At 36.4% G+C, this 45,404-nt stretch carries 37 protein-coding genes and 1 pseudogene; 19 read left to right on the top strand and 19 right to left on the bottom strand.

Annotated elements, in window-relative coordinates; genetic code table 11:
- Positions 1 to 120: 120 nt before the first annotated feature.
- Complete coding sequence (locus ABF682_RS09655; protein WP_415619671.1) at positions 121 to 1,041, bottom strand: aldo/keto reductase; 921 nt, start codon at positions 1,039 to 1,041, stop codon at positions 121 to 123.
- A 104-nt stretch (positions 1,042 to 1,145) separates the two neighbouring features.
- The gene (locus tag ABF682_RS09650) at positions 1,146 to 2,021 is read right to left on the bottom strand and encodes a diacylglycerol/lipid kinase family protein (protein WP_415619670.1); all 876 of its coding nucleotides are present in this window, start codon (positions 2,019 to 2,021) and stop codon (positions 1,146 to 1,148) included.
- Positions 2,022 to 2,378: 357 nt separating this feature from the next.
- Here ABF682_RS09650 and ABF682_RS09645 point away from each other — a divergent pair, with 357 nt between their 5' ends.
- Positions 2,379 to 4,370: an ATP-binding cassette domain-containing protein gene (locus tag ABF682_RS09645; RefSeq protein WP_289981512.1), complete on the top strand. Its 1,992-nt coding sequence runs from the start codon at positions 2,379 to 2,381 to the stop codon at positions 4,368 to 4,370.
- Positions 4,371 to 4,496: 126 nt separating this feature from the next.
- Here the strand turns inward: ABF682_RS09645 and ABF682_RS09640 are convergent, their stop codons facing one another.
- The 3 genes from ABF682_RS09640 to ABF682_RS09630 form a co-directional block, all read right to left on the bottom strand.
- Positions 4,497 to 5,432, bottom strand: coding sequence for an NADP-dependent oxidoreductase (locus ABF682_RS09640; protein ID WP_289981510.1), 936 nt, complete (start codon positions 5,430 to 5,432; stop codon positions 4,497 to 4,499).
- A gap of 248 nt (positions 5,433 to 5,680) precedes the next feature.
- Entirely contained in the window at positions 5,681 to 6,478 is a 798-nt protein-coding gene (locus ABF682_RS09635) for a MerR family transcriptional regulator (protein WP_289981531.1), read from the bottom strand.
- Between the two features lie 26 nt (positions 6,479 to 6,504).
- Positions 6,505 to 7,683: a trans-sulfuration enzyme family protein gene (locus ABF682_RS09630; RefSeq protein WP_415619669.1), complete on the bottom strand. Its 1,179-nt coding sequence runs from the start codon at positions 7,681 to 7,683 to the stop codon at positions 6,505 to 6,507.
- A 320-nt stretch (positions 7,684 to 8,003) separates the two neighbouring features.
- Between ABF682_RS09630 and ABF682_RS09625 the strand changes: the two genes are divergently transcribed.
- The 7 genes from ABF682_RS09625 (at position 8,004) to ABF682_RS09595 (ending at position 14,130) form a co-directional block, all read left to right on the top strand.
- Complete coding sequence (locus tag ABF682_RS09625) at positions 8,004 to 8,822, top strand: transporter substrate-binding domain-containing protein (protein WP_415619668.1); 819 nt, start codon at positions 8,004 to 8,006, stop codon at positions 8,820 to 8,822.
- Between the two features lie 13 nt (positions 8,823 to 8,835).
- The gene (locus tag ABF682_RS09620; RefSeq protein WP_141052598.1) at positions 8,836 to 9,492 is read left to right on the top strand and encodes an amino acid ABC transporter permease; all 657 of its coding nucleotides are present in this window, start codon (positions 8,836 to 8,838) and stop codon (positions 9,490 to 9,492) included.
- Positions 9,485 to 10,210: an amino acid ABC transporter ATP-binding protein gene (locus tag ABF682_RS09615; RefSeq protein ID WP_415619667.1), complete on the top strand. Its 726-nt coding sequence runs from the start codon at positions 9,485 to 9,487 to the stop codon at positions 10,208 to 10,210. Before ABF682_RS09620 ends, ABF682_RS09615 begins: the two co-directional genes overlap by 8 nt.
- A 16-nt stretch (positions 10,211 to 10,226) precedes the next feature.
- On the top strand, positions 10,227 to 11,195 hold the full coding sequence (locus ABF682_RS09610; protein ID WP_289981468.1) for an NAD(P)-dependent oxidoreductase: 969 nt from the start codon (positions 10,227 to 10,229) through the stop codon (positions 11,193 to 11,195).
- Positions 11,195 to 12,364 carry a pyridoxal phosphate-dependent aminotransferase gene (locus tag ABF682_RS09605; RefSeq protein WP_415619666.1) on the top strand — a complete coding sequence of 390 codons (1,170 nt, stop codon included), beginning with the start codon at positions 11,195 to 11,197 and terminating at the stop codon, positions 12,362 to 12,364. The genes ABF682_RS09610 and ABF682_RS09605 overlap by 1 nt, the downstream gene beginning before the upstream one ends.
- A gap of 15 nt (positions 12,365 to 12,379) precedes the next feature.
- Positions 12,380 to 13,561 (top strand): MFS transporter, encoded by a 1,182-nt coding sequence (locus tag ABF682_RS09600; protein WP_415619665.1) that lies wholly within the window; start codon positions 12,380 to 12,382, stop codon positions 13,559 to 13,561.
- A 167-nt stretch (positions 13,562 to 13,728) separates the two neighbouring features.
- Positions 13,729 to 14,130, top strand: a complete 402-nt coding sequence (locus ABF682_RS09595; protein WP_415619664.1) for a Rid family detoxifying hydrolase — start codon at positions 13,729 to 13,731, stop codon at positions 14,128 to 14,130.
- 261 nt (positions 14,131 to 14,391) lie between these two features.
- Here the strand turns inward: ABF682_RS09595 and ABF682_RS09590 are convergent, their stop codons facing one another.
- The 3 genes and pseudogenes from ABF682_RS09590 to ABF682_RS09580 form a co-directional block, all read right to left on the bottom strand.
- Complete coding sequence (locus ABF682_RS09590) at positions 14,392 to 14,634, bottom strand: GlsB/YeaQ/YmgE family stress response membrane protein (protein WP_057869729.1); 243 nt, start codon at positions 14,632 to 14,634, stop codon at positions 14,392 to 14,394.
- 36 nt (positions 14,635 to 14,670) lie between these two features.
- Positions 14,671 to 14,877, bottom strand: a complete 207-nt coding sequence (locus ABF682_RS09585) for a CsbD family protein (RefSeq protein WP_415619663.1) — start codon at positions 14,875 to 14,877, stop codon at positions 14,671 to 14,673.
- A gap of 210 nt (positions 14,878 to 15,087) precedes the next feature.
- A pseudogene (locus ABF682_RS09580) lies at positions 15,088 to 17,829 on the bottom strand (HAD-IC family P-type ATPase).
- A 208-nt stretch (positions 17,830 to 18,037) separates the two neighbouring features.
- Between ABF682_RS09580 and ABF682_RS09575 the strand changes: the two are divergent.
- Together ABF682_RS09575 and ABF682_RS09570 are read left to right on the top strand one after the other, a co-directional pair.
- Positions 18,038 to 19,477 (top strand): MFS transporter, encoded by a 1,440-nt coding sequence (locus tag ABF682_RS09575; protein ID WP_415619662.1) that lies wholly within the window; start codon positions 18,038 to 18,040, stop codon positions 19,475 to 19,477.
- 127 nt (positions 19,478 to 19,604) lie between these two features.
- Positions 19,605 to 20,291: a glycerophosphodiester phosphodiesterase gene (locus ABF682_RS09570; protein ID WP_415619672.1), complete on the top strand. Its 687-nt coding sequence runs from the start codon at positions 19,605 to 19,607 to the stop codon at positions 20,289 to 20,291.
- Between the two features lie 167 nt (positions 20,292 to 20,458).
- Here ABF682_RS09570 and ABF682_RS09565 read toward each other — a convergent pair whose 3' ends face one another.
- Positions 20,459 to 22,405: a sucrose-specific PTS transporter subunit IIBC gene (locus tag ABF682_RS09565; protein ID WP_415619661.1), complete on the bottom strand. Its 1,947-nt coding sequence runs from the start codon at positions 22,403 to 22,405 to the stop codon at positions 20,459 to 20,461.
- Between the two features lie 205 nt (positions 22,406 to 22,610).
- On the opposite strand from ABF682_RS09565, the gene ABF682_RS09560 reads away from it, so the two are divergent.
- The 3 genes from ABF682_RS09560 to scrK are packed head-to-tail and all read left to right on the top strand — an operon-like array spanning position 22,611 to position 26,013.
- The gene (locus tag ABF682_RS09560) at positions 22,611 to 24,101 is read left to right on the top strand and encodes a sucrose-6-phosphate hydrolase (protein WP_415619660.1); all 1,491 of its coding nucleotides are present in this window, start codon (positions 22,611 to 22,613) and stop codon (positions 24,099 to 24,101) included.
- A 14-nt stretch (positions 24,102 to 24,115) separates the two neighbouring features.
- Complete coding sequence (locus ABF682_RS09555) at positions 24,116 to 25,108, top strand: LacI family DNA-binding transcriptional regulator (protein WP_289980523.1); 993 nt, start codon at positions 24,116 to 24,118, stop codon at positions 25,106 to 25,108.
- A 32-nt stretch (positions 25,109 to 25,140) separates the two neighbouring features.
- On the top strand, positions 25,141 to 26,013 hold the full coding sequence (gene scrK, locus ABF682_RS09550; RefSeq protein WP_415619659.1) for a fructokinase ScrK: 873 nt from the start codon (positions 25,141 to 25,143) through the stop codon (positions 26,011 to 26,013).
- Between the two features lie 56 nt (positions 26,014 to 26,069).
- Here scrK and ABF682_RS09545 read toward each other — a convergent pair whose 3' ends face one another.
- The gene (locus tag ABF682_RS09545) at positions 26,070 to 27,497 is read right to left on the bottom strand and encodes an MFS transporter (RefSeq protein WP_415619658.1); all 1,428 of its coding nucleotides are present in this window, start codon (positions 27,495 to 27,497) and stop codon (positions 26,070 to 26,072) included.
- Between the two features lie 191 nt (positions 27,498 to 27,688).
- Positions 27,689 to 28,486, bottom strand: coding sequence for a sugar-phosphatase (gene yidA / locus ABF682_RS09540; RefSeq protein ID WP_415619657.1), 798 nt, complete (start codon positions 28,484 to 28,486; stop codon positions 27,689 to 27,691).
- A gap of 261 nt (positions 28,487 to 28,747) precedes the next feature.
- Here yidA and ABF682_RS09535 point away from each other — a divergent pair, with 261 nt between their 5' ends.
- From ABF682_RS09535 to ABF682_RS09520, 4 genes are all read left to right on the top strand, one after another.
- Positions 28,748 to 29,203 carry an Rrf2 family transcriptional regulator gene (locus tag ABF682_RS09535; protein ID WP_289980530.1) on the top strand — a complete coding sequence of 152 codons (456 nt, stop codon included), beginning with the start codon at positions 28,748 to 28,750 and terminating at the stop codon, positions 29,201 to 29,203.
- A gap of 326 nt (positions 29,204 to 29,529) precedes the next feature.
- Positions 29,530 to 30,537: a tryptophan ABC transporter substrate-binding protein gene (gene trpX / locus ABF682_RS09530; RefSeq protein ID WP_415619656.1), complete on the top strand. Its 1,008-nt coding sequence runs from the start codon at positions 29,530 to 29,532 to the stop codon at positions 30,535 to 30,537.
- The gene (locus tag ABF682_RS09525) at positions 30,534 to 31,436 is read left to right on the top strand and encodes an ABC transporter permease (RefSeq protein ID WP_415619655.1); all 903 of its coding nucleotides are present in this window, start codon (positions 30,534 to 30,536) and stop codon (positions 31,434 to 31,436) included. The genes trpX and ABF682_RS09525 overlap by 4 nt, the downstream gene beginning before the upstream one ends.
- A complete protein-coding gene (locus ABF682_RS09520; protein ID WP_415619654.1) occupies positions 31,426 to 32,205 on the top strand; it encodes an ABC transporter ATP-binding protein in 780 nt (259 codons plus the stop codon). Before ABF682_RS09525 ends, ABF682_RS09520 begins: the two co-directional genes overlap by 11 nt.
- A 127-nt stretch (positions 32,206 to 32,332) precedes the next feature.
- Here ABF682_RS09520 and ABF682_RS09515 read toward each other — a convergent pair whose 3' ends face one another.
- Positions 32,333 to 32,596 (bottom strand): hypothetical protein, encoded by a 264-nt coding sequence (locus tag ABF682_RS09515; RefSeq protein ID WP_289980549.1) that lies wholly within the window; start codon positions 32,594 to 32,596, stop codon positions 32,333 to 32,335.
- A 106-nt stretch (positions 32,597 to 32,702) separates the two neighbouring features.
- Positions 32,703 to 33,659 (bottom strand): ketopantoate reductase family protein, encoded by a 957-nt coding sequence (locus tag ABF682_RS09510; protein ID WP_289980550.1) that lies wholly within the window; start codon positions 33,657 to 33,659, stop codon positions 32,703 to 32,705.
- Between the two features lie 751 nt (positions 33,660 to 34,410).
- Between ABF682_RS09510 and ABF682_RS09505 the strand changes: the two genes are divergently transcribed.
- Positions 34,411 to 35,355 carry a ketopantoate reductase family protein gene (locus ABF682_RS09505; RefSeq protein WP_415619653.1) on the top strand — a complete coding sequence of 315 codons (945 nt, stop codon included), beginning with the start codon at positions 34,411 to 34,413 and terminating at the stop codon, positions 35,353 to 35,355.
- Positions 35,356 to 35,516: 161 nt separating this feature from the next.
- Here ABF682_RS09505 and ABF682_RS09500 read toward each other — a convergent pair whose 3' ends face one another.
- The 6 genes from ABF682_RS09500 to ABF682_RS09475 form a co-directional block, all read right to left on the bottom strand.
- Entirely contained in the window at positions 35,517 to 38,048 is a 2,532-nt protein-coding gene (locus ABF682_RS09500) for a M1 family metallopeptidase (RefSeq protein ID WP_415619652.1), read from the bottom strand.
- Positions 38,049 to 38,265: 217 nt separating this feature from the next.
- The gene (locus tag ABF682_RS09495) at positions 38,266 to 39,744 is read right to left on the bottom strand and encodes a glycoside hydrolase family 1 protein (RefSeq protein ID WP_415619651.1); all 1,479 of its coding nucleotides are present in this window, start codon (positions 39,742 to 39,744) and stop codon (positions 38,266 to 38,268) included.
- Between the two features lie 36 nt (positions 39,745 to 39,780).
- Positions 39,781 to 40,098 carry a PTS sugar transporter subunit IIB gene (locus ABF682_RS09490; RefSeq protein WP_289980556.1) on the bottom strand — a complete coding sequence of 106 codons (318 nt, stop codon included), beginning with the start codon at positions 40,096 to 40,098 and terminating at the stop codon, positions 39,781 to 39,783.
- Positions 40,099 to 40,258: 160 nt separating this feature from the next.
- Positions 40,259 to 41,650: a flavocytochrome c gene (locus ABF682_RS09485; protein ID WP_415619650.1), complete on the bottom strand. Its 1,392-nt coding sequence runs from the start codon at positions 41,648 to 41,650 to the stop codon at positions 40,259 to 40,261.
- A gap of 64 nt (positions 41,651 to 41,714) precedes the next feature.
- The gene (locus ABF682_RS09480) at positions 41,715 to 43,097 is read right to left on the bottom strand and encodes a class II fumarate hydratase (RefSeq protein ID WP_415619649.1); all 1,383 of its coding nucleotides are present in this window, start codon (positions 43,095 to 43,097) and stop codon (positions 41,715 to 41,717) included.
- Positions 43,098 to 43,338: 241 nt separating this feature from the next.
- A complete protein-coding gene (locus ABF682_RS09475; protein ID WP_415619648.1) occupies positions 43,339 to 44,178 on the bottom strand; it encodes an aldo/keto reductase in 840 nt (279 codons plus the stop codon).
- 186 nt (positions 44,179 to 44,364) lie between these two features.
- Between ABF682_RS09475 and ABF682_RS09470 the strand changes: the two genes are divergently transcribed.
- A complete protein-coding gene (locus ABF682_RS09470; protein ID WP_289980563.1) occupies positions 44,365 to 45,276 on the top strand; it encodes a cation diffusion facilitator family transporter in 912 nt (303 codons plus the stop codon).
- Positions 45,277 to 45,404: the final 128 nt, after the last annotated feature.

Below are 45,404 nucleotides of genomic sequence, written 5' to 3'. Positions count from 1 at the left end.
TTCTGATATTAACTGATTTTCACCAATTAATACCAGAACTAATCTTAGATTGTTTGTCACATGTAAAAACATTTTATAAATCAAGTACCTTCTTCTAATTTTATCGCCTTATGTTACACTTTAGAATTCCTTAAAAGCTGTATCAATTTCATCATACTCATCTTTTGTTAATACAAGATTTAATGCCTTGACATTGCTTAGTACTTGTTCAGGTTTGCGAGCACCTGGAATTACAACACTCACATCAGGATTAGCAACATACCACGCTAGTATAGCCTGTGCAGCAGTTGCATCATATTTTGCTGCAATTTCCTTAACACGTGACATATTAGAAATAATCTTCTTGAATTGTTCACTGCTGAATTGTTCAAACTTATCACTATCAACTGCACTATATTTACCTGTTAAGAGTCCTGATGCTAATGGAAAATAAGGTACAAAAGAAATTTGATTCTTTTTCAGATAAGGTAACAAGTCCTTCTCAGCAGTACGATGAACTAAGCTATAATTGTCTTCAACAATATCCACGTCACCATTTTTATTGGCTTCCTTAACTTGTGCAAGAGAGAAATTAGAAACTCCGATTGCTCTAATTTTCCCTTCTTTTTTTAAATCCACCAAAGCTGCTACAGCTTCATCCTTTGGCGTTTCTTCATCTGGAAAATGGATATAGAAAATATCAATATAATCTGTCTGGAGTCTTCTGAGTGCATCTGCTACAGCCTGTTTTAAGAAAGCGGGTGTGTTGTTATTTTTCTTATGCTCTTGTGCAGGATCTTGCGAAGCCTTTGTGGCAATAACCAACTTCGAACGATCATATTCTTTTAACACTTCACCAATAATTTCCTCAGAACGTCCTAACCCATACATATATGCTGTATCAAGCAAAGTAATTCCTGAATCCAACGCTGCTCGTACAACTGCATAGCCATCTCTATCATCTAGACTTTTGAAAAGATTGTGTCCTCCAACCTTATTTGTACCCAATCCTATCTTAGTTGCTATAACGTCACTCTTACCAATCTTAACTTCCTTTGACATTTTGAATCCTCCATTCTTTTCTGTATTCAAGGAGATTATACGACATACTATCCAAAAATTCTCTATTATCTGCTCAAGAAGATTTCAAGATATATCAATCATCCTTAATTCACATAAAGCTGCACTTTTTTTGGCAACCATTTAATTTTAACTGGCAGCTTTGGCCCTTTATCTCCATCTATTCGAGTTTCAAGCATTTCTTCCCCAATATTACGAACAGTGATCTCCTTAATATCAAAGGTAGTCAGAGTAGTTGACCTTCTTAAATTACCTGTCAATGCAAAGTATCCTAGATTCAAGAGCTTATTTATCTTCATATTGTTAAGCATCGTTAAGTGCAGTCCATCTTCAGTTTCTTCTAAATATTTTCTTCCGCCTATATAATTAGAAGTAGTCATTAAACAAACCCATACTTTAACTCTCATTGAAAACGTCTGATTAAATAAAAGTGTCTGATGTGAATGATTCTTACCAATCTGCTTAATTGCATTGTACCCATAGGCTGCAAAACCATATTTTTGCTTTTCTTTCTGTCTTACTTCATTAGAAATATCAGCTAAACTCCCAAAAACCAATGAACTAATAATTGCCTGTCCGTTACACTCACCAATATCAATAGCTTGTTGTCTGCCCCTTAATACAGTTTTAATCGCATCTTCAACATTATCAGATAAATTCCATTTATGCGCAAAATTATTGACTGTTCCAGTGGGAATTATCCCAATCGGAACAATTACCTTACTTCGTAGCAATGCTGTTACCAAAACATTGATTGTTCCATCTCCGCCGATACAGATAATTCGATCAACCTTTGGCGCTTCAATTCCAATTTTTTTCAACGCCTCGTCCTTGGTATTCGTTTTTAACTGATATACTGATAGGCCTCTGTTTTTTAAGATTATCTCAACCTGATCCGCAATTCTTTGTGACTTCCCGGCACCTGATTTTGGATTAAAATAAATCATTGTTTTCCCTTGCATAGACTCACCTCATTTTCTTATGTTTGTAGTTATTCTCTCACTTCTAAAAATAATCACTATAAATACTAAAAATGGAATAATTAAATATTTTTTCCTCCGCATGTCTTTATCCATACACTTTTTATAATTACTCTAGCACAACAATCATTTATCGTGACTTATTTTGCCTTTATAATGTTCTTATCAAAAAAACTTTCAAATAATATTTTTCGTCATTTTCCTGCTTATCTATTGACTAGTTTGCTAATTTTTTCATAAAATAAACTAATACCCATATTTATCGTTCTTTTTTTACTATACTAAGATAAAATGTTTTTACTATATACTATACTGCACTAAAAAAGGGGTCAAAATCAAATGAGTTTACTAAAGCTTTCAAATATCCATAAATCTTATTTTCTCGGCAAAACTGAAAGTAAGGTTCTAAACGGTATTAATCTGGAATTTAATACTGGTGAATTTGTATCAATCCTTGGGGAATCCGGTGGTGGAAAATCCACTTTAATGAACATTATTGGTGGCTTAGATCGAAACTTCGATGGTGAAGTTGCTCTTAATGACGAAGTTCTTGACCATCGCAAAGAAAAACAGTTGGATAACTATCGCAGAGGCACGATTGGTTACATCTATCAATCCTATAATTTGATTACACATCTTACTGTTCTTGAAAATGTCCTTGTTTCACTAGAAATGACTGAATTATCGCACACGGAGAAGATAGAGAGAGCAAAGGACTTACTAAACCAAGTAGGACTTGCAGATCAAATAAAGAAACATCCCAACCAACTATCGGGTGGGCAAAAACAACGTGTTGCAATTGCACGTGCTTTAGCCAGCGACCCTGATATCATCCTAGCAGATGAACCCACTGGAGCCCTAGACTCAGTGAATACACAAGAGGTTCTTGAAATCCTTAATAAGATTGCAAAAGATGGCAAACTTGTAATCGCCGTTACCCATTCTCAAGCTGTCGCGGATCATGGTACAAGAATTATTCGTTTAGTTGATGGGCAAGTAAAAGACGATGAACATCTTAAAGCTCCCTATGAAGTCACAAATAGCTCTACTCGAATTGCTTCACATCCATTGCCTGCAGGTGCAAGTTATGTTTCCGCATTCAGACACTTGATATATAATATCAAACAAAATTCACTAATCATCTTAGGTACTGCAATTGGAATTTTTGCGGTGCTCTTATTTTCAGGATTGGGCAATGGAATCAATTCTTATATAAGTAATCAAATTAATTCTCTGGTTAACCCTAAAACAATTACAGTTATGTCTAATCCCAGCGGAAAAAAATTGAACAATACTCAGGCACAAAGAGAAATTCAACAATTCAGTCAAGATCCAACTAACTTCTTTATCTCACAAGCTCAAATAAATGCCATCAAAAAAACAACAGGTACTTCGTATATCCAGCCCGGTTATCAACTAGGCACATATTCACTAAGCTACAACAATAAGAATGTCTCTTCTTCAGGCATTCAAACTTATACAAAGTCATATACATCGAATTCATTATCTAAGGGCAGCTGGCCCACAGGAAAAGAAATTGTGATTTCAAAGAACCAGGCAATTACTTTATCTGGAAGTTCAAAAAAATATCGGTCAATTATTGGAAAAAACATCAATGTCACTATTAATTGGCTTTCAAATAATAATACTCCTGTTCAGATGAAAACAGAGTTGACTATCTCAGGAATCTCAACTTCATCAAGTAGCGTATCAGGCGAAACAACCGTCCTTTCGTATTCAGAAACTCGGTCACTTTTATCTTCTGCGGGTGCTAGAACGGATCCTAATTTTATAGTTGTTAATTCAAAAAGCATCGACAATGTTGATACTGTGGCAAATCAAATTCGTAAACAAAAGGTTAATGGCAAGTATGCCTTTTCCGTTATAACTGTTGGTGATATTCTCAAGACAGTTAATAATTACGTGAGCCTGGCGTCAACTGTATTATCTGCTATTGCTGGTATTTCATTAGTTGTTTCGGCATTGATGATTATCGTAACAATGTATATGTCAGTTGCAGAGCGAACAAAAGAAATTGGAATCTTACGTGCTCTAGGAGAAAGGCGTAAAGATATCAGAAGATTATTTACTGCTGAATCTCTCTTACTTGGACTTTTCTCGGCACTTCTCGGATTACTGCTGGCATGGGGTTTCAGCATATTGCTGAACAACTTTATTTATGATTTAATCAAATTTAATATTGTTCAAATTAATCTAGCTAATGTTATTTTTGCTATTTTAGCCTCGCTCTTTATCTCAATGGTTGCTGCATTATTGCCTGCGCGAAAAGCTTCAAAATTAAATCCAATTGATGCATTATCTGCAGATTAACTTTCTTGTTTTTAATTTTTAGCAGGCTTAATTTCCCTCTTATCTAGAAACTTAGAAAAAAGCATCCATGGTTGTTGGTCTAATACTAACAATCATGAGATGCTTTTTGTATTCAAATATAAAAAACTATTTCACTTTAATTACTAATTTTCCTCTAGCATGGCCTGACTGGCTCTTTTTATGTGCTGCTCTTAGTCCCGCTGTAGTCAGAGGATATACGCTGTCTATGACCACTTTTACCTCACCCGCGACAATCCAATCCCCCAGTTCCTTCAATTGTTTGCCGTTTGGTTGTAACCACCAGTCTGAAACTTCTTTTGAACTTGCCTTTTGTTCCACACTCGGCTTGCCAGCAATTGTTACCAAGCGTCCATTTTCCTTCAAGATTGCTAGCCCATCATCAATTGCATTAACAGTATCAAAGACAGCATCATAATTGCTTAATACTGTGCCTATCTTGGCCTCATGGTAATCAATAACTTCATCTGCTCCTAGACTTTTTAAGAATTCATGATTCTTTTTACTCGCAGTGGCTGCAACATAAGCACCTAGATGTTTGGCAATCTGAATAGCAAATAAGCCTACACCTCCTGCTCCACCCTGAATGAGCACCTTATCACCTTTTTTTACATGCAGACGATCCACAACGACTTGCAGCGCCGTTAACCCTGCCAAAGGTACTGCTGCAGCCTCTTCAAATGTAATTTCATCTGGTTTAAGTGCTAACTTATCTTCCTTAACAGCTACATATTGCGCATAAGTTCCTCTTTTACCATCAGCATAGATATCCGGTCGTGCAAATACTTTATCACCAATCTTGAAATTAGTAACTTTGGCACCGACCTGTGTGATAACTCCCGCTGTATCCCATCCAAGAATTACTGGAAATTCCCATGAATATGCTTCTTTTAGATAACCTAACCGTGCCTTCCAGTCAATCGGATTAACACTCGTTGCATAATTCTCAACAAGTACCTCATCTTCAGCCAATTCTGGAACTCCCAACTCAATCTCATGTAAGTTATTTATATCGCCATATGCTTTAATTGCAACTGCCTTCATTGATCGACTCACTCCTATAATTTGATGATTCCAATTATACTCTGATTGATAGCATTTACAAAAGATAAGTAAATTTGAAAATGTAAAAAAGCTTATCTCACATTAATGAAATATTATATCAAAAGAAATTCTTTCTCGCTAAAGCAATTTTTAATTCTAAGTAAAACTTACGATTCATTTACCACGAATAAACTAACAAGCGTTAATACCTGTAGTTTATCCACCTTTTCAATCTTCACCATTATTTTTTAAATTTGAATTTCTACCTCATATATGCAGTTATCAAAAGTAGATAAACTATTTTCATATTCACTAGCAATTACAACACCAGAGCAGCTATGAGCCTGAGCAATTTTAATTGCAAATTGGCCATTCCAGTCATCAGTCAATATCTTACCTTGAAAACAAATTGAGTTTCTAGCCGGTAATTTCATAATATCTGGACAATTGCTAGGTATGTTACCGACAACCAATAGCCCCATTTTAAGCGGCGTAATGATATGTTTTTTAAAATCTTGCCAGTCCAGAACTAAAACAAATTGCCGAAGTACATCTAAATTCTTATACTCTTGACTATGACGCAAACGAAAAAGATCAATATGTCGTTGTTCTCGTGTTTTTCCAATACAAGAAACCTGCAGAATGTGACGTGTAGGTCTGTGTACTTTATAGGGAATATAGCTTAAGTCGTTATTATCATCAAAAGAAAAATACTTCTCATATTCAGAAATATCAAATGAAAGCTGTGAAAGTCGGTCAATTTCTTCAGTAACTTTCTTTTTTTGAATAACTAGATATTTTTTTAAATCAGAAATTTGGTTAGGACTAGCATAGATATCATGAATTTCATTCAGAGAAAGTCCAAGGTGTTGAAGATGCTTGATTCTATCAATAATATTGAATTGCTCATATGAATAGTATCGGTAACCACTATTTGGATTGGTATAACGGGGAGTCAATAAACCAATCTTACTGTAATAGCGCAGAGCTTGAACCGATAACCCAAACATTTCAGCAGTTTGTCCAATTGTAAATAGTTCTTCCACCAAACAAAGCACCTCCAATAAAAATGTTAATTATAAACCTCTAATGCATTTTTTAAATCGTTTATCAAATCCGTAGAATTTTCGATGCCAACTGAAATACGAATCATTCCATCCGTAATACCAAGTAAGAGCCGTTTCTCGCGGGGCATATCATAATGTGAGGAGAATGCCGGTACTGAAATTGTAGTTCTAAAACCACCGAGAGTCATTGCATAATGGACAAATGATAAACGATGCATAAATTCATTCATTTTTTCTTCATCATCAGGTAATTCAAAGCTAAGCATGCCACCAAAAGCATGATGTTTAAATTGACCTGCCGCTAGTTCATGCTGTGGATGACTATCTAAACCGACATAGTGTACAGTCTTAACAACAGGAATTGTTTCTAAAAATTTGGCAATTGCTAGAGCATTATCAGATTGTTTTTGAACACGTAATTCCATCGTCCGTATACCACGTTCACATAACCAAGCACTCATTGGATCAGCAGTTGAGCCAAGCAGTTGCTGTAAATAATTAGCTTCCTTAATAAAATCAATCGTGGAAGTAATAGAACCCACACAAACATCACTATGACCATTAGCAAATTTAGTCAGGCTATTAACAACAATATCTGCACCAAGTTGAATTGGTGAAATGATATGTGACGTTGCAAAAGTATTATCAATGATTAATTTAGCACCATTTTCATGAGCAATATTTGCGATTGCCCTAAAGTCTATCGTATTAATCATTGGATTTGAGATTGTCTCCGAATAAATTGCAACTGTTTCATCCTTAAAAGCAGCCTTAACTTCATCAAGATTGTTTATGTCAATAAATGTAACATTTACCCCGAATTTTTTCAACTTTTCCAATAATTCAATGGATTCCCCATACAGAGTACTATCGGCAATAACATGAGCCTGTGTCTTAGTAATTGTTAAAATTGCTGTTGAAATTGCTGCCATCCCAGAAGAACAAACAATAGAATCCTCTCCACCTTCAAGATATGTCATTAAATCTGCTAATGCTTTACGGTTAGGGTTACGTGTTCTTATATATGTGTAACCCTTAACCTTATAGCGCTCTTGTAAGTCTTCTAAATCATCAACATTAAATGCCGTAGTCATATACAATGGCATAGTTTCTGGATCCTTAGCTATTGTATCAATACGCGAACCTTTATATAAAATACCAGTTTCTCTATTTAATTCAGTCATGATTGAACCTCCAATTCTTGATTAAATTATATTTTAATGTCTACCACTAGTGTAGAGTCAATAAATTAAAAAATATCATAAGAAAGCTATATTTACCAAGGCATTGGAACCATATACGCATAAAAAAACAATTATGCAATAGATTCAATGTTATATTTAGTAACATTATATTATGAGAAAATTTAATTTAAGAATTCATGTTTAACAGCGTTTGTTTACGATTTCAACAATTTTCCTAATCAAATTTTTATTTTCTCCCTTGACTCTAGTCTAGAAACATAGTTGAAAATTAAAGTTACTAAGGAAATGGAGGAAACGACATGAAGAAAAAATTTTTATACAGCACTTTAGGCATTGTCGCTTTAGTCGCATTAATTTTTGGAATGGTTAGATTTATTTCCAGTGGCAACACTGATAACTCAAATACTACAAATAAAAAAACAGTACACATTTTGACATATGCTAATTGGAATCCATTTGAATACGTCAAAAAAGGCAAAATAGTTGGATTTGATATTGATCTTATTAAATTATTATCCAAGAAAGCAGGATATAACTACACAATAAAAAATGTCAGTTGGGACTCAATGTTTACACAACTCCAAAATAAATCAGCAGATTTAGGTATTGCTGGAATCACAGTTACTTCTGATAGAGAGAAAACATATGATTTTTCAAACACATACTTTGTTTCTCGACAAAGTATTGTTACAAAAACAAGCAGTAATATCAATAGTGCCTCGGATCTTAAAGGAAAGAAAGTTTCGGTTCAAACAGGCTCAACTGGTCAGGAAGCGGCAGAGAAAATTTTCGGTAAGAATAGTTCCAATATTTTAAAATCTTCCAGTGGTGTTACTGATCAAATGGTAATGCATAATCAAGTAGTTGCAGCTATTGGCGATGATACAAGTAACAAAAAATTTGTTCAAGCTAATCCAAACAGTGGTTTGAAAGTTGTGCAAGATGATAATGAATTTTCTCCTGAATACTTTGGCATTATGTTCCCTAAGGGATCTAAGTATAGAAATATATATAATAAAGCCCTTAAAAAAGCAATCAAAGATGGAAGCTACACAAAAATTTACAAGAAATGGTTTGGTATTAAACCAGATGTTAGTGCTCTAAAGAATACTGATTAGGAGAGTGTAGAAAATGTTTGATTTTAATTTAGTAATAAATTATCTACCGTATTTTCTAAAAGGCATTGGATATACAATTGGTTTCTCACTTTTTGGAATCATTTTCGGAACAATTTTGGGATTTCTTATTTGTTTAGGAAAAATGTCGAAAATGTCTTGGCTATCGTTACCATTTAAAGCTTATGTAGGGTTATTTCGGGGAACACCTTTATTGGTGCAAATCTTAGTAATAAATTTTGGTGTTGTCCCATTAATATTAGGACAGTCAAATAGTATCATTGCTGGAATATTAGCATTATCCCTGAATTCTAGTGCTTATATTGCCGAGATTTTCCGTTCAGGAATTCAGTCTATTTCTGAAGGGCAAGGTGAGGCTGCTGCAACTTTAGGATTGACTAATACACAAACAATGCTAAAAATTATTTTGCCTCAAGCTATCAAGGTAATCTTACCACCACTGGGAAATGAGTTTATCAGTTTGATTAAGGATTCTTCCCTTGCATCAGTGATTTCTGCACCTGAAGTTACCTACTGGGCCCAAGCCATGAACGCTCAGTACTATCGCGTCTGGGAACCCTATTTAACTTCTGCTCTAATCTACCTAATTCTGACGCTCTCAATCAGTGGAATATTACATATCTTTGAAAGGAGAATGGCTGTTAATGATTGAAATTGAACATTTAAAAAAATGCTTTGGGGAAAACATTGTTCTGAAAGATATTAATTTTAAGGTAGCTACTAATGAAGTAGTCGTTTTAATTGGTCCATCTGGCTCAGGCAAATCAACACTACTTCGTTGTATTGCAAAATTAGAGACTACTAATGAAGGTAAAATCATGGTTGATAATGTGAAAGTAACTGATCCGACATACGAAATTCATAAAATGAAGGGTAAAATTGGCATGGTATTTCAGCATTTCAACTTATTCCCCAACTTGACAATTCTCAATAATATTACACTTTCACCAATCAACGTGAGAAAAGTTACGCGGGCCGCTGCAGAAAAAGAAGCACATGAATTATTAAAAATGATTGGACTTGCTAACAAAGCCGATGCATATCCATCATCATTATCTGGTGGTCAAAAACAGCGAGTTGCAATTGCTCGTTCAATGGCAATGCATCCAGATATTATGCTATTTGATGAACCCACTTCCGCTCTTGATCCAGAAATGGTTGGTGAAGTTTTGAGTATCATGAAAATGTTAGCTCGACAAAAGATGACAATGATTATTGTAACTCATGAAATGGGTTTTGCCCGTCAAGTCAGTGATCGTGTAATGTTTATGGATGGCGGCAAAATTGTTGAACAAGGACGCCCTGAACAGATTTTTGATCATCCACAGCATCTACGGACACAAAACTTTTTATCGAAAATTTTAGTGTAGAAATGAGGCTAAGTGAATGGAAAAAATTGTGTATATTGTCGGTTCGTTCACACAGGTTGGTCTGGAATACTTAAAAGATCATGCTATCAAAACAATAGTTGGTCCAAAAAAAATTCCTGATGAAATTCTTAAGACTGTCGGTGATCAAATAACTGCTCTAGTTTATCCAGATTCAAACTTCTCCTTAGAATTACTACAACAATTACCAAATTTAAAAATTATTCTTCGTTGTGGTGTTGGTGTTGATAATTTACCCCTTAAAGAATTAACTAAGCGTGGTATTCAGGTCACCAATACAAAGGGAATTAATTCAGATGCAGTTGCTGAGATGACTGTAGGGTTAATGATCATGCTTAGTCGAAAAATTTTAATTGCCAATGCGGCATCTAAGATAGGTGTCAAAAAACTATATACTGACGAATTTACTGGAACTGAATTACGTGGAAAAACAATCGGTTTAGTCGGTTATGGACATATTGCCCAAAAAGTTGAATACCTACTAGCTGCTTTTGGAGCCGATATTTTGATTGCTAATCATACTCCCAAGGAAGTCAAATATGGTTGCCAAGTTGATTTAGAAACGTTGATTGAAAATTCAGATATTATCTCGTTACACATACCACATACTAAAGAAACAGAGAACCTAATTAGTGCTCAAAAAATTACCAAAATGAGTTCAAATACTATCCTTATCAATACATCACGAGGAGCGATTCTAGATGAAAAAGCACTTTATCAAGCTCTGGTTGAAAAAAAGCTGGGTGGTGCGGCACTGGATACCGTAAAAAATGAACCAATGAATCCTAATAATCCGTTGTTACAACTTGATAATGTTATTATAACCCCACATATTGGCTCACAAACATATGACACGATTGAAAAAACCGATCTCATGGTGGCAAAGGAATTCGTCCACTTTTTGGATACTAAACAAGCTATACATCCAGTTAATTTACTAGCAGAAAACGGAGGGAAATACCTTTAATGAAATCAATTAATAAGTTTGTAAAAGTTGCTAAGCAGTCAGGTATTCGCCATATTTCAGATTTTACAGATGACTTAACAGACATTATTCAACTGACTGTTGGCGAAATCGATCTCCCAACACCAGAAAACACAAAACAGGCTGGTATTCAAGCAATCAAGAATAACTACACAAAATATACATCCAATCGTGGTACAGAAGCTCTGCGGAAAGCAATTGCTACTTTTGCTGATACCCACTATGGTATGAAGTTTGATTGGCGCAAAGAAATAATCGTGACTGTCGGCGCAAGTGAAGGAATTGATTTAGCATTGCGAACGTTATGTAATGTTGGTGATGAGGTTGTGATTGCTGCTCCAGCTTATCCAGCCTACGTATCATCAACAATAATTGCTGGGGCAAAACCTGTTTTTGTTGATACTACTAAGACAAATTTCAAGATGACTGCAGATGCACTGGAAGCAGTTATCACACCACAAACCAAAGTGGTAATCTTAAATTATCCTAATAATCCGACAGGAACAATTTTAAATCAAACAGAACTATTAGCACTTGCCAAAATTATTATTAAACATGACCTTTATGTAATTACTGATGACGTTTATGATTTAATAGTCTACAATTCTTCCGGGCAAGCACAATCAATTGTAACCTTACCAAATATGCGTGAACGAACCATTGTTTTAAATGGTGTGTCTAAATCACATAGTATGACTGGCTGGCGAATTGGTTATGTCTTAGCCTCAATGGAGATCATCGACCAGATGTTTAAAGTCCATCAAACTAATGTAGGAACTGCCACCAGTATTTCACAAATTGCAGCAATTGCAGCACTAGAGCAGGATGCAGATAACCCTCAAAAATTAGTCAAAATATTTAAAGAGCGCAAAGAGATAGTAACCACAGCACTAGATGAAATGGGACTCACATACGTTGATCCCCAAGGAGCATTTTACATTTTTGTAAATATTAATAATTTAAAAATTTCATCGTGGAAATTTTCAATTAAGCTAATTCAAGACTATAAGTTAGCAGTAGTCCCCGGAAGTGCTTTTTCAGCTGACGGATATGTCCGTATTTCATATGCTGCTGACAAAAAAGTATTAACTGAAGCAATGAAACGACTAAAAAAAGCAGTAAACGATTTAAAAACGATTGCTAATAGTTGATGGTGCAGAATATTTATGGATATAGAAACGAGAAATAAAAATTTTCGCTTTGCATGGTTAGGAACGTTCATGGCTGGAATGGCCTTTAGCGAAGCAATCCCTTTTTTATCATTATATATTGCACAACTTGGAAATTTTACGGAAGCTCAAGTTGGATTATATACCGGTTTATCCTATGCCGCTTCTTATATTGTGGTGATAGTTGTTTCTCCATTTTGGGGGAAAATCGCGGATAAATATGGTCGTAAGCCAATGTTAATCCGTACTTCCTTTGGTATGGCAATAGTCATTTCTTTGATTGGCTGTGCAACATCTGTTTGGCAAATTATCATATTGCGAATGTTCCAAGGCTTTTTTGATGGTTATTCGCCAAGTGCAATTGCGTTAATATCAGCAGAAACACCTCAGAAGCAAAAAACAAAGATAGTAGCAACATTATCTACAGGGTATATCCTTGGTGGACTTTTAGGACCAATTTTCGGTGGACTTTTAGGTACAATTTTCAGTTACCGCATAATATTTCTACTTACAGGTTTCATATTACTATGTGTTGGAATTATTAGCCTACTAGGAATTAAAGAAGATTTTATTAAACAAGTAAAACAAAAACATCAGAAAAAAGAATCTTTGCTCTCAATTATGACTTTTAATATTATCCTATTACTAAGTGTTACAATGTTGCTTCAGTTAATTGAAAGTTTGATTACCCCCTTTATTAGCCTAGTAGTAAGCAAAATGATTAGCGACCAAAGCTATCTAAGCCTAGCTGCTGGTATCATATCGGCGCTTCCAGGATTAGCAACCGCCTTATCTGCAACACCATTAAGCAATTTAAGTACACGTCATGGTGAAATAAATATAATGTTGATTGCCGATGCAATTTTATTAACACTTTATCTATTCTTAGGATTAACAAATAGCTTGTTGATTTTTGGTATTTTACGATTATTGGGTGGCTTTTGTAGCGGTGCTTTATTTCCAATGACACAAGTATTACTATCTAAATCAACTGATAAAATCAGCACAATTTTTAGTCTAGGATTATCAGCTCAATCAATAGGTAGCCTGTTTGGTTCAGTTATGGGTAGTATTATCATACAATTTGTACCACTAAAAAATTTATTTTTAATTGCAGCTGTAGTATTACTAATTAATTTAATAATATTGTATTCATATAATAAAAAAAATGCCTCATAAAATAAAAATTAATATGCTTTAAATTTGCAGTAAATATTCACAAGTTTTTTTACTTTTTCGAGTCTTAATCTTTCAACTACAAACCAGTTGATAGTATTTCGTGCAGTACACAGTCTGTTACCAAACTCATAGTTTGCCGGGTATAATTTTTTAAAGGAGGATTTTCTATGAAAAAAGAAATAATATCTACACAAAATGCCCCTGCGGCAGTAGGGCCGTACTCTCAAGCCGTCAAGTTAGGAAATTTTTTGTTCTGCTCGGGTCAAGTAGGTATTGATCCCCAAAATGAAAAATTAGTTAGTGGAGGAATAATTGCGGAAACTAAACAAATTTTTAAAAATATAGAGTCTATATTACTAGCATCTGGCTTTATTACAGAGGAAATAGCTAAAGTCAACATTTACATGACCGATATTAAGGCATTTCAAAGCATTAATGAAATATATTCCTTATTTTTCAAAAACATTGATAAATTACCAGTACGTTCTACCATAGAAATTAGTGCTTTACCATTAGGAGCTTCAATTGAAATTGAAATTACAGCAATTAAATGTGATAACAAAGATTAGATATGTCCGCACATGCCTTAAAGAGTGAACTAAAAATAGCCACATACTTTTATAATGTAGAAACTCGACGTAATAAAATGCCGAGTTTTTTGCATTTTTTATTCATGCCTATGTACCACCATAATTATATGTTAATCAAGAATTAGACAATATATGCTTCAAACTTTTACTGCTTTTTAATAATACAAAAAACCTCAATGAAACAAAATGTCTCACCAAGGTTACTATTATTTTTATCCTTTTAAAACAAAAGGATCCTTTTTAATGTCTAAATAATATAAATGAAACTAACCATACGAGTATTACAGCACCAATGATTGACGGTATAATCGCCATTCCAGCTAGCTGTGGTCCCCAAGAACCAAGTACAGCCTCACCAATTGATGACCCCACTAATCCTGCAACAATATTACTAATCCATCCCATCGATTTGCCTTTACTAGTAATTGCACCTGCGATTGCACCTATAATCGCACCCACAATCAAGACCCATAACCAATGCATAGCCTCTCCCCCTTAATACAACAATATTTTCTAAAATTACTTATTAATCTTCGACTTTAAATCTTCAGCAGCATCTTTAACTGTGTCCTTAGCATCGCCAAATTTTTCTTTGGCCTTGCCCAAGAGACCTTCTGCCTTTCCTTGTGCTTCGCGAGCCTTGTCACCAGTCGCTTTTCCTTCAACTTCTTTAGCCTTACCAGTAACTTTATCCTTTGTTCCTTCAACTTTGTCATTCAAACTCATAAGTTTAGCCCCCTTCAAAGATTTACTCTGTAATTAAGCTACACGGAACACTTAACCCTACTTAGATTCTAACAAAGGTTAATATTGTAATCAATTTTTTTGCTTTCACAAAATTAAAACAAATATCTTTTTAATTTCTCTCCAACAAAAAAATCTCCATCACTCAAAATATGACTTTGTACAACCATCCTAAGATTGTCGAAAGGTTCATTAAATTTTTGATTTGCTTGCTTTTTTTGAATACACGAGTCTTGCAATTTTCAATAATTCCGTGACTATCAGTACAATTAATCCCGTTACGCTTGGGATTACCCAGCCATAAAAGAAATTAATTGATCCAGTGTGGAATATTTCCTGCATAAATGGTAAGTAAATAATTCCCATCTGGAGCAACAACAATATACCTATAATATAAAAGGCGATTTTATTTTGGAAGAAATATTTCGAAAAAACAAGATGATTATTTCGGATATTGAACAAGTAGAATATCTTACCAAAGATAATAATATTCAATGTCATAGTACTCCCCATCACATGTGACATTCCCAGAGCAGTCATGCCATTGTACATAATCATACCTAAACTCGCTATCAGAATCGAGACATAGGCAATTTCGACAATATCAAACTTCGTCAAAATCCCACGGCTGATGTCCCTAGGTCCCCTAGTCATGATTCCATTTTCTGCGGGTTCGAAGATAAAAGCAAATTGAATTGTCAATGCTGAAACCATGTTAATCCACAGTAATTGTGTCGGATATAGCGGCATCGTCTGATCTAACAGGATACTGAAAACAACAATTAAGCCTTCCGCGAAACTCGTAGGCAGTAAGAAACGAATTGTCTTACGAATATTGTCAAAAACTAATCGTCCTTCTTTGACAGCAGAAAGAACAGTTGTAAAGTTATCATCAGCCAATACCATATCGGCTGAACCTTTGGCCACATCCGTGCCTTTAATCCCCATTGCAACACCTATATCAGCTTGTTTAAGTGCAGGCGCATCATTTACGCCATCCCCTGTCATTGAAACAACGTGCTTCCTTTGCTGCTGTGCCTTCACAATTTTTAACTTATCACTTGGAGTTGTTCGCGCAAATACCGTATACTTATCGATTTTGTCAATCAATTCCTGGTCAGACATCTTATCCAGTTCTGGCCCCGTGACGGCTTTTAAATTCTCACCCATATCAAGCTGATTTGCAATAGCCAACGCAGTATTAGGATCATCGCCAGTAATCATCTTAACTTTAACGCCAGCATATCTGAGTTGCCTGATAGCAGCTTTGACTTCTTCTCTTGGAGGATCAATTATTCCAACTATCCCAACAAATTCAAACTGCTCCCCTATTTTTGCCGGATTGACAAGTTCTTCAGTCTCGTTAACTTTCTGTAGTCCCAGTCCAACCACACGTTTTCCTTGTTTAGAAAGTTTTACGACTTTATCTAGCCATTGTTGTTCTCCTGCAAACTCAGGATTAAACTTCTTGATTTTATTTAATAAAGTCTGTGGAGCTCCTTTGACCATTAAATAACGCTGACGTTCATCTTGTACAAGTCTTGCAGAATACCTAAATTCCGAATCAAAAGGAAGTGAATCAATCTCAGTTACATCTGGTTCTTTCCCAGTGATCTTATGATAGAGTCCCGTTAATGCCCCATCTGTCGGTTCACCTGTCAGCACCCAAGCACCATCTTCCAAATGAAATGAGGCATCAGTCGTCTGTCCAGCAATCTTAATAAGCTTACGCAACTTATCATCATTTTCCCAAGTTGCAACTCTATTATTAGTGTCAAGAATTTGACCAGAAGCATCATAACCAACACCAGACACCGTATATTCACCATTGAGAGTCACTATGTCAGTTACAGTCATTTCATTCTTAGTAAGTGTTCCTGTCTTATCAGTATTGACAATATCAACAGCCCCAAGGGTTTCTACAGCCGGTAAAGTCTTAACAATTGCATTTTTACCAGTTAGTTTTCTAGTACCCATGGCCAATACTACTGAAACACTCGCTGGCATCCCCTCTGGCATTGAACCCACAACCAAGGTAATAATCGCAACTGTCAAGGTAGGCAGACTATAGATTTCAAGATGCATTCCTAAGAAAAAGAGTAATACCGCAATTGCCAAAATAGCTAGTGATAATGTAATTCCCAACCTATTCAAGTTTTTCATCAGTGGTGTTGCTTTACTTTTGACTTTAATTACATCAGACTGAATCTTACCAATTTGTGACTGCATCCCTGTTGCCACTACAATTCCTGTACCAGAGCCACTTGTTACTGCTGTAGCGGCAAATGCCATATTTGCTCTTTCGGCCAATGGGACATTTTCTTTGGCAATTACCTCTTCAATTTTATCAACAGAATTAGTTTCACCCGTTAGTGTCGACTCTTGTATCTTCAAGTTATCAGCCGTTAACAAACGCATATCAGCTGGAACAGAATCTCCTGCCTCAAGACTAACAATGTCTCCAATCACAATTTCTTTAGCTTCCATCAGCTTACGTTGCCCATCGCGAATAACAAAACTCTCAGCTACCAGCAATTCTTGAATCTTGTTCAAAGCATTGTCAGCAGAAACCTCTTGAAAAAAGCCTACAAAAGCATTCGCGATGATTACAGAACCGATAACAATCGAATCTGGATAGTGTCACATTAGCAGTGTAACAATTGCAGTTATTGCCAAAATATAGACAATACTGTTATTAAATTGCTTGAAAAAAAGAAGCCAGTTAGATTTTTTCTTAACTTCAAGTTCATTTTTTCCGAATTTTTTCAATCTTTGTTCTGCCGCTTCAGTGCTTAATCCAGTAATTGCATCCGTCTGATACCTGTTCTCTAACTGTGCAGAACTTTTCTGCCAATTTTGCTTCTGACTGGGGGCGCCATCGTCTCCTGTGTCCTCATCTTGTTCAATTAAATGTGTTTGTTGATCATCTTGCATTAATAAAATCATCCTTTTCTATTCGTATTTTATCGATCTGGTATATGAAGCCCTAGTAATCCCTTTCTGATAGTCATCACCTCCACTTATTATTACTATTCATTATAAAGGATAGTGCCCTAAAAATAAAATTTCAAAGTTTTAAGATTGCAAAAAAACTTGTTATATTCAATAATTAACTGATGCTAATAAAAAGGACGTTTGAATATTGAAAAAAAGTAATCGGATCTTGATTTTATGTGCTATTTTCATAGCAACATTTATGACTTCAGTAGAAGTTACCATTGTTACCACCGCTTTACCTTCCATCATCAGTCAGCTTCATGGTCTCTCATTTCAAAGTTGGATAATGAGTTCTTATCTCTTAACAACTGCCATCACTACTCCTATTTATGGAAAACTAGCAGACATTTGGGGAAGAAAATCATTATTTCAATTTGGCATTGTACTATTTACCCTTGGATCTTTACTGAGCGGTCTAGCTCCCAATATTTTCTTTCTAATTATCGCACGCTGTCTCCAAGGAATTGGTGCTGGTTCTGTAATTCCACTTACATTCACTATTATCGCGGATCTTTATTCGTTCAAGGAACGTGCAAAAGTCATGGCATTCACTAATACCGCGTGGGGGCTGTCTGCACTTATCGGTCCACTCTTAGGGGGATTCCTCGTGGATCAATTAAGCTGGCATTGGGTCTTTTTCGTCAATGTTCCCTTGGGAGTATTAGTATTTGCAGTAATTGCAGCTGGTTACCACGAAACTTATACGAAACAAAAAATTACTGACATTGATAAGGCGGGAGTATTCTTTCTATCACTTACCTTATTGCTATTACTGCTAGGCATTCAGCTGTTAAACACCCAACTTATTTTTGGAATCATCGTCCTTATAATCTCAAGCGCTTGTTTGCTATTCTTTTCCCTAGCAGAAAGAAGGGCAAAAGATCCAATAATTCCAATCTCAATGTTTGCTAATCGTACATTCTCAAATCAAGTTATTACAGCCACTTTGTTAAGTGGGATTTTGATTTGCTACGAAATATATTTTCCTATATGGTTGCAGTCGCTCTATCACGTTCCCGCAACAGTCTCTGGACTTGTTGTAACTTCAAGTTCTGTTATGTGGCTGCTTTCGTCCTTTTTTGTTGGCCCTTTGCTACAAAGGTTCTCCCCTAAAAAAATTATATTAGTTGTCGTTGTCATCCAATGCATAAGTTATCTGCCTCTACTGGGAGCTAGTATGGCTTTCCCCGACTGGGCATTCTATATAATTGCCGCAATTAGTGGTGCTGGTATGGGAGTCGTTATCAGCATGAATATCATGCTATGTCAACACTTGGTCACACCGGAACAAGTTGGGTCAGCAACAGCCATAATCACCTTGGGCAGATCGCTTGGACCAACTATAATGACTGGGATATATGGAGCTGCCTTAAATATTATTATTAAAAACAATCTTGACGGGATTTCACTTACTCAAGTTAACAACACTATCAGTTCTGCTAGTAAAAAGACGGCTGAAAATCAACTTAGTATTGAAAATATTATTTTACAAGCACTGCATGGTGTCTTTGGAATTGCGATTCTTCTTTTTATTGTTATCCTTATTGCTAACTTACTTGATCCAAATAAGAAAATCATCGACTAATTTGACAGTTGCGGGAGTATTCTTTACACATTAATTACAATATTTATAACAGTTTCTTACCCTACCGGATTATAATAATCGTTAGATAACAATCTTTTTGATTGAACTTCTAAAAGGGTGGTAAAAAATAATGGAACAAACTTTGATTTTTGGTCATCGTGGCTTCCCTGCAAAATACGCTGAGAATTCACTTGAAGGCTTCCGCTACGCAATTGAACATCACATAGATGGATTAGAATTTGATATTCATTTGACCAAAGACAGCATACCTGTCGTGCTTCATGATGAAACTGTTGATCGAACAACCGGTGAAAAGGGAGAAATTCGCTCCTTTTCTCTCTCAGAATTGCGTGAATTCAAATTAGATAATGGTGAACCAATTCCAACTTTAGCTGAAATACTTGAATTAGTTGGTACCTCTCCAGTTCAGTTGAATATTGAGTTAAAAACTGACAAAATAAGTTATCCTGGAATTGAAAAAATCGTTCTTGATACCGTTAAGGGTTATAATTTGGACAAACCTGTTATCTATTCATCTTTCAATTTGGATACATTAAAGAGATGCAAAAAAATTGATGCTTCGCAGCTATATTGCTGGTTAACTATGCACAAAGTACCTGAAGCTGCACTATTTATTAAAAAATTGGGTTTATCAGGGCTGCACCTGCACCATTACCAAAAAGGTGATATTCTCCAAAGAATTTGGACAGTGAACGACTCATTTAAAATCAAAAAATTATTTAATCAACAAGTAGCAGGAATCATTACCGATAATTTTGAAAAAGCCTTTAAAATCAGAGAAAAAATGTTGTAAAAAAAGAGGATATGCTAGGAGTCAGATAAATTTGAGGACTAAACCGAAATTATGTGGAAAATTTTGACTTATGAAACGCATTTATTCGTGATCAATAGAGGACTAGATCAAAAGTTAACTTTTGATCTAGTCCTCTATTGATTCCAGAAAACACAAACCTATGCTTCCTAACGTCTCGTAACCGCCACTAATTTATCACCAACAGTCACCCTTTCTGTCTTGATTCTATCTACACTTGCATAATCAACAGTATTTGTCACCACAACCATCACCGTTGTATCATATCCAGCAGATTTGACAGCTACTACATCGAAATTCCCTAACTTCTGGCCTTTTTCTACGTGCTGTCCTTGAACAACTTCAGAAGTGAAATGCTTTCCCTTAAGCTCAACAGTATCAATTCCAAGGTGTAATAGGACTTCTGCACCATTGTCCGACTTTATTCCATATGCATGTTTTGTTTCATATGCAACAGTGATTTCACCAGAAACTGGGGCAAAAACATCTCCATTATTTGGAATAATTGCAGCGCCATCACCCATTAACTTGGCTGAAAATACCTTATCATTCACAGTAGTTAAAGATTCTGCTTCTCCGGCAACTGGAGCGACGATAATCTCATCTTTGAGATTTATTTGTCGTTGTGCAACTTCAGTAGCCTCTTGTTCAGTACCGCTTGCAACTGGTAATGGATCAATTAATTGCTGATGACTCTTTCCATATAGATAAGTTAACGTAAATGCCATTGCAAAACTAATTAATTCTCCAACTGCATACATTGGAATTGACTTAACATCAACCGACAAGAACCCAATAAAGCCAGCTGAGCCAAGCGAACGTGCCAAAACATGGAAGAAGCCTGCAAAAGCAGATGAAATTCCTGCAGCAATGATCGCACAAAAGAATGGAAACTTGAGTTTCAAATTAACTCCAAACATTGCTGGTTCTGTAATTCCTAAAAGAGCAGATGCACTCGCTGAAGATGCAAGACCACGTAGTTTTTGGTTTTTTGAAAGTAAGTATACCGCAAGACAGGCCGCACCTTGAGCAACATTAGCCATTGACGCGATTACAAAAATAAAATCACCACCGGTTTTTCCAATGTTTGAAATAAGCTGAGTCTCAATTGCTGGGAAGCTCTGATGCAATCCTGTAAGAACAATTGGGGAATACAATAATCCAAAGACCCCAGTCCCAACAAAACCACCAGTGTTATATAACCAAACAATTCCACTTGTGATACCATCACTGACCGTTCTCATCACTGGACCTACAACTGTAAAGGTCAATAACCCAGTTATAATAATTGCTAATAGTGGTGTAAAAGTAAAATCAAGGGCACTCGGCAATTTTTTGTGAAAGAATTTTTCTAGATTGGCTAAAATATAAACCGCTGCCAAAGTTGGAATTACTGAATTTTGATAACCTGCTTGGGCAACATTCAAGCCGAATATATGCCAATATGTCATCTTCCCCGCCGCCAAAGCTGTAGCAACATCACCAGAAGTTATTAATGATGGCGCACACATTATCATTCCCATTGCGGCTCCGAGATATTGATTCCCACCGAAGCGCTTCGCAGCTGAAACACCCACTAAAATTGGCATAAAAGTAAATGGTGCACCTGCCATCAAATTAATAATTTCATCTAGCCCTGTAAATTGTGGATACATCTGAATAATTGATTTAGCACCAAACAACCCTTGTGCAGTTAAAATATTATTAAGGGCCATCAATAAACCACCGGCAACTAAGGCTGGAATAATTGGAACAAAAATATCAGATAATAACTTTATGAATGCCATTACTGGATTAAATTTTTTGTCTTTTTCTACAACTTTTTTCAATTCTTCTGTGGTCGCTTCTGAAAGACCGGTCTGTTTTATTAATTCTTCATAAACATTGTTTACATCACCTGGGCCGATAATAATTTGAAACTGACCATTGGTTTTAAATGTCCCCTTGACTCCTGGATTATTTTCCAATGCATTTTGATCAATTTTTTCATCATCTTTTAACACTAGTCTTAAACGTGTAGCACAATGAGCTGCTGCCACAATATTATCTTGATTAAGAGCTTTTATAATATCTGTAGCTACTTTTTTGTGATTCATGATAATACACTCCTTTTTGAAAACGTTTTATTTACACTCCTATCATACCTAATAATTTCAATATGTCAATCGTTTATCACAAAACTTTTTTTTATTTATTTGTTGTTGTTATATATAGGATTAAAATGGTATTCGTTTGACATATTAACTTAAACACGATAAAATCAGCTCATATAAGATAACGGTTTCAAGGAGGAATATCTTTATGAAGTGGACACGGAAAAACTTATATTCACAATATGGTAAATGGTCAGCTGATTATTTATTAACGTTGCAGGCACAAGCAGCTAAGTCAAGCTTCCGACCAACATATCACATTGCACCAACCTCTGGATTACTAAACGATCCAAATGGCTTTTCCTTTTTTAATAACCAATGGCATTTGTTTTACCAATCTTTCCCCTTTGGACCCGTTCATGGTTTAAAATCATGGGTCCATTTAGTTTCAGATGACTTAGTTGACTGGCGCAATTTAGGAACTGCCCTAACTGCAGATACAGTTCACGACTCGCATGGTGTTTATTCTGGTTCCGCAACAGTCATTGATGAACAGTTGTTCTTAATGTACACAGGAAATGTCCGCGACAAGAATTGGGTTCGCCACCCATTCCAAAATGGAGCTTATTTGACAACAGATAATCAGTTTACAAAGTTAGCTCACCCATTAATTGAACAACCAAAACATGTAACCGATCATTTTAGGGATCCACAAATTTTAAAGAAAGATGATACTTATTTCGTATTACTTGGGGCACAAGACGCAGCTACCAAACGTGGAAAAATTTCTATTTTCAAATCGAAGAATTTAACTACCTGGGAAGATTTAGGTTATCTTAATTTCACGCAACAAGATATGGGATATATGATTGAATGCCCCAATCTTGTTGCCATTGATGGAAAACCAGTTCTTATTTTTTGTCCGCAAGGTCTCAACAAGAATATTATTAATTACAACAATATTTATCCAAATACCTATCTTGTCGGGGATACTTGTCAATTAGAAAAAGGTAAATTCAATAGTAGCCATCGTCTTGAACTGCTTGATCATGGTTTTGATATCTACGCTAGTCAGGCATTCAACGCACCCGATGGGAATGCTTATTTAGTTAGTTGGTTGGGATTGCCTGAAATTGATTACCCAACTGATTCTGAAAACTGGGCACATTGTATGAGTGTGGTGAAGAAGCTGACTATCAGAGACGATAAACTTTATCAAGAACCTGTCGCTGCTATCAAAAATTATCGTGAGGAACATGCAGTATTACATGGGTCACTAGACAGTCGGCAAAGAAAAGTAATCGTGGAAAAAGCTACGTTATCGTATGAGTTGGAACTATCTTTTCCCAAAAATCAGCAAGGAACCCTATCCTTATTGAATGGGCCTGATTCAGAGGGGTTAAAATTGCATTTTTCAACTTCTTCAGCTGCATTTTTTGAAATTGATCGTAAAAATTGTGGTCAAACTTTTGCAACAACTTATGGCACTAAACGCCGTGTATCTCTACAAAATAACGCACCTATTAAATTGCATATTCTTGTTGATCACTCTACATGTGAAGTTTTTATAAACGATGGAGAACTTGTTTTTAGTCAGCGCATTTTCCCAAACAACAATGATTTGCAAATCGTACTAGCTAGTGAAAGCGAAGTCATTTATAATGGTGATTGGTGGAAGATTTCAAATACAATCCACTAAAAGGGGGCTTTTGCGTGCGTCCAAAATTAATTGACGTTGCAAAAAAAGCAGGTGTCTCAGTTACAACAGTTTCTAGAGTAATCAATAACTATGGATATCTTAGTCAAGCAACTAAGGATAAGGTCCATGCAGCAATGGACTCGCTTAACTATCAACCAAATTCACTAGCACGTTCACTGCATGGTAAGAAAACACAGCTAGTTGGTGTGATTTTTCCTTCAATCATTAATCCCTTCTTTGCAGAACTAATTGAGCAGATTGAAAATAAATTATTCTCAAATAACTACAAAATAATTCTTTGCAATAGTGCTGATAATAGAGAAAAAGAACGCGACTACCTAAAAATGCTGATTGCTAATCAAGTTGACGGCATAATCGCAGGAACTCATAATTTAGGCATTAATGAATACAATAAAGTCGGGCTTCCAATCGTTTCTTTTGACCGGTTGCTATCCCCGAACATCCCGATTGTCAGTAGTGACAACTTCAAAGGGACTTCAATGGCAACTAGTGAACTTTATCAAGCTGGAGCTAGACATATTTATTTTCTAGGGAATCCACGAAAAGCAGGAAATCCCACTGATTATAGGCTTCAAGGCTATCAATCGACAATCAAAAAATTAAAGCTGACTTCACATGTTCACGCTATCAACTTTGCTGAGTCGCCTACTCTAAAGTTGCTTTCAATTAAGAAATTGCTGATGCAACACAATATAGATGGAATTGTTTGTTCTGATGACCTAACTGCGATTCTTGTTCTAAAGACCGCAAATGAATTGGATATTGCTGTTCCCGAGCAACTAAAAATTGTCGGTTTTGATGGAACATCATTCATTCAAGAGTATCATCCTGAATTATCGACAATTGTTCAGCCGATTTCTGATATTGCTTCTTTATTAGTAAGTATTCTACTTCAAAGAATTGATGAACCAGATTCTAAGCTTGAACAAACACAGTACATTTTACCTGTAAAGTTACTCCGTAGTCATTCAACATTTGGCTACTAAATAAAAACATAAAATTATCGGAGGTTAGTTTAATGCTCGTAGGAAGTATTGAAGCTGGCGGAACAAAATTTGTCTGTGCCGTTGGTGATGAAGAATATAATGTTAAAGAAAGTATTAGTTTCCCGACCGTTAAACCCGGAGAAACACTAAAAAAAGCTGTTGATTTTTTTAAAAAGTTTCCTGAATTAAAATCAATTGGAATTGCCTCTTTTGGGCCAATTGAAATCCGTCCATCCGCAGTGAACTACGGTTATGTGACTTCTACTCCTAAGCCTGGTTGGAAAGATACCGATTTTGTTGGTGTAATCAAGGATGCCCTTGATATCCCAATATTTTGGACAACCGATGTCAATGGTTCTGCTTATGGAGAATACATGGCTTATAAAAATAAAAAAGAAGAGCTTAATTCTCTGGTCTACTATACAGTGGGAACTGGGATAGGTGCCGGTGTTATTATTGATGGGAAGTTCATTGGCAGCCAAGGTCACCCTGAATTGGGCCACGTCTTTGTCAAACATCATCCAGCGGATTTAGACTTTAAGGGAACTTGCCCTTATCATGGCGATTGCCTTGAGGGATTAGCTTCTGGTCCGACGTTCAAAGCCCGATTGGGAGTCCCCGGTCAAGAGGTTCCTTTGACTGATCCAACGTGGGATATCATTGCCTACTATATTGCACAGGCAGCAGTGCAGACGACACTTACTTTCAGACCACAAAAAATTATAATTGGCGGCGGTGTTTCAAGCGAAGAATTTCTAGTAAAAGTCCGAAAGCAGTTCAAAGAATTATTAAACGACTACATTGACGTAGCAAATCTAAATGACTATATTGTGACACCACTTGTCCCTAAGAATGGATCAGCAACTCAAGGTGATTTTGCATTAGCAATTAAGGCCATGAAGTAAAAAACTTCCTTTGAGATCTTTTAACTAAAGACTCTCAAAGGAAGTTTTTATATACTTTATTGTTTCCTTGTCCTCATCCAGACACGATACAGTGTCAATAACCAGGTAAATGAAATAATATATGTTGCACTTGTGAAAGCAATATGCATGCCATACACAAAAACACTGGCATCATGAGCTGGGTAACTAGTAATTGTATAGCCTATCTTTTGACTCATAGCAAAATACAAAATTGTGGTCACAAGGCTTGTTCCAGAAATCATCCCTAGATTTCTAGCCAGTGCATTCATCGCTCCAGCTACACCTAGCTTTGCTTTAGGTGCATTGGTCATAATCAAAGCATTATTGGGCGTTTGGAAAAATGACATACCTATTCCACCAAGTACCAAGAGACCTCCTACAAATAATAAAGAGGACTCACCATTAACGACCCTCCAGCCGAAAAATGAAAGTACCAAGACTGTTAATCCTAATAGTGTGACATACTCCTGGTCAAATTTATCTGCGATATAGCCTGCGATTGGTGTTCCAATCAGCATCGTTACTGGCCAAATCATCATATAAATCCCCGCAGTTCCTGACGAAATCCCTCTTAGATTTTCAAAATAAAATGGTAATAACACATTGATAAAAAAATTACTTGTAAATATTAGAAAGGCAGCAATCAGGCTAATCGTAAACAACGAAGATTTAAAAATCGTTAAGTCTAACAACGGCTTGGTCGTGTGTAATTCATGAACTATAAAATAAGCTAATAATGCGATTGAAACGACAAATGCTCCCATTGGGATAGCTTCTACAAAGCCTTGCTCTTGCCCAATATTTACTCCTAAAAAGAAGATACTGATTGTCAAGAACAAACTGATAATCCCTAAGTAATCAAAAGTAACCTTTGCAACAGATTTCGTTTCTTGCGGTAATACTTTTATTCCAATAATAATTGCTATAATGCCGACAGGTACATTTACCCAGAAAATATACGACCATTTAAAATGTTCCAATATTAGTCCGCCAAGACCTGGTCCAGTAATTGTACCTAACGACACAAACATTGCATTTAAAGCCATTGCACGCGCACGCATCTTCAAAGGAGCTGCCCCTGTTATGATCCCAAAGCTATTACTCATTGTCATCGCAGCTCCCACCGCTTGAATAATCCGTGCAAAGAGCAGAAACCATAAACCTAGATTAATCCCAGCAAGTAGCGAACCAATCGTAAAAACATAAGTTCCAACTTTAAAAACCCTGATTTTCCCTATCTGATCACCCAAGCCTCCCAAAAAAGTTACTAATCCTGAGATAAATATTAAATAAATTGCTACAGTCCAAGTCGCTTTATTCATAGGAATTGATAAATCTTTAGAGATTACGGGTAAGGCAATATTAATAATTGATGAATCTAAAGTTGACATAAAAGTAAATATTCCTACCGCTGCAATCATCAACCAAATATTTTGCCGCGCTTTACTGTCCCCATTCTTCATTTCAAAACCTCCATCATCCTCTTTTATAATAAAGCAAATTTTCATTTTGAAACTTCATTATACAAATGAGTTATCTTCACTTATGCTAACCAAATAAAAAGAGTTGCTTAAAATTGCTACAACTCTAACACTATTTATATTTATCTCACATAGAAAAAAATAGAATCCACTAAAGATACTCTCAACCGTGACTATAAAACATATTTTTCAATTGCTTCTGCTACTCCATCATGATCGTTATCAGCAGTAGTTACACTCGCTGCCTCTTTAATCTGTGGAATAGCATTCTCCATCGCAACGCCCAACCCTGCAAATTTAATCATACTTAAATCATTTTGCTCATCGCCAATTGCCATGATTTCATCTGGTTTTATTCCAAGAACTGTTCCTAACTTAGACAAAGCATTCCCCTTGTTAACTCCTTTTGCATTGGCTTCTAGATAAAAAGGTGCACTTTTAGTAAAAACAAGATTAGCTTCCATCTTTGAAAATGGTTCCCAATTACTTAAAGCCTGATCTAAAATAGCTTGATCATCAATAAACATTGCCTTGATTAGGTTGACATGACTCATCTCATTCGGTGTACGGTATGATATTCCCAGTGAAACTAATGTACTCTCATAAACCGTATAATATCCGATATCTTTATTTGCTGTGTAGATTCTGTCCTCACTAATTGCATGAAAGTGCAAATTCAGCTTTCGAGCCAACTTTTCAAGTTTAAGATAATCTTGGTAGGTGATTGGCTGTGAGCTGATTATCTTGCCTGAAGTAGTCTGAACCACTGCACCACCGAAGCAAACTACATATTGCTCTGCTTGATCATCCAATTCCAATTCTTTCAATAATTCTCTGACCCCTGAGATTGGTCTGCCCGTACATATCACAACCTTGATATTCCTTTTTTTGGCCTGTGTAATTGCCTGCTTGACCCGCTCAGTTAATTTCTTTTGTGAGTTTACTAATGTTCCATCTATGTCAATTGCCACTAATCTAATTGAAATTGTAATCCCCTCATTTCTTATTCACTTTAATTTATATTTTAGACTAACTTTAAATTAATTTTTTGTAAAGCGTTCCCAATTCCAAAAGCCTTTCTAAACCTTATTAACCCATTTCATGTTACTTTTTATATTCTATGTAATTTTAACACATATCAGCTTGAAACTAACAAACTTCTTTATTTATTTTTTTAATATTTTGTGCTATATTACTTTTAAAGTAACAACAGAGGAAAGGAGTGCCTTCTAATGGCTAATAATCGTTTAAGTGACCTGATTCATATTCTAGTGTATATTGAGATGCATGATAAACAAAAACTCACAAGCGAATTGATTGCAAGTAGTCTTAATACTAATCCTAGTTTGACGCGCAGAATGATGGGACAACTGCGAAAAGCAAACTTACTTGAAACAACCCAAGGAGCTGCTTGTCCTAAATTGACAAAAGATCCAAGCAAGATTACTATCTTTGATGTATATATGGCAACTTGTCCTGATTCTCCGCTTTTAAAAGTTGATCAAAATACTTCAAAAGAGTGCCAAGTTGGGCATATTATCCCAACGATTTTAAACAAATACTACTTAGAAATTCAAAGTACTACAGAAGCTAAAATGCGGAAAGTAACCATCGCAGATATTGCTGATGATGTTAGGATGGATATTGAGCATCATCAAGAAAACAAGAGCACTTTTGCAAAAACTTAATAATTATTCTTGACACTTTGGATAATTAACAATATACTAACATCAACAATTATTGAAGGGACGAGTTTGATTATGAGAAAGTCTAATTTATTCAAAATGAATAGTTCATGGCAAAGCCGGCATAGCGGATTGTAATTCGTAATTACACGGATACAATCTGGCAAACAGTTTGTATCTGTGCCGACTAACTTTCTTGTATTCTAGAAGAAGTCTGAAGTCTGCATGGGTCTACACAGCAGGCTTTGGTTCGAGGGCGACCAAGCATGCTGGTTTGCCCTTTTTATTTGCTCTCATTATTTATAATAAAAAATGGGGAGATTTTAATTATGAAAAGACTTTATGGATTTATTGCCGCACTAGTTATATTTTTGGGAGTCGCCTTTTTTATGACACAAAACAACTCGTCAAATACTGCCGCAGCGAAGAAAAAAATACCTACTGTTGGAATCTTGCAGTTAATGACTCATCCTGCACTCAATCAGATTCATAAGGGCTTTGTAGCTGGTTTAAAAGAATACGGCTATATCCCTGGCAAAAATATTAAGATTGACTTTCAAAATGCACAAGGTGATCAGAGCAACTTAAAAACCATGAGTACTAAATTTGCAAATGAGAAAGTTTCACTAATGGCAGGTATTGCCACTCCTGCAGCACAAGCTCTGGCTAATGTCGCTGGTAACAAAACGCCTGTCATTCTTGCAGGCATAACTAATCCATCTGGGGCTGGTCTAATTAAAACTGATAAGCATCCTGGTGCTAACATCACTGGTACTTCAGGCGAATCACCATTAAAGAAGCAACTGGCATTGCTAAAGGCAGTGATGCCCAATGCCAAAACAGTCGGTATTATCTACACATCATCCGATCATGGTGGTACCTATAATGCAAAAAAATTCGCTGCACTTTGTAAAAAAGAAGGTATAAACTATAAGCTCTACACTATTTCAGGCACAAATGACATGCAGCAAGTTGCCGAACAAATGGTTTCACAAGTTGATGCAGTTTATGCTCCGCAAGACAACGAGGTAGCTTCGGCTATGAAAACCTTGGTTGAAGTTGCAAACACATCCAAGATTCCCGTATTTGCAGCTGCTGACACAATGGTTAAAGATGGCGGTATTGCATCATATGCAATCAGTCAATACAAATTAGGCAAAGTCGCTGGCGAAATGGCTGCACAAGTTCTTCGCGGCAGAAAAACTAAAAATTTCCCAGTTGAATATGTAACTAAGGGCGAATATGTAATCAACACAAAAGAAGCTAAGTTATTAGGAATTACGTTACCTGATGATATTGTCAAACAAGCACAAAATAAAGGAGAGGTTTTCAAATGAGTATGGTTGTCTCAAGTATTGGTCAAGGTCTCTTATGGGCTATATTGGGAGTTGCTTTATTTTTAACATTCCGTATCTTGAATTTTCCAGATATGACTGTTGAAGGAACCTTCCCGCTAGGTGCTGCTGTAACAACTGCTGCAATCACTCGTGGGGTTTCTCCTTTCCTCGCGTGCCTTCTTGGTTTTATCGCTGGCGCACTTGCAGGATTACTAACCGGATTGCTATACACAAAAGGCAAGATTCCTATCTTGCTAGCTGGAATTCTTGTAATGACAGCGTGTTTGTCCATCAACCTGCGAATCATGAGTGGCTCAAATATCTCTTTATTAGGGAAGCAGACTATTTTCTCAAATCATTTTCTTGAGTCACTTCCTAAATATTTTGATAGTGTTTTCGTTGGCTTAGTCACAGTAGCGATAATCACCATTTTATTAATGCTCTTTCTCCAGACCGAGTTGGGGCAGGCATTCATCGCAACCGGTGACAACCCAACGATGGCCCGTTCACTGGGGATTAACACAGACTCCATGACCATTATGGGACTAATGCTTTCTAACGGAATTATCGGTCTTGGTGGGGCTTTAATCTCCCAAAGCAATGGTTATGCAGATGTTAACATGGGAATTGGAATCATTGTGATTGCCCTTGCATCAATTATTATTGGGGAAGTTGTCTTTGGTGAGTTAACACTTAATCAAAGACTAATTGCTGTAACCCTAGGAAGTATTATCTACCGTTTTGTCATTTTAATTGTTTTACAACTTGGTTTCAGCACAAACGATCTCAATTTACTGTCAGCAATAATCTTGGCTCTTTGCCTAATGTCGCCTGTATTAGGTAAAAAACTAAACTTGACTAAAATTCTCACTCAAGGGGGGAGTAGAAATGCAAAATAAACCCATTCTTTCTCTAAAAAACATCGTTACAACTGTAAATTCAGGAACTCCTTCTGAGAATATTATTTTAAGTAATCTAAATCTTGATATCTTTTCTGGAGATTTCATTACAGTTTTAGGTTCAAATGGTGCTGGTAAATCCACACTTTTCAATACAATTGCCGGTAATCTTGCAATAACTAGTGGTCATATTCTATTAAATGGAAAAGAGATTGCAAAGGAAACAGTTGAAAAAAGAGCACAATACTTAGGAAGGGTCTTCCAAGATCCAAAAATGGGTACAGCTCCCCGAATGACTGTTGCTGAAAACTTGAATTTAGCCCTGCGTCGAGGAAACTCGCGCAACTTAACACTTCGTCACTTAACTAGTCACAAATCGCATTTTAAAGAATTGACTAGTTCTATGAGCAATGGATTAAACACCAAGCTAGATGTTGCAACCGAGAACCTTTCTGGTGGCCAAAGGCAGGCACTTAGTTTTTTGATGGCCATTATCAAGAAACCTGAACTACTATTACTTGATGAACACACGGCTGCATTAGATCCTAAAACAAGCTTTCAACTAATGGAAGAAACAAACAAGACAATCTCCGAGCAGCACCTGACTTGCTTGATGATTACACATCACTTGGATGATGCGCTAAAATACGGCAATCGCCTAATTGTGTTAGATAAGGGTAAAGTTGTTTTTGATGTTGCTGGCCCTGAAAAAGAAAAACTCACTAAGAAACGACTACTGAGTTTCTTTAATGACCTAATTGAAGCATAGCTTTGAAATTCAATTTAAAAAAGGATTATGCCCAAATTATACGGCATAATCCTTTTTCCCTATTCTCTGCACTTCAAACAGCCCTACCACTGCCATTCAATTTAAACTTTGCTTATCTTACGTTAAATCATTTTGTTTTTTCAATACTAAACACTGGTCGTACCAAAATACCCAACAGTACTACACCTAATGCTGCAACCACTATGCCAGCAAGAAAACTTCCAGCTAAGAAAATTCCTAATGCAGTTGTTGCAACTAACCCAAAGATAGTCAAAAAGATTCCTAGTTTCTGAATCATATTTAGACGATTAAATTCTCGATAAAAACCTACTTCCAAGAGTAAAACACCAATAACTGCGATAGTTCCGAATAGCACGTGTCCAAATACCATAATTATTTCCTCCTCTTTTTTAACTCTTTGAGTTTAAAACATTGATATATCCTTGAGTATATCAATCATTTTAGTATCCCGTCAAGTAGATTGTGTAAAATATTTTTTAGTGATATTTTCTCATCAACTCAGCCAGGTGAACTTGTTGTGTAACAAATTCATGAGTACGACAAATATAATCATGTTCACGACCGATTTTTGCAATATAGCCATTGATATAGTCAACTTCTGTTGGCCTTCCTTTAGAAAAGTCTTGATACATAGACGGATAATGATACTTAAGTGCATGGCTTGTAGTTGTAACTGAATCAATCTCCTCTTGTCTAGTTTCAATCAGATAAATTCCAGCCCGTTCGCACGCATCATATGCTTCATCAAATAATTGACGTGCCATCTGAGGAACACCTTCATACTCAATAAACTGACCCATTTGGACTTCAAACATCGTACACAACGTATTGACAACAGCATTAAAAACCACTTTTGACATGCACATTCCAAGATAATCTGCAACAACAATTGGCCCTAAGTATGCTTTTTTCAAATCCGCAACAAAATCTGTAATCTCTCCTGGAACACTCTTGCTTGCATACATGGCAAGATGCATAACTTCTGCACCTTTTGCTCCCATAAAATCAACATCTGCTGGTCCATCTAGCCTTGTGGCAATCATTGCAGTTCCGCAAATTATTTTCTCAGGTGAAAAATATTGAGCGATTTTTTCAAAATGACCCATTCCATTCATCGCAGAAAAAACATATTGATCATCATGAAAAAGTCCTGCTTTGGCATCACGTGCGAGTTCTTCTTCCAGCTGCATCTGTTTTTTAAAAACTATCCATACATCGGGATGACCTTGATATTCTTCTGGATAATAAATGTTAATTGGAACAACCCTTCGATTTTCATGGTCTCTGGCTACTGAAACTCCACCCAACTCACGAACTTTCTCTACATTTGGTTCCCAAGTATCAATGAAGTCAACCTCAACACCTGCATTCTCCTGTAACATAACACCATAACGATAACCCATTGCGCCTGCACCAATAACTCCATACTTCATACTATCAACATCTCCTTTTTTTTAATACAAAAAACGCCCTTAGATTGATTGTATCATCAATCCAAGGGCGTTCGTAAACGCGGTACCACCTTTTTTGAACTAAAAAGTTCATCTTAAAGGAAATAACAAAATTGTTATTCCAACTTTATAATGGAAGTATCCATCTTACCTCTGAAAGCAAGCTCTCAAATACAACTTTCGTAAAATAGTTTTGATATGTTTGCACCACCACATACTCTCTAAGCAAAACTAAGTCATTAATCTTTGTAGTTGAATAAACTAGTCTATTAATATTGATATTAGTTTATTCCAAGAAGTTTAAGATGTCAATCTTTTTTTAATAAAAAACTAATTTTAAATTCATTTTACATATAATCAACTTTTCTTTCAAAAGCTATTGACTACAGCAAAAAAAAGTATTAGACTTCAAACATATTAAAAAAAGATGAGATAACGTGTTGATGAGAAGCTTTATTAATTAGATGGATTTAGCGAACCTAATCTTGGTGAAAGTAGGTATCCTAGATTAATAAAAATCATCTCTGAGCGTAGTGGTCGAAATTTGCAGCAAATAAGTAAATCACTTTGGGGGCACCCATTATAGTGCTGACGAATTGATTTTTAGTTCGAATAAAGGCTCACATCGTGAGTGAACAAAAGGTGGTACCACGCGAGGGCGTCCTTTAGACATTTGTCTATTGGACGTCCTTTTTTTCATCTTCATCATAAAATATTACTAGGAGGAGTTTTCATGAAATTTACAGTATTAGGTTCAGGCGCTATGGGTTATCGCTATGGTGTTTTACTTCAAGAAGCGGGCAATGAGGTTGAATTTGTTGATACTTGGAAACCAAATGTTGAAGCAGTCAAAAAACAAAACGGTGTCTTTGTATCACGTGATCATAAGAATAGGCAGCTCACTCCTATCAAGATGTTTTATCCTGAAGAATATACGGGTAATCCTGACGTATGGGTAGTTTTCGCAAAACAAATGCAACTTGAAAGTCTGCTCCAACGAATAGCACCTAAATTCAACGAAAATCAATATGTCTTAACATGTATGAATGGAATGGGACACGTTGAAAAGCTGTTAAATTATTTTAAACCCGAAAAATTAATTGCTGGAACTGCCCTTGTCGCTACAGTCTTGAATGGACCTGGAGATGTCGATTTTATTGGTGCACGTGGAGCCGGAACAATGAATTTGGCAAATTATACTGAAAAGCCGGATGAGCTGACACACAAAATTGTAACAGAACTTGAAAAAGCACAATTCAATCCGACCTTAACCACTAATTTCTTAGGGACCTTAATGGCCAAAGTTGTTTTCAATTCTGTTGTCAACACATTATGCACACTCTTTGAAATCACCATGGGAGAGTTTGCAAGCTATCCCGGTGCCGATGAACTGAGTCGCCAATTGATTAATGAAGCCTACGACATCTGCGAACGTGCAAACATTACCATGATTAACTCACGTCAAGAAGAATTAAATAGTGTTAATTATGTGTCAAAAGTTGCTAATCCGCTACATTACCCTTCAATGTATCAAGACATGTCACACAATCGTCCAACTGAAGTTGATTACATCAATGGCTATCTCGTTGATCTTGGTAGAAAATACCGTTATGAAGCCTCAACACATGCATTCCTGACTCATTTGGTTCACTTAGCAGAACACACACGCCATCATTAAAGACTCAAACAAACATAGGAAAAGGATGTATGACACAAACTGATAATTTCGAATTAAACGGAAATTTTTGACTTAGAGTATCCGCTTATCCAGAATCAAAAAAAGCTGAAGCAAAATTCAAAATTTGCCTCAGCTTTTTTCTGCCTTATATTACTATATTTTTATAATGCTTCTTTAATTGCTTTATTTACACTCTCTCCTTGTTCAGCAATTAACTTAACACGGCTTTCAATTACACTTGTATCCATCTTAATTTCACGTGTCAGTCCAGGAACCTCCAGCTTAGGTTCAAAGAAGTCTTTAAACTCAAACAGTCTTTTCTCGGTACGCAAAACGCGGGCAATTACTGTGATAAAAGTCGTAAACTCCATGTCGCCACCAACAGTAGCTTCCAACCATTGCCAATCATTTCTAATCCAGTCCCAGGCTAGCTGCTCACCTTCATCATTTGATAATACCCCTGCAAACCAAGCACGCAAATCTTGTGGCTTAATTGTTTCTGAATCTTCAAATTTGTCAACAAGTTCCCTAAGAATTACTAAATCTTTGGTACTTGTTAATGCTCCACAAATATCTGCTTTATAGCTTCCATCTGCTGATTGACGGTACTCTGCCAATAACTTTTCGAATAATTCATGGCTACCGAAACTTTTGACTTCATTTATTAATACTGCCGCGCGGACATCCGCCTGTAAACCTGATAATTGGGTTTGATTTGCAGTAAACAACTTATGAGCTTGAGCAACGGCTGTCTCATTGTCACCATAGATTGCTGCACCAACAACATACGGCCTCGTTAATTGATCATCAACCGATTCATTTGTTTTTTGAATCCAACCTAAGCGTTCAACTTGGTGTGCACTTAATTTAACATACAGCATCTTTAAATTTTGTTCTTCTGGAGTATGTGGTGCCGCAAATTTACGCAGATTTCTCGCTACACTGTACAAAGAAGTGTTGACTAATGCATATTTACTATCTGCAAACTTGCCAAGTAATGGCACAATTGTTTCATATGAAACCTGATTACCCTCAGCCAGCAAACGCAAGTCTTGAAGAATTTGCAATTGTGTGATCGAATCAAATTCCGTAACATCCTGTAAGATATCATTCAACAACGTATCATCATATCTGATAATAAAGTGTGAGCTATTACCAACATTGATTCGCAGCGGTTCACCCTTTTGTTCCCGCAAATGCTGGTACCCAGCAATTGTAACTTCATTTTTCGACATAATTGTAGGAACTTCTTCGTAGTTACTGTTCAGTGGAATTTGCCATTGACGTCCCTCATCATGGCCTTCACCAATAAAAAACTGTTTCTGTGACAGGACAATATTGTCATCTACAACTTTTGCAGTTACTACAGGATAACCCGGTTGCTCTAGCCAAGAGTTAATAATCTTTAACACATCTATTCCTGATGCTTTGCCTAGTGCTTTCCATAAATCAGCACCGGTTGCATTGCCGTATTGATGTTCTTCAAAATAGTCTTTCAAACCAGCCCGCAATGCAGTATCGCCGATTAGTGCTCTAACCATCACTAACATTCTGGCTCCCTTAGCATAGACAATTGCACCATCAAATAATGCATCAATCTCAGCAGGATTTTCAACTTGAACATGCACCGATTGAACACCCTCAGTTGCATCTCTTTGCAATGCTGCAGGAACTTCCGCCGCTTGGAAAGTCTCCCAGATTCCCCAATCTGGCTCTAATGCATCAATTGCCACATACTCCATCATGTTAGCGAAACTCTCATTCAACCATAAATCATCCCACCACTTCATGGTTACTAAATCGCCAAACCATTGATGAGCTAGCTCATGAGCGATTACAGTAGCAACAAGTTGCTTCATGTCTAGTGAAGTATTATCTGGGTCAAGTGTCAGATAGGCTTCACGATAAGTCACCAAGCCCCAATTTTCCATTGCCCCTGCCGAAAAGTCAGGTAACGCCAATTGCCATGAATGTGGTAGTGGATATGGTGTTTCATAGAAATCTTCATAAAATTCAATTGAACGTTTTGCAATATCCAAGCCAAAATCTAATTCATTAGCCTTATGTGCTTTTGTTGCAAAAACCCCAATCTTAACCCCACTTTTAGTCTCAGCATACTTGCCTTGCAAGTCCCCAAACGCAAATGCCACCAGATATGTTGACATCCGAACAGTCGTATCAAAATAGTGTACACCAGCTTTAACATGATTTTCAGGCATATTAGCCAGTGTCAATTCTCCTGGATGTTCATCATATTTCAAAGCTAAATCAAATGTTGCTTTCGCCTCAGGTTCGTCAATACAAGGAAATGCTTGGCGCGCAAAATTTGTCTCGAACTGGGTCCCAATAATCTGTTTTTTGACACCATCAACTTCATAGTAAGAAGGATAAATACCCATCATCGAATCAGTTAATTTCGTCTCATAATCAATCTTGATTTCAATTTCACCCGGTTTATCTACAGTCAGACGAAGAGCCTCACTAGCCGTATCAATCTCAAATTTACTTTGTTTCCCATTTACCTCAACAAGACTAACCTTCAGATTTTTTTGATGAATTGCAATATTTGTGCTGGTTGCGATTCCCGTAATCTTGGTTGTCCCATTTATTTTCTTAGTCTTACGATCTATCTCAATGTAGATATCATAATGTGCTGGTTGGAAATCATTGTAGAATTGTGCTATTTCAGTCATATTTTCTCCCCGCTTTATCAGAATATAATTATTATACATCCTTATAGTACTAACTTGAAACAGACAAGTTTCATATCCTTTACTTTTGAAGCCCTAAATTGTCGATAACTTAAATAAGCAACAAAGCCACAATGAAATAGTTACTTTCTGCAGTTTTATTGCCAATAAAATTAAATTTTTGACCTTTATTCAAGGACTGCTACTTTTATCGTATCTTCTAGATTTCTGAACCATTATTCTGTATTACTTCTTTATACCAGTAAAACGAGTCTTTTGGAATTCGTTTCAGAGTCCCGTTTCCTTGATCATCGCGATCAACATAGACAAAGCCGTATCGTTTCCTCATTTCGCCGGTTCCCGCCGATACCAAATCAATGCATCCCCACATTGTATACCCTAATAAATCAACACCATCAATCTCAATTGCGTCTTTCATTGATTTAATATTCGCCTTTAAATATTTAATTCGATAATCGTCATGTACTTCTCCATCTTCAAGAACATCAGCCCAACCTATCCCATTCTCGACGATCCAAAGAGGTTTATGGTATCTATCCCACAATGTGTTTAACACTATCCGCAGACATTCTTGATCAGTAGCCCATCCCCAAGCATTAGTCTCCAAATAGGGATTCTTTATTCCATTAATTCCCATGTTTCCACTGACCTTTGCTTCTTCTTGATGTGTTGTGAACACAGAAGAACCATAACATGAAAAGCTTAAAAAATCGGCAGTGTATTTCGCAAGCAGCTTATAATCTTCGGGACTATCATCAAGTACAATTCCTTCTCGTTCATATTTTTTCCAGCGATACTCAGGGTACTTTCCGCCAGTTTGTACATCCGAGTAAAATAACATTTTCTGATTCATTTCCATAATTTTAACTTGGTCAACTGGGTCACATGTATAGGAATATAGGGGTTGATAAGCCAACATTTGTCCTACTTTAATTTCCCAATCAATTCTATGCGCAAGTTTAACTACTTTTGCACTAGCAACAAATTGATTATGTGCGGCTTGAGCTCGGTTTTGTGGTGTGGGATTAAGCACACCTCCTGCAATATAAGGGGACAAGTCCATCGCATTAATCTCGTTAAATGTTAACCAGTACTTCACTCGATCATGATAACGTTCAATTACAATAGACGAATATTTTTCAAAATAGTCAATTAATTTACGGTTAATCCAACCACCATATTTGACAGATAAATTAAGCGGTGTCTCATAATGGGACAAAGTTACTAATGGTTCGATTCCATATTTCTCTAATTCATCAAATACCTGATCATAAAACTCTAGACCTAACTCATTAGGCTGCTCATCATCCCCGTTTGGGAAAATTCTTGCCCAATTAATTGATAATCGATATACTTTAAATCCCATTTCGGCCATTAAAGCAATATCTTCTTTGTAGTGATGATAAAAGTCAGTCGCTGTATGACTCGGGTAGTATTCATCTTCAAGTACTGTAGGAGTTGCACCCGTCGGTATCTCGAATTTCTTACCCCATATTACCGGGGTATGCCCTTTTTTATTTGTTTTCTTGTCAATCCATGTAACCTTTCGTGCTTCAGTATGTGAGCCGTTAGTTAATACATCTGCGGTATTTAAGCCTTTGCCATCCTCTAAGTACGCTCCCTCATACTGGTTAGCAGCAGTAGCTCCACCCCACAAAAAATTTTCTGGAAAACCCATTCTTTGCCACCTTTCGCTGATTAAAATTATGGTCCATTAAGCCATTAATTCTTCTGCTTGTTTCAAAACTTTTGCACCATTCATCATCCCATATGCCTGCATATCAATTACATCCAGTGGAATTTTTTTATCAAGTAACTTCTTACTAACATCATTCTTCATGTATCTAATCTGCGGCCCTAATAAAACAACATCAATTTCTTTTTCTATTAACTTTTGACTAATTTCGGACGCCGAGATTGCAAAAATATCATATTCTTTGCCTTGTTCCTTTGCTGCACCTTGCATCTTAGCGACAAGCATACTAGTACTCATACCTGCTGCACAACATAACATAATAGTTTTTTCACTCATAATAAACATATCCTCTCTTCATCATTTTTAAATATCTATTTACACACTTATTTTACATTATTTAGATAGCGCTTTCAACCTTTCTAAGATTTATAAAAAAATAGAGCTGTCTTTTAAACAACTCTAGCAAAGAGGGACTCTTATCTAGTTTTCAACCCAACTATTGCTTCAAATACACATATGCTTGCTGTGCAGCCTGTCTTCCAAAAACAACTGTTTCTGCAATGGAGTTGCCTCCGATTCGATTATTACCATGTAATCCACCTGCAACCTCTCCAGCAGCGAAAATTCCTGGAATCACATATCCATTTCCATCTAATACTCTGGTCTTCTCATCAACATGGACCCCACCCATTGTATAATGGACTGCTGGTGCAACATGAATTGCATAATATGGCCCTGCATCTAATTTGATGTTCATTCCTGTTTTTCTGCCAAATTCGGTATCCACTGTGGTTTCAACTGCCTTATTCCATTCTGATAAAGTTGAAACTAAGTTCTTACTATCAATTTTTAAGATTTCAGCCAATTCAGCAATTGTTGGTGCACTCTTTACCAATCCTATATGATTATAGAATTCAATTGCCTTAACACGTTTTCTGACTTTTTCATCAAAGATTAGGTACGCACTCTTTTCTGGTAAAGCAGTAATTGCATGTGAAACAATTTTTCTTGTATCCAATTCATCAACAAATCGTTTTCCTTTTGCAGATACAAGAATGGCCCCTTCACCACGAACCGTTTCGCCTATCAGATATGCATGCGGTGTGTCTTGTTGCACTGTCGGATGAATTTGAATCATTTCCATCTGAATCAATTCCGCGCCTATTTCTTGTGCCAGCAACAATCCATCCCCCGTTGCACCACTTTGGTTGGTCGTCTTATAATTCATCAATTCTGGACGATATTTCTTGATCCATTCACTGCCAGCCCCAAAGCCACCGGTTGCAATGACAATCGACTTCCCCGTAATCGTCTTTTGCGTCTTATCATCCAGACTGATAACTACTTGCATATCAGCCGTATTCTTCTTTATATGTTCAACCTTAACTTGTGTAAATAGAGGAATTTTCTCTCTCTGAACAACACCTAACAGCCCTTTAATTAAATATGCTCCAACTGGTGCAGTTGAAGCTGGCCGATGTGCTCTTTTTTTGCTCATTCCACCTGTAATCGTTAGATCCGTCAACTCTATATTGTGCGAAGAAAGCCATTCAATCGCCAATGCAGCATGCGTAGTAAAATATTCCAACATTTCTTGGTTATTCAGCTTTCCTCCACCTTGATATGTCTCATTATAGAATTCAGCAAAACTGTCAACTACTCCATGTGTTAATTGTACTTCCGTTTCGGCGGCATTCATGCCAGATGATGCACGATTAGTATTACCTCCAATCTTATCCATTTTTTCTAGAATAACTGGTTTGAGTCCAAGTTCATTTGCTTGGATTGCGCAAGTTAGGCCCGTACTGCCGGAGCCTATTATTATTACATCGTAATCTGCTTTAAGTTGCTCAATTGGGCTAGATGTGAAAACGAACTTTTCAGGCATTCTTTTTTCTCCTCTCATTTTTAGCACTATTTACATTTAAACTTTCTATTCCTACACACACTCTTTACTTTGAGTTAATTTGTGTCATCTTCTTAGGATCTACCCATTTATCAAAATCACTTTCTGAAATCTCTCCCGAGTCTAATGCCACTTCTTTCAATGAAAGGCCTTGCTTTTGTGCCTTTTGTGCGATCTCAGCACTTTTATGATATCCCAAATGCGGTGACAAAGCTGTAACAGTCATTAGTGAATTATCTACTAAAGCTGCCATTTTCTTTTCATTAACTGTCATTCCAGCAATCATTTTTTCATTAAAGCCATTGACGGTAAGCGCCAGCAAGTTCGCTGATTCCAGAAAAGCCTCAATAATCACAGGTTTATAAACATTCATTTCAAAGTTTCCCTGTGATGCTGCCACTGAAATTACTGTGTCGTTGCCAATCACACGCACAGCTGCCATCGTTAGTGCCTCGGCCTGCGTAGGATTAACTTTACCTGGCATGATTGATGATCCAGGCTCATTTGCCGGAATATTCAATTCACCATACCCAGCACGAGGACCGCTTGCTAAAAACCTGACATCATTTGCAATTTTAAGCAAATCTGCCGCCAACGTTTTTAGTGTCCCATGTACAGCGTTTATCGCTGAGTGTGCAGCTAATCCATAAAACTTATTATTTTTCACATTGAATTTGCCTTGATAATATTTACTAAGCTCATCATTTACAATTTCAGTAAATTCTTTTGTTGTGTTCAGCCCTGTTCCTACCGCAGTTCCTCCCAGTGGCAATTCATACAAACTCTCCTTTGTACCATTGATAAACCCTAAATCATGATCCAACATGCTTACCCAGCCGCTAATCTCTTGACCAAAAGTCAATGGCGTTGCATCCTGCAGGTGTGTTCTCCCTATCTTTACAGTCTCCCAATAAAGATCTTGTTTATTCTTTAACGTGATAGTTAGTTTCTGAACTTCTGTAATGACATTCTTCAAAGCCTGAGTCGCTGCAATATTCATCGCGGTAGGGAAAACGTCATTAGAACTTTGACCCATATTAACATCATCATTTGGTAAAATTTCTAGACTGGAATTAAGCTGCTTCGCCATATGGGCGATAACTTCATTAACATTCATATTCGTTTGTGTCCCGGAACCGGTTTGATAAACGCGCAATGGAAAGTCACGCCTTAATTCTGCATCTTCAAGCTGTAATAAGGCATCGGCCGACTTGATAATTAAATCACTTTTTTCTTCAGTCAGCTTTCTTAGTTGCCCATTAGCCACTGCGGCGGACCTTTTAATTACTAATAATACTCTAATTACATCCAAAGGCATCTTGTTGCCCGCTTTAAAATTTTGCCTACTTCTCTCAGTTTGTGCCCCCCACAGGACATTTGCAGGAATATTAACAGGCCCAATTGTATCGCTCTCAACTCTAAAATCCACTTTGTTGCAACTCCTTTTATATGATAGTTTGTTAAGTTTTACACAATAAATTTTACAAGGGAGCTGAGTCAAAAGTTATATTTTGATTCGGTTCCTCTTTTATCTATTAAGAATAAACGTGTTTCATAAGTCAAAGCTCTCCGTCTAACTTAGAATTACTCATAGCAAAGTTTTCACTATGTTCATAATTTTGAGTTAGTTTTCAAATTCCCCCGACTTTGTACTGCCTTCATATTTTCTACTATTTTAAATTTTCAAGTTCTTTAAATTCAGCATCCGTTAGTTCAATCTTAGCTGCTTTTAAATTCTGCACTGCATGTTCCTTTGACTTAGTACCAGGAATTGGCATTACGACTGCACTCTTTTTCAATAGCCAAGCCAGCGCAATCTGCGAAGAGCTTGCATCGTATTTATCTGCAATCTTCAGCAATCTTTTATCTTTACTTAACTTTCCTGTTGCAAGTGGGAACCATGGAATAAATGCCAAATGATTTTTTTCAGCAAACTTCAATACATCTTCATCAGCACGGTCAATCAAATTATATCTATTTTGAACAGATACGATTGGAACAATCTTTTGTACTGCCTCAATTTCAGGAATTGAAACTTGACTCAACCCAATATGCTTAATCTTTCCTTCACTTTGCAATTCCTTTAGAACATTGATCTGATCTTCAAGAGGGACCGTCTTGTCAATTCTATGAAGCTGTAGAAGATCAATTTGCTTCAATCCCAATGAAAACAAATTTAATTCAACCTGTTGCCTTAGATAATCCGGACGGCCATTAGGGGTCCATTGCCCTGGTCCTTGTCTTGTAAATCCAACTTTTGTTGCTACCATTACATTGCTATCCGGCCGCTGTTTCAATGCTTCTTTCAAATAAAGATTGGCGAAAAAAGGCCCATACGAATCTGCAGTATCAATAAAGTTAACACCATTATCAATTACAGTTGTGATTACCTCCACAGCATTTTCAACGTCTTTAGCAGGTCCCCAAACACCCTCACCAGGCAATTGCATTGTCCCATATCCTAAACGATTGACCTTCGAACCACTGCCAAAATCAAAGAATTGTTCCATGTGCAGTTCCTCCTTTTTATTTATATATTGATGATACATCAGATATCTTCAAGAATTGTTACAGAAGCGTTTCTTTTTTATTTTTTTAAATTTCTGATAGATTCTCATTGTTTTTCCTAACCCCCAGTGCTATATTTAAGACAATATGAACATATACTCATATCATCATAGAGGGGAAGTAGGAGTATGGAACAATCTAATAACACTAACTTAAGATTCTTATCAGTCACGACTCTAAATATTTTAATTACTTTTTTTGAATTAGTTGGCGGCTTACTTTCAGGCAGCCTTTCACTGATTTCTGATGCATTTCATAATTTTAGTGATACTTTTTCAATTGTTTTAAGCTATTTTGCTAATGCTATCGGCCACAAAAAGGCTACTCCTAAAAACTCCTATGGTTATCGCCGTGCAGAAATTCTAACTGCTCTGCTCAACTCAATCATATTAGTATTAATCTCTTTATTCTTATTATTCGAAGGAATTAATCGTATTCAGCATCCTGAAGCCGTCAAGGGTGCAATCATGTTTTGGGTGGCAGTCGTTAGTTTTATTGCTAATTTAGGTGCTGCTCTCTTGTTACATGGCGGAGCAAACAATAATCTTAATATTAAAGCTACTTACTTACACCTGTTAAGTGACTCCCTTGCCTCAATTGGAGTAATAATTGGTTCCATTTTTATTTACTTTTTTAATCTCACTTGGATTGATCCTGTTATTACTATTTTAGTATCACTCTATATTGCTTATGAATCTCTCCCAATTATCCAGCAAACATTCAGAATCCTTATGGAAGGATCACCCGATATTAATGTCGAACACGTTAAGAATGATTTGTTAGCTATTCCTGAAATAAAGGATGTTCATCACTTTCATTCTTGGTCAATTAATGAAAATGAGCTAATGGCATCTGTACACGTCAATCTGCCCGATTTGCCACTGAGTGAAACCGAGAAGATATATAGCAGTATTGAAAGCATATTAAAAGATAAGTACAATATTAGTCATGTTACAATTCAAGCTGAATGTACCCGTGGCCTAAAAAAGGCGATGTGCCTATCCAGTGAGGATGAGAATAGCAGCGTAAACAACAAATAGAAACACGTTTCAATGGAGGTTGTATTTATACGGAAAATGAGGCTAGGTCAAAAGTTAATGTTTGGCCTAACCTCTCTCCTACGTTTAGTCAAGCCTCTAATTTCTTATTTTTTTAATCTTTGAACTAG

The organism is Liquorilactobacillus sp. (assembly GCF_047719775.1).
Classification (GTDB): Bacteria; Bacillota; Bacilli; order Lactobacillales; family Lactobacillaceae; genus Liquorilactobacillus.
Note: the sequence above shows the minus strand (reverse complement) of the source record. Positions and strands in the feature narration are given on the sequence as shown.

What these genes read in the sequence shown, in the direction of transcription:
- ABF682_RS09655 (WP_415619671.1), bottom strand. Translation starts at nt 1,041, where the DNA reads ATGTCAAAGGAAGTTAAGATTGGTAAGAGTGACGTTATAGCAACTAAG.
- ABF682_RS09650 (WP_415619670.1), bottom strand. Translation starts at nt 2,021, where the DNA reads ATGCAAGGGAAAACAATGATTTATTTTAATCCAAAATCAGGTGCCGGG.
- ABF682_RS09645 (WP_289981512.1), top strand. Translation starts at nt 2,379, where the DNA reads ATGAGTTTACTAAAGCTTTCAAATATCCATAAATCTTATTTTCTCGGC.
- ABF682_RS09640 (WP_289981510.1), bottom strand. Translation starts at nt 5,432, where the DNA reads ATGAAGGCAGTTGCAATTAAAGCATATGGCGATATAAATAACTTACAT.
- ABF682_RS09630 (WP_415619669.1), bottom strand. Translation starts at nt 7,683, where the DNA reads ATGACTGAATTAAATAGAGAAACTGGTATTTTATATAAAGGTTCGCGT.
- ABF682_RS09625 (WP_415619668.1), top strand. Translation starts at nt 8,004, where the DNA reads ATGAAGAAAAAATTTTTATACAGCACTTTAGGCATTGTCGCTTTAGTC.
- ABF682_RS09620 (WP_141052598.1), top strand. Translation starts at nt 8,836, where the DNA reads ATGTTTGATTTTAATTTAGTAATAAATTATCTACCGTATTTTCTAAAA.
- ABF682_RS09615 (WP_415619667.1), top strand. Translation starts at nt 9,485, where the DNA reads ATGATTGAAATTGAACATTTAAAAAAATGCTTTGGGGAAAACATTGTT.
- ABF682_RS09610 (WP_289981468.1), top strand. Translation starts at nt 10,227, where the DNA reads ATGGAAAAAATTGTGTATATTGTCGGTTCGTTCACACAGGTTGGTCTG.
- ABF682_RS09605 (WP_415619666.1), top strand. Translation starts at nt 11,195, where the DNA reads ATGAAATCAATTAATAAGTTTGTAAAAGTTGCTAAGCAGTCAGGTATT.
- ABF682_RS09600 (WP_415619665.1), top strand. Translation starts at nt 12,380, where the DNA reads ATGGATATAGAAACGAGAAATAAAAATTTTCGCTTTGCATGGTTAGGA.
- ABF682_RS09595 (WP_415619664.1), top strand. Translation starts at nt 13,729, where the DNA reads ATGAAAAAAGAAATAATATCTACACAAAATGCCCCTGCGGCAGTAGGG.
- ABF682_RS09590 (WP_057869729.1), bottom strand. Translation starts at nt 14,634, where the DNA reads ATGCATTGGTTATGGGTCTTGATTGTGGGTGCGATTATAGGTGCAATC.
- ABF682_RS09585 (WP_415619663.1), bottom strand. Translation starts at nt 14,877, where the DNA reads ATGAGTTTGAATGACAAAGTTGAAGGAACAAAGGATAAAGTTACTGGT.
- ABF682_RS09565 (WP_415619661.1), bottom strand. Translation starts at nt 22,405, where the DNA reads ATGAATCACAAAAAAGTAGCTACAGATATTATAAAAGCTCTTAATCAA.
- ABF682_RS09560 (WP_415619660.1), top strand. Translation starts at nt 22,611, where the DNA reads ATGAAGTGGACACGGAAAAACTTATATTCACAATATGGTAAATGGTCA.
- scrK (WP_415619659.1), top strand. Translation starts at nt 25,141, where the DNA reads ATGCTCGTAGGAAGTATTGAAGCTGGCGGAACAAAATTTGTCTGTGCC.
- ABF682_RS09545 (WP_415619658.1), bottom strand. Translation starts at nt 27,497, where the DNA reads ATGAAGAATGGGGACAGTAAAGCGCGGCAAAATATTTGGTTGATGATT.
- ABF682_RS09535 (WP_289980530.1), top strand. Translation starts at nt 28,748, where the DNA reads ATGGCTAATAATCGTTTAAGTGACCTGATTCATATTCTAGTGTATATT.
- trpX (WP_415619656.1), top strand. Translation starts at nt 29,530, where the DNA reads ATGAAAAGACTTTATGGATTTATTGCCGCACTAGTTATATTTTTGGGA.
- ABF682_RS09525 (WP_415619655.1), top strand. Translation starts at nt 30,534, where the DNA reads ATGAGTATGGTTGTCTCAAGTATTGGTCAAGGTCTCTTATGGGCTATA.
- ABF682_RS09520 (WP_415619654.1), top strand. Translation starts at nt 31,426, where the DNA reads ATGCAAAATAAACCCATTCTTTCTCTAAAAAACATCGTTACAACTGTA.
- ABF682_RS09515 (WP_289980549.1), bottom strand. Translation starts at nt 32,596, where the DNA reads ATGGTATTTGGACACGTGCTATTCGGAACTATCGCAGTTATTGGTGTT.
- ABF682_RS09510 (WP_289980550.1), bottom strand. Translation starts at nt 33,659, where the DNA reads ATGAAGTATGGAGTTATTGGTGCAGGCGCAATGGGTTATCGTTATGGT.
- ABF682_RS09505 (WP_415619653.1), top strand. Translation starts at nt 34,411, where the DNA reads ATGAAATTTACAGTATTAGGTTCAGGCGCTATGGGTTATCGCTATGGT.
- ABF682_RS09500 (WP_415619652.1), bottom strand. Translation starts at nt 38,048, where the DNA reads ATGACTGAAATAGCACAATTCTACAATGATTTCCAACCAGCACATTAT.
- ABF682_RS09495 (WP_415619651.1), bottom strand. Translation starts at nt 39,744, where the DNA reads ATGGGTTTTCCAGAAAATTTTTTGTGGGGTGGAGCTACTGCTGCTAAC.
- ABF682_RS09490 (WP_289980556.1), bottom strand. Translation starts at nt 40,098, where the DNA reads ATGAGTGAAAAAACTATTATGTTATGTTGTGCAGCAGGTATGAGTACT.
- ABF682_RS09485 (WP_415619650.1), bottom strand. Translation starts at nt 41,650, where the DNA reads ATGCCTGAAAAGTTCGTTTTCACATCTAGCCCAATTGAGCAACTTAAA.
- ABF682_RS09475 (WP_415619648.1), bottom strand. Translation starts at nt 44,178, where the DNA reads ATGGAACAATTCTTTGATTTTGGCAGTGGTTCGAAGGTCAATCGTTTA.
- ABF682_RS09470 (WP_289980563.1), top strand. Translation starts at nt 44,365, where the DNA reads ATGGAACAATCTAATAACACTAACTTAAGATTCTTATCAGTCACGACT.